At 67.0% G+C, this 55,120-nt stretch carries 55 protein-coding genes and 1 tRNA gene (1 of these 56 cut by a window edge); 29 read left to right on the top strand and 27 right to left on the bottom strand.

Annotation, left to right across the window (positions count from 1 at the left end):
* From VGF12_RS12365 to mltB, 3 genes are all read left to right on the top strand, one after another.
* Nucleotides 1–124 carry the 3' end of a DUF58 domain-containing protein gene (locus VGF12_RS12365; RefSeq protein WP_331176342.1) on the top strand. 851 nt of this gene lie to the left of the window's left edge, so 124 of the gene's 975 nt are visible here — the last part of the coding sequence; its start codon lies off the left edge, out of view; it ends in the stop codon at nt 122–124.
* Entirely contained in the window at nt 121–2,154 is a 2,034-nt protein-coding gene (locus VGF12_RS12360; protein WP_331176341.1) for a DUF3488 and transglutaminase-like domain-containing protein, read from the top strand. Before VGF12_RS12365 ends, VGF12_RS12360 begins: the two co-directional genes overlap by 4 nt.
* 155 nt (nt 2,155–2,309) lie before the next feature.
* On the top strand, nt 2,310–3,401 hold the full coding sequence (gene mltB, locus VGF12_RS12355; RefSeq protein ID WP_331176340.1) for a lytic murein transglycosylase B: 1,092 nt from the start codon (nt 2,310–2,312) through the stop codon (nt 3,399–3,401).
* Here the strand turns inward: mltB and VGF12_RS12350 are convergent.
* Nucleotides 3,395–4,468, bottom strand: coding sequence for a cyanophycinase (locus tag VGF12_RS12350; protein ID WP_331176339.1), 1,074 nt, complete (start codon nt 4,466–4,468; stop codon nt 3,395–3,397). The two genes, mltB and VGF12_RS12350, sit on opposite strands and share 7 nt — an antisense overlap.
* 346 nt (nt 4,469–4,814) lie before the next feature.
* Here VGF12_RS12350 and VGF12_RS12345 point away from each other — a divergent pair, with 346 nt between their 5' ends.
* From VGF12_RS12345 to VGF12_RS12335, 3 genes are all read left to right on the top strand, one after another.
* A complete protein-coding gene (locus tag VGF12_RS12345) occupies nt 4,815–5,426 on the top strand; it encodes an OmpA family protein (RefSeq protein WP_331176338.1) in 612 nt (203 codons plus the stop codon).
* 422 nt (nt 5,427–5,848) lie between these two features.
* Complete coding sequence (locus VGF12_RS12340; protein WP_331176337.1) at nt 5,849–6,811, top strand: cation diffusion facilitator family transporter; 963 nt, start codon at nt 5,849–5,851, stop codon at nt 6,809–6,811.
* A 5-nt stretch (nt 6,812–6,816) separates the two neighbouring features.
* Nucleotides 6,817–9,333 carry a cation-translocating P-type ATPase gene (locus VGF12_RS12335; protein WP_331176336.1) on the top strand — a complete coding sequence of 839 codons (2,517 nt, stop codon included), beginning with the start codon at nt 6,817–6,819 and terminating at the stop codon, nt 9,331–9,333.
* Nucleotides 9,334–9,335: 2 nt separating this feature from the next.
* On the opposite strand, the gene VGF12_RS12330 is transcribed toward VGF12_RS12335, so the two are convergent.
* A complete protein-coding gene (locus VGF12_RS12330) occupies nt 9,336–10,085 on the bottom strand; it encodes a cytochrome b/b6 domain-containing protein (protein WP_331176335.1) in 750 nt (249 codons plus the stop codon).
* A gap of 121 nt (nt 10,086–10,206) precedes the next feature.
* Between VGF12_RS12330 and VGF12_RS12325 the strand changes: the two genes are divergently transcribed.
* From VGF12_RS12325 to VGF12_RS12315, 3 genes are read left to right on the top strand one after another with little or no spacing between them, the layout of a single operon-like run.
* Nucleotides 10,207–10,581 (top strand): PepSY domain-containing protein, encoded by a 375-nt coding sequence (locus tag VGF12_RS12325; protein ID WP_331176334.1) that lies wholly within the window; start codon nt 10,207–10,209, stop codon nt 10,579–10,581.
* On the top strand, nt 10,578–11,240 hold the full coding sequence (locus VGF12_RS12320; protein ID WP_331176333.1) for a response regulator transcription factor: 663 nt from the start codon (nt 10,578–10,580) through the stop codon (nt 11,238–11,240). Before VGF12_RS12325 ends, VGF12_RS12320 begins: the two co-directional genes overlap by 4 nt.
* A 15-nt stretch (nt 11,241–11,255) precedes the next feature.
* A complete protein-coding gene (locus VGF12_RS12315; protein WP_331176332.1) occupies nt 11,256–12,635 on the top strand; it encodes a sensor histidine kinase in 1,380 nt (459 codons plus the stop codon).
* A 150-nt stretch (nt 12,636–12,785) separates the two neighbouring features.
* Here the strand turns inward: VGF12_RS12315 and VGF12_RS12310 are convergent, their stop codons facing one another.
* Complete coding sequence (locus tag VGF12_RS12310) at nt 12,786–13,202, bottom strand: VOC family protein (protein ID WP_331176331.1); 417 nt, start codon at nt 13,200–13,202, stop codon at nt 12,786–12,788.
* Nucleotides 13,203–13,376: 174 nt separating this feature from the next.
* Complete coding sequence (locus tag VGF12_RS12305; RefSeq protein WP_331176330.1) at nt 13,377–13,817, bottom strand: hypothetical protein; 441 nt, start codon at nt 13,815–13,817, stop codon at nt 13,377–13,379.
* A 278-nt stretch (nt 13,818–14,095) separates the two neighbouring features.
* On the opposite strand from VGF12_RS12305, the gene VGF12_RS12300 reads away from it, so the two are divergent.
* Together VGF12_RS12300 and VGF12_RS12295 are read left to right on the top strand one after the other, a co-directional pair.
* Nucleotides 14,096–14,560: a RidA family protein gene (locus VGF12_RS12300; RefSeq protein WP_331176329.1), complete on the top strand. Its 465-nt coding sequence runs from the start codon at nt 14,096–14,098 to the stop codon at nt 14,558–14,560.
* Nucleotides 14,560–15,051, top strand: a complete 492-nt coding sequence (locus VGF12_RS12295; protein WP_331176328.1) for a disulfide bond formation protein B — start codon at nt 14,560–14,562, stop codon at nt 15,049–15,051. The genes VGF12_RS12300 and VGF12_RS12295 overlap by 1 nt, the downstream gene beginning before the upstream one ends.
* A gap of 85 nt (nt 15,052–15,136) precedes the next feature.
* Here VGF12_RS12295 and VGF12_RS12290 read toward each other — a convergent pair whose 3' ends face one another.
* Complete coding sequence (locus VGF12_RS12290) at nt 15,137–16,897, bottom strand: gamma-glutamyltransferase family protein (protein WP_331176327.1); 1,761 nt, start codon at nt 16,895–16,897, stop codon at nt 15,137–15,139.
* A gap of 118 nt (nt 16,898–17,015) precedes the next feature.
* Between VGF12_RS12290 and VGF12_RS12285 the strand changes: the two genes are divergently transcribed.
* Nucleotides 17,016–17,729 (top strand): hypothetical protein, encoded by a 714-nt coding sequence (locus VGF12_RS12285; RefSeq protein WP_331176326.1) that lies wholly within the window; start codon nt 17,016–17,018, stop codon nt 17,727–17,729.
* Complete coding sequence (locus VGF12_RS12280; RefSeq protein ID WP_331176325.1) at nt 17,726–18,244, top strand: FlgO family outer membrane protein; 519 nt, start codon at nt 17,726–17,728, stop codon at nt 18,242–18,244. Before VGF12_RS12285 ends, VGF12_RS12280 begins: the two co-directional genes overlap by 4 nt.
* A 154-nt stretch (nt 18,245–18,398) precedes the next feature.
* Here VGF12_RS12280 and VGF12_RS12275 read toward each other — a convergent pair whose 3' ends face one another.
* The 3 genes from VGF12_RS12275 to VGF12_RS12265 form a co-directional block, all read right to left on the bottom strand.
* Nucleotides 18,399–19,037 (bottom strand): 3-oxoacid CoA-transferase subunit B, encoded by a 639-nt coding sequence (locus tag VGF12_RS12275; RefSeq protein ID WP_331176324.1) that lies wholly within the window; start codon nt 19,035–19,037, stop codon nt 18,399–18,401.
* A gap of 3 nt (nt 19,038–19,040) precedes the next feature.
* Nucleotides 19,041–19,748, bottom strand: coding sequence for a CoA transferase subunit A (locus VGF12_RS12270; RefSeq protein WP_331176323.1), 708 nt, complete (start codon nt 19,746–19,748; stop codon nt 19,041–19,043).
* Nucleotides 19,749–19,821: 73 nt separating this feature from the next.
* The gene (locus tag VGF12_RS12265) at nt 19,822–20,409 is read right to left on the bottom strand and encodes a hypothetical protein (RefSeq protein WP_331176322.1); all 588 of its coding nucleotides are present in this window, start codon (nt 20,407–20,409) and stop codon (nt 19,822–19,824) included.
* 146 nt (nt 20,410–20,555) lie between these two features.
* Between VGF12_RS12265 and VGF12_RS12260 the strand changes: the two genes are divergently transcribed.
* Nucleotides 20,556–21,119: a LuxR C-terminal-related transcriptional regulator gene (locus VGF12_RS12260; protein WP_414710077.1), complete on the top strand. Its 564-nt coding sequence runs from the start codon at nt 20,556–20,558 to the stop codon at nt 21,117–21,119.
* Entirely contained in the window at nt 21,116–22,078 is a 963-nt protein-coding gene (locus VGF12_RS12255) for a DUF3667 domain-containing protein (RefSeq protein ID WP_331176320.1), read from the top strand. Before VGF12_RS12260 ends, VGF12_RS12255 begins: the two co-directional genes overlap by 4 nt.
* Here VGF12_RS12255 and VGF12_RS12250 read toward each other — a convergent pair whose 3' ends face one another.
* Genes VGF12_RS12250 through VGF12_RS12230 form a run of 5 tightly spaced genes read right to left on the bottom strand, consistent with a single transcriptional unit; the run spans nt 22,079 to nt 24,910 of the window.
* Nucleotides 22,079–22,921, bottom strand: coding sequence for a 2OG-Fe(II) oxygenase (locus VGF12_RS12250; RefSeq protein WP_331176319.1), 843 nt, complete (start codon nt 22,919–22,921; stop codon nt 22,079–22,081).
* Nucleotides 22,922–22,932: 11 nt separating this feature from the next.
* A complete protein-coding gene (gene yaaA, locus VGF12_RS12245; RefSeq protein ID WP_331176318.1) occupies nt 22,933–23,712 on the bottom strand; it encodes a peroxide stress protein YaaA in 780 nt (259 codons plus the stop codon).
* Between the two features lie 27 nt (nt 23,713–23,739).
* Entirely contained in the window at nt 23,740–24,150 is a 411-nt protein-coding gene (locus tag VGF12_RS12240) for a DUF6691 family protein (RefSeq protein ID WP_331176317.1), read from the bottom strand.
* A gap of 2 nt (nt 24,151–24,152) precedes the next feature.
* Entirely contained in the window at nt 24,153–24,590 is a 438-nt protein-coding gene (locus tag VGF12_RS12235; protein WP_331176316.1) for a YeeE/YedE family protein, read from the bottom strand.
* Nucleotides 24,587–24,910, bottom strand: coding sequence for a metalloregulator ArsR/SmtB family transcription factor (locus tag VGF12_RS12230; protein ID WP_331176315.1), 324 nt, complete (start codon nt 24,908–24,910; stop codon nt 24,587–24,589). The genes VGF12_RS12235 and VGF12_RS12230 overlap by 4 nt, the downstream gene beginning before the upstream one ends.
* Before the next feature lie 57 nt (nt 24,911–24,967).
* Between VGF12_RS12230 and VGF12_RS12225 the strand changes: the two genes are divergently transcribed.
* Nucleotides 24,968–25,831 (top strand): MBL fold metallo-hydrolase, encoded by an 864-nt coding sequence (locus tag VGF12_RS12225; RefSeq protein ID WP_331176314.1) that lies wholly within the window; start codon nt 24,968–24,970, stop codon nt 25,829–25,831.
* On the opposite strand, the gene yedA is transcribed toward VGF12_RS12225, so the two are convergent.
* Nucleotides 25,800–26,708 (bottom strand): drug/metabolite exporter YedA, encoded by a 909-nt coding sequence (gene yedA / locus VGF12_RS12220; RefSeq protein WP_331176313.1) that lies wholly within the window; start codon nt 26,706–26,708, stop codon nt 25,800–25,802. The genes VGF12_RS12225 and yedA overlap by 32 nt on opposite strands.
* Nucleotides 26,709–26,816: 108 nt before the next feature.
* Here yedA and VGF12_RS12215 point away from each other — a divergent pair, with 108 nt between their 5' ends.
* Nucleotides 26,817–27,320, top strand: a complete 504-nt coding sequence (locus tag VGF12_RS12215; RefSeq protein ID WP_331176312.1) for an Lrp/AsnC family transcriptional regulator — start codon at nt 26,817–26,819, stop codon at nt 27,318–27,320.
* Between the two features lie 30 nt (nt 27,321–27,350).
* Here VGF12_RS12215 and VGF12_RS12210 read toward each other — a convergent pair whose 3' ends face one another.
* The 3 genes from VGF12_RS12210 to VGF12_RS12200 form a co-directional block, all read right to left on the bottom strand.
* Entirely contained in the window at nt 27,351–28,697 is a 1,347-nt protein-coding gene (locus VGF12_RS12210) for a TolC family outer membrane protein (RefSeq protein ID WP_331176311.1), read from the bottom strand.
* A 136-nt stretch (nt 28,698–28,833) separates the two neighbouring features.
* Nucleotides 28,834–29,487 (bottom strand): protein-L-isoaspartate O-methyltransferase, encoded by a 654-nt coding sequence (locus VGF12_RS12205; protein ID WP_331176310.1) that lies wholly within the window; start codon nt 29,485–29,487, stop codon nt 28,834–28,836.
* Between the two features lie 46 nt (nt 29,488–29,533).
* Nucleotides 29,534–30,175, bottom strand: coding sequence for a TetR/AcrR family transcriptional regulator (locus tag VGF12_RS12200; protein ID WP_331176309.1), 642 nt, complete (start codon nt 30,173–30,175; stop codon nt 29,534–29,536).
* Nucleotides 30,176–30,281: 106 nt separating this feature from the next.
* On the opposite strand from VGF12_RS12200, the gene VGF12_RS12195 reads away from it, so the two are divergent.
* The 7 genes from VGF12_RS12195 (at nt 30,282) to VGF12_RS12165 (ending at nt 37,355) form a co-directional block, all read left to right on the top strand.
* Nucleotides 30,282–31,106: an undecaprenyl-diphosphate phosphatase gene (locus VGF12_RS12195; protein ID WP_331176308.1), complete on the top strand. Its 825-nt coding sequence runs from the start codon at nt 30,282–30,284 to the stop codon at nt 31,104–31,106.
* A gap of 13 nt (nt 31,107–31,119) precedes the next feature.
* Nucleotides 31,120–31,941: a type I methionyl aminopeptidase gene (map, locus tag VGF12_RS12190; protein WP_331176307.1), complete on the top strand. Its 822-nt coding sequence runs from the start codon at nt 31,120–31,122 to the stop codon at nt 31,939–31,941.
* Nucleotides 31,942–31,945: 4 nt separating this feature from the next.
* On the top strand, nt 31,946–34,534 hold the full coding sequence (locus VGF12_RS12185; RefSeq protein WP_331176306.1) for a [protein-PII] uridylyltransferase: 2,589 nt from the start codon (nt 31,946–31,948) through the stop codon (nt 34,532–34,534).
* Nucleotides 34,531–35,586 carry a tRNA 2-selenouridine(34) synthase MnmH gene (gene mnmH, locus VGF12_RS12180; protein ID WP_331176305.1) on the top strand — a complete coding sequence of 352 codons (1,056 nt, stop codon included), beginning with the start codon at nt 34,531–34,533 and terminating at the stop codon, nt 35,584–35,586. The genes VGF12_RS12185 and mnmH overlap by 4 nt, the downstream gene beginning before the upstream one ends.
* A gap of 48 nt (nt 35,587–35,634) precedes the next feature.
* Complete coding sequence (locus tag VGF12_RS12175) at nt 35,635–36,429, top strand: DUF2189 domain-containing protein (RefSeq protein ID WP_331176304.1); 795 nt, start codon at nt 35,635–35,637, stop codon at nt 36,427–36,429.
* Between the two features lie 87 nt (nt 36,430–36,516).
* A complete protein-coding gene (locus tag VGF12_RS12170) occupies nt 36,517–36,735 on the top strand; it encodes a DUF2788 domain-containing protein (RefSeq protein WP_331176303.1) in 219 nt (72 codons plus the stop codon).
* Nucleotides 36,732–37,355: a YitT family protein gene (locus VGF12_RS12165; RefSeq protein WP_331176302.1), complete on the top strand. Its 624-nt coding sequence runs from the start codon at nt 36,732–36,734 to the stop codon at nt 37,353–37,355. The genes VGF12_RS12170 and VGF12_RS12165 overlap by 4 nt, the downstream gene beginning before the upstream one ends.
* On the opposite strand, the gene VGF12_RS12160 is transcribed toward VGF12_RS12165, so the two are convergent.
* The 3 genes from VGF12_RS12160 to VGF12_RS12150 form a co-directional block, all read right to left on the bottom strand.
* Nucleotides 37,352–37,927 carry a DUF3501 family protein gene (locus VGF12_RS12160; RefSeq protein ID WP_331176301.1) on the bottom strand — a complete coding sequence of 192 codons (576 nt, stop codon included), beginning with the start codon at nt 37,925–37,927 and terminating at the stop codon, nt 37,352–37,354. The two genes, VGF12_RS12165 and VGF12_RS12160, sit on opposite strands and share 4 nt — an antisense overlap.
* A 75-nt stretch (nt 37,928–38,002) precedes the next feature.
* The gene (locus VGF12_RS12155) at nt 38,003–39,352 is read right to left on the bottom strand and encodes a (Fe-S)-binding protein (RefSeq protein ID WP_331176300.1); all 1,350 of its coding nucleotides are present in this window, start codon (nt 39,350–39,352) and stop codon (nt 38,003–38,005) included.
* A 55-nt stretch (nt 39,353–39,407) separates the two neighbouring features.
* Nucleotides 39,408–39,827, bottom strand: a complete 420-nt coding sequence (locus VGF12_RS12150) for a rubrerythrin family protein (protein ID WP_331176299.1) — start codon at nt 39,825–39,827, stop codon at nt 39,408–39,410.
* 153 nt (nt 39,828–39,980) lie between these two features.
* Here VGF12_RS12150 and VGF12_RS12145 point away from each other — a divergent pair.
* A tRNA-Ala gene (locus VGF12_RS12145) sits at nt 39,981–40,056 on the top strand.
* A gap of 575 nt (nt 40,057–40,631) precedes the next feature.
* Here the strand turns inward: VGF12_RS12145 and gabT are convergent.
* The 6 genes from gabT to VGF12_RS12115 all read right to left on the bottom strand — a co-directional run bounded on the left by gabT (nt 40,632) and on the right by VGF12_RS12115 (nt 49,209).
* On the bottom strand, nt 40,632–41,942 hold the full coding sequence (gene gabT, locus VGF12_RS12140; RefSeq protein ID WP_331176298.1) for a 4-aminobutyrate--2-oxoglutarate transaminase: 1,311 nt from the start codon (nt 41,940–41,942) through the stop codon (nt 40,632–40,634).
* 8 nt (nt 41,943–41,950) lie between these two features.
* Nucleotides 41,951–42,748, bottom strand: a complete 798-nt coding sequence (locus VGF12_RS12135) for a hypothetical protein (RefSeq protein WP_331176297.1) — start codon at nt 42,746–42,748, stop codon at nt 41,951–41,953.
* Nucleotides 42,749–42,798: 50 nt separating this feature from the next.
* On the bottom strand, nt 42,799–43,839 hold the full coding sequence (locus VGF12_RS12130) for an alpha/beta hydrolase family protein (RefSeq protein ID WP_331176296.1): 1,041 nt from the start codon (nt 43,837–43,839) through the stop codon (nt 42,799–42,801).
* A 136-nt stretch (nt 43,840–43,975) separates the two neighbouring features.
* Entirely contained in the window at nt 43,976–45,763 is a 1,788-nt protein-coding gene (locus tag VGF12_RS12125) for an amidohydrolase (protein ID WP_331176295.1), read from the bottom strand.
* Between the two features lie 97 nt (nt 45,764–45,860).
* A complete protein-coding gene (locus VGF12_RS12120; protein ID WP_331176294.1) occupies nt 45,861–47,024 on the bottom strand; it encodes a PepSY-associated TM helix domain-containing protein in 1,164 nt (387 codons plus the stop codon).
* 22 nt (nt 47,025–47,046) lie between these two features.
* Nucleotides 47,047–49,209, bottom strand: coding sequence for a TonB-dependent siderophore receptor (locus VGF12_RS12115; protein WP_331176293.1), 2,163 nt, complete (start codon nt 49,207–49,209; stop codon nt 47,047–47,049).
* 325 nt (nt 49,210–49,534) lie between these two features.
* On the opposite strand from VGF12_RS12115, the gene VGF12_RS12110 reads away from it, so the two are divergent.
* Both VGF12_RS12110 and VGF12_RS12105 read left to right on the top strand, forming a co-directional pair.
* Nucleotides 49,535–50,857 carry an aspartate aminotransferase family protein gene (locus VGF12_RS12110; RefSeq protein WP_331176292.1) on the top strand — a complete coding sequence of 441 codons (1,323 nt, stop codon included), beginning with the start codon at nt 49,535–49,537 and terminating at the stop codon, nt 50,855–50,857.
* A 10-nt stretch (nt 50,858–50,867) separates the two neighbouring features.
* Nucleotides 50,868–52,307 carry an NAD-dependent succinate-semialdehyde dehydrogenase gene (locus VGF12_RS12105; protein ID WP_331176291.1) on the top strand — a complete coding sequence of 480 codons (1,440 nt, stop codon included), beginning with the start codon at nt 50,868–50,870 and terminating at the stop codon, nt 52,305–52,307.
* 26 nt (nt 52,308–52,333) lie between these two features.
* Here the strand turns inward: VGF12_RS12105 and VGF12_RS12100 are convergent, their stop codons facing one another.
* Nucleotides 52,334–53,224: a GntR family transcriptional regulator gene (locus VGF12_RS12100; RefSeq protein ID WP_331176290.1), complete on the bottom strand. Its 891-nt coding sequence runs from the start codon at nt 53,222–53,224 to the stop codon at nt 52,334–52,336.
* A 127-nt stretch (nt 53,225–53,351) separates the two neighbouring features.
* Between VGF12_RS12100 and VGF12_RS12095 the strand changes: the two genes are divergently transcribed.
* Nucleotides 53,352–54,536, top strand: a complete 1,185-nt coding sequence (locus VGF12_RS12095) for a C45 family peptidase (protein ID WP_331176289.1) — start codon at nt 53,352–53,354, stop codon at nt 54,534–54,536.
* Nucleotides 54,537–54,554: 18 nt separating this feature from the next.
* A partial coding sequence (locus VGF12_RS12090) for an ABC transporter substrate-binding protein (protein ID WP_331176288.1) occupies nt 54,555–55,120 on the top strand: 566 nt, incomplete at its 3' end.

Below are 55,120 nucleotides of genomic sequence, written 5' to 3'. Positions count from 1 at the left end.
GCTGGCCGCCGAGCGCCTAGGCCAGCCCTATGGCCTGCGTCTGGCCGGCCGCGAGGTCCAGCCGTCGCTGGGCGCCGTGCACCGGCAGACCTGCCTGGAACTGCTCGCGGGGTTCGGCTCATGACGGCCCTTTCAGCCTGGTGGGCCCGCCTGCCGCGCGACACGCGCGACAGCCTGTTCCTGCTCGGCGTCATCGCCGCCATCATCGCGCCGCACGCCGATCACCTGCCCTGGTGGAGCACGGCGCTGACCACCGTGGTGCTGGGCTGGCGCGCGGCGCTGGCGGTGCGCCAGCGGCCCCTGCCCAGCCGCTGGTGGCTGCTGGTCATCGTGGCCCTCTACACGGGCCTGACCTGGCTGACCTTGCGCACCGTCATCGGACGCGAGGCCGGCATCACGCTGCTCGTCATGCTGATGGCGCTGAAGACGCTGGAGCTGCGCGCACGGCGCGACGCATTCGTCGTGTTCTTCCTCGGCTTTTTCCTCGTCCTGACACAGTTCCTGTACTCGCAGTCGTTGCTGACCGCCGTCTGGTCGTTGGTGTCGCTGTGGGGCCTGCTGGCCGCGGTCGTCCTGGCGCAGATGCCGTCCACCGAGCTCCAGGGCGTTCCCTCCATCGGCATCGCCGCCCGTCGCGCTGCCGGCACGACGGCGCTGGGCCTGCCCGTGATGGTGCTGCTCTTCGTGCTCTTCCCGCGCATCGCGCCGCTGTGGGGCGTGCCAACCGAGGCCATCGGCAAGACGGGCCTGTCCAACCAGCTCGAGTTCGGCGCGATGAACGAGATCGCCAATGACGACAGCATCGCGATGCGGCTGAAGTTCGATGGCCCGCCGCCGCCGCCCGACCAGCGCTACTTCCGCGGTCCAGTGCTGACCCGCTTCGACGGCAAGACCTGGCGAGCGCCCGATGCCCGATCAAGCCAGAGCTGGCTGCGCGGCCGTGACGACCTCGCTACCACCGGTCCCGCGCTGCGCTACGAGATGACGCTGGAGCCGCTGCGCATTCCCGTGCTGCCACTGCTGGAGATGAGCCCAGGCCGCGTTGGCAGCGAACTGGCGCTGACCGACCTCACCGTCGTGCGGGGCCCCGAACTGCAGTGGCTGTCGCCGCGCCCCATCACCGAGCGACTGCGCTTCAACACGAGCTCCTACCCCGCCTGGCGGGCCGGCGAGCAACGCAATCGCGTCCAGCTCGCACCCGACCTCGATCTGCCCGCGGGCACCAATCCGCGCGCACGGGCCTGGGCCGCAGAGCTCTCCGCCCAGCCTCGCTTTGCCGGCCTGGCGCCTGGCCCGCGCGCGGAAAGCCTTGCCGCGGCCCTGCTGGCGCATGTGCGCAACGAGGACTTCACGTACACCCTGACCCCTGGGCGCTACGGCACGGCATCGCCTCACCTCATCGACGAGTTCTGGCTGGACAGGCGGCTTGGCTTCTGTGAGCACTTCGCTTCCGCCTTCGTCGTGCTGATGCGCGCCATGGACGTGCCGGCGCGCATCGTCACCGGCTTCCAGGGCTGGGACGCCGAACCCCAGGACGGCTACTACGTCGTGCGCAACGCCAACGCCCATGCCTGGGCCGAATACTGGGTCGAGGGCAAGGGCTGGCTGCGCAGCGACCCGACTGCCGCCGTCGCCCCCAACCGCGTCATTCAGGGGCTGGCATTGCGCCCCGAACCCGGCGTGCTGGGCCAAATCAATCCGACGCTGTGGCGGGCCGTGCGCAACGGTTGGGAAACGCTCAACAACCGCTGGCAGCAACTGGTGCTGAACTACTCGCGCCAGAACCAGTTCGACCTGCTGAAGAAGCTGGGCTTCGAGCGCCCTGACTGGACCGCGCTCGGCCAGGCGCTGGCCGCCGTCATCCTCGTCCTGGCCATTGCAGGCGCCGGCTGGATCCGCTGGAGCAGCCGCCCGCACGATGCCTGGAGTCGCCAGCGTGCGCGCATCCTGGCGCGGCTGGACCGCAGCGGCGTGGCTCTGCCCTCGCACGAAAGCCCGGCAGCCTGGGCGCACAACCTGCGTCGCCAACTCGGGCAGAAAGCCGAGCCGGCCGCGCAATGGCTGGAGGACCTGGAGCGCTCGCGCTACGCCGCCAACGCACCGACACCGGCCTGGGCTGAATTTCGCCGGGCCGCACGCTTGCTGGACGACTGATCGATGCAGGCGCCCTCCCTTCTCGACGCCATCGGTCAGCGCCACCGCCTTGCGGGCCCAGGCAAAGCACCCGCACCCGGGCGCCCAGGTCTTCGGACAGGAGTTCGTGTTGCACATCCCATGAGGGCGCTCGGGCGCGACGCCCGTATGCTGCCATGGTGAAACGCCCTCGACTCCTCACCGCCCTGTGCAGCACCCTGTGCGCCGGCCTGCTGCTCAGCCTGAGCCTCGCGGCCGACGCCAAACCACGCCACGCCAAGCCCGCGCCTCAGCCGCAGCCCTTCGGCCCCCGCCCTGCCCTCGTCGCCTTCGCAGACGAACTGGCCACGACGCAGGGCTGGGACGTTGCCGCGCTTCGCGAGCAGCTGGGCCAGGCCCTGAACCTGCCGCGGGTCCGGCAGCTCATCCTGCCCGCCGCCGTGGGCACGGCCAAGAACTGGACAGCCTATCGAGACCGCTTCATCGAGCCGAAACGCCTGGAGGCCGGCGTGGCGTTCTGGGCCGAGCACGAAGCAGCCCTGGCGCGCGCCGAAGCCACCTATGGCGTGCCGGCCTCCGTCATCATCGGCATCCTCGGCGTCGAAACCTTCTACGGCCGCATCACCGGCGGCTTCAAGGTACTGGATGCGCTGGCCACGCTGGCCTTTGACTTCCCAGCCGAGCATCCGCGCGCGGCCGAGCGCCAGGCCTTCTTCCGCAGCGAACTGGCGGAGTTCCTCAAGCTTTGCCGAGAGAACGGCCTGGACGCGACTGACGTGCGCGGCAGCTATGCCGGCGCCTTGGGCCTGCCGCAATTCATGCCCGGCAGTTGGCGCAAGCATGCGGTGGACTTCGACGCCGACGGCCGCATCGACCTGATCTCCAGCGCCGACGACGCCATCGGCAGCGTCGCCCACTACCTCTCGGAGTACGGCTGGAAGCCCGGTCAGGCCACGCACTACAGCGTCCGGCTGCCCGCGGACCGCCATGACCGCGCGCGACTGCTGGCGCCCGACATCAAGCCCACCTTCACGGCCGCCGAGCTCGCCGCGGCAGGCGCCGAGCCATCCGCGGCAGCCCTCGAACACGACGGTCCCATGGCCGTCATCGAACTTCAGAACGGCCCCAAGAAGCCCACCACCGTGCTGCTGGGCACGCAGAACTTCTGGGTGGTGACGCGCTACAACTGGTCGGCCTACTACGCGCTGGCGGTCATCGAGCTGGGCCGAGCCGTCGAACGGGCCCGGGCGGTCCCGGCGCCTCAGTAAGGGTTGGGCATCAGCGCGCCAGCCTCGACGGAGATGAAGTACGGCGACACGGTCGGCCAGTTCACAAGGTCGTACCGACCGCCCGCCGTGCGCTTCTCGACCTGCAGGTTGCGGAAGGTCAGCGGCGTCTTCGGCTGCACGGTCGTCGGTGCCATCGACGGCTTGAGGAAGTAGGCCTGCCCGGTCCGGCCGCCCAGTCCGTCGTCATTGCCCATGACGGTGCCGATGCCCCCTTCGACGACGACGGCCGTCTGCTCGTCGATCCCGATGCCGCGCAGCTGGGACCAGCCGGCCCAGCCGTCCGCGCTGAGCCGGGCCAGGAAAGTCACGAGCCGCCCCATACGGTCACGCGTGACGAGATGGGCATCGGTGATGACGCCGGCCATCCATGGCAGCGTGTCCAACAAGCTGCGATCCAGCGTGACGTTGCGGTCAAAGGGATTGGCCATGGCCTGCGTCGACGATATCGACTTGTTGGCACCGGAATAGTCGAACTGCCCCAGCACCGATAGGCCGGCACTCGTGCCGCCGAAGGGCACGTTGCGCGCGACGGCGGCCTGTACCGCAGCCTCCAGCGGCGTCCCGGCCCATTCGTCGATGTAGGTGGACTGGTCGCCGCCGGCGATGAAGAGCACGTCGGCGCGGGCCACGAGGTCCAGCACCTGCGGCGCGCTGGCGCCGGCGCGGGTCTTGATGACGATGGACTCGACCGAATCGACGCCGCCCATCGCCATCAGGTAGTCGTTGTAGCCGTCGGCGCCGGAGGTGCGCAGGATGACGACGTCGACCTGGCTCGCCGAACCGCCGCGGGCCTTGGCGATCATCGCGCGAAAGGCGTCATCGACGTCGATCCCGCCTCCCATCAGCACAAGCATGGGCGAGGCCGGCTGCGGCGGCTGCACATCGGCCGCATTGCCGCTGCGGTAGAAGTCGTAATCCTTGGTGCTGACTGTGGGCTTGGCGCCGCTGCCGGCGCTGCCACCGCCGGCCCAGGCCGGGCCGGCAACGAGACCCAGGCAAAGCAGGCTTGTGACGAAGGCGCGGCGCGCGAGGAAGAAACGGTTCATACGGCGTCCTGCGGAGCACCCGTCAGGGCGGCGACCGAGTTTAGGCAGAGCGGCTTTCAGGGCGCCAGCTCTGGTTCGGGGGGGCCCTCATCTCTCGGTAGGGCGGACAGGCTGGCGAAGGCCTGGGCAAGGCTGGGCAGTTGCGGCGCCACCGACGACTGCTCTCAGCCGCGTCGCCGGCAGCCTTCGCTGTGCCGGCGTCAACCGACTTCCCCTTCGGTGCCGAGGTCAGAACGGTAAGGCTTTGTTCTTCCAGGTTAACGGCGCAAGGATTGTTCACAGCTCGGTACGTTTGTCCGTGAGGACTGCCTAGAGTCGCACCTCTTTCATTTCAACGAGTCCACCGATGTCGAGACTTTCGCCCCTGATCGTCGCCACCAGCGCCTTGCTGCTGAGCGCTTGCGCCACCAAGGAATTCGTCAAGGAGACCGTCGCTCCCGTGCAGACCAGCGTGGACGGCCTCGGCACCCGCGTACAGGCGCATGACGATGGCCTCAAGGCGCTGGACGGCCGGCTGCAGGGCAGCGAGGCGCAAATCCAGGCCCTGCAGCAGGAGGCTGCTGCACGCGCCCAGGCCGCCAACAATCTGCCCAAGCCGCCGGGCCTGTTGATGAGCACCCTGTTGACCGACGACAAGATCAAGTTCAGCTCGGGCCGCGCCCAGCTCACCGAGCAGGCCGGCCGGGAGCTCGACCAACTGGTCGCCAAACTCAAGGCCGACAACCAGCCGGTGTTCGTCGAAATCCAGGGCCACACCGACGCGACCGGCACCGACGCGATCAACCAGCAGCTGGGCCTCAAGCGGGCTGAAGCCGTGCGCCTGCACCTGTCCCGCGCCGGCCTGCCTTTGGCGCGCATGGCCACAATCAGCTACGGCGCATCGGCGCCCCTGGCTGACAACCGCACCCGCGACGGTCGCAGCATGAACCGTCGGGTTCAGCTGATCGTGATGCGCTGAGCTGCAGGGATTCGCGCGCGAGGCCCGCCCGCGCGTTGCGTTGACCGTCGGATCAGGGCGGGTCGCTTTTCCGCCCTAGAGCCGGGCGGGACAGCCGTGCCACCCGGCCAGTCAGCACGCCGCCGGCGCCACCGCCGGGGGCTGCCCTGGAACACGGCGCAGCCGACGATGCGGCTTGCGTCGGCCCCACCACGCAAGGCGAGCCGGCAACACCTGGGTTCTCACAGGGGCGTGCCTCTGCCATGCGGCTGGTGGCCGCAGGCAACGCCATCGACCGGCGCGGGCATGTCGTCCCTGGAATGGACGCCCCCCTGCCCTCGGTTCGAGCCTGAGCTGAGCAAAAGACTGTTCATCGGGCGTTCAGCGCTGGCGACTATCCTGCGGCGTTGCCGCTGAGAGGGCGGCCCAGGACGGGAGCATCTGTGACAGCCTTTCTACCCCGAAGCGAAGACTCGGAGTCCACCGAGCACACCGCCACGGAGCGCGCTGCCGCGGCCTCTCGCAGTACATGGGTCAGTGTCGCCGTCAACCTGGTGCTCACATCCACGCAGATCGTGGCGGGCGTGCTGACCAAGTCCCAGGGACTGATCGCCGACGGCGTGCACTCGCTGTCTGACCTCGTCGCCGACTTCGTAGTGCTGCTCGCCAACCATCACAGCCAGAAAGACGCTGACGAAGACCACCCCTACGGACACCACCGCTACGAGACGGCCGCGTCTCTCGTGCTGGGACTGCTGTTGCTGGCGGTGGGCATGGGCATGCTGTGGTCCGCCGCCGTCAAGCTGGAGCAGCCGGAGGCCATTCCCCGGGTCCACCTGGCCGCCCTCTGGGTGGCGCTTGGCGCACTGACGGCCAAGGAACTGCTCTTTCGCTACATGCTCGCCGTGGCCAAGCGGGTCAAGTCGAGCATGCTCGTAGCCAATGCGTGGCACGCCCGCTCCGATGCCGCGTCATCCCTGGTCGTCGCCCTGGGCATCGTCGGCAACTTGGCCGGCTACCCCATCCTCGACCCCATCGCCGCCGCCATCGTGGGCTTCATGGTCACCAAGATGGGCTGGGAGTTTGGCTGGGATGCCCTGCATGACCTGATGGACCGCGCCGTCGATGACGAAGAGGTCGCCGCCATCCGCCTGACGCTGGCCGAAACGCCGGGGATCATGGGCGTGCACGACATCCGCACGCGCAAGATGGGCGATATGGTCGTGGTCGATGCCCACATCGAGGTGGACGCCACACTCACCGTCGAAGCGGGCCATGACATCGCAGTGGAAGCACGCCGCCGCGTGATGCAACGGCACCGCGTGCTGAACCTGATGACCCATGTGGACCCCTGGCGCCGCCCGGATGGCGACCATGAGAAGGTCTCACCCGTCGCTCTAGGCTGAGCGCGATGGAGCCGTCCATCGGGCTGAGCACCTCCGAGGCCGAGGCTCGGCTGCGACGCGACGGTCCGAACGAGCTGCCGGCCGCGGCTCGGTCCGGCGCGGTGCAGATGCTGTGGGAGGTCGTGCGCGAACCGATGTTCCTGCTGCTGGTGGCCTGCGGCAGCATCTATCTCGCGCTCGGCGACCGACACGAGGCCCTGATGCTGCTGGGCTTCGTGGGCGTGGTCATCGCGATGACCTTCGTGCAGAAGCGTCGCAGCCAAGCCGCACTGGATGCATTGCGCGACCTGTCCAGCCCGCGCGCACTCGTGCTCCGAGACGGGAAGCCGGTGCGCGTATCGGGCAAGGCGCTGGTGGTGGGCGACCTCGTGCTGCTGGCAGAAGGGGACCGGGTGCCATCCGACATCGAGCTGCTGGAGGCCAGCTACCTGACTGTCGACGAGTCGCTGCTGACGGGGGAATCCCAGCCTGTCCTGAAGCAGGCCCGCGAAGCGTCTGACACGGGGGCCGCCGCAGCGCATCAGCTCTGCTTTTCCGGCTCTCTCGTGACACAGGGTACCGCGCAGGGGCGCGTCGTCGCCACCGGCCCGCGCAGCGCATTGGGCCGCATCGGTGCATCACTGGGTGGCCTCACCGTGGACGAGACACCCATCCAGCAGGAAACGGCGCAGATCGTTCGGCGTGTGGCCATGGCCGGGGCGTCGATTGCCCTGTTGCTGGCACTGGGCTGGGCCGTCAGTCGCGGCGACTGGCTCACCGGCCTGCTGGCCGGCCTCACGCTGGCCATGGCCATCCTGCCGGAGGAATTGCCGGTGGTGCTGACCATCTTCCTGGGCCTGGGCGCATGGCGCCTGTCCCGCGAACGGGTCCTGACGCGGCGCATTCCCGCGGTGGAACTCCTCGGCGCGACCACGCTGCTCTGCGTGGACAAGACGGGCACCCTGACCCGCAACCAGATGGAGGTGCGACGCCTGTGGGTGGACGGTGCCGCGTTCGAGCTGGCGAACCAGCCCATCAACGTCATGGCACATGCCTTCCATCCCGTGCTGGAGTACGCCGTGCTGTCCAGCCACCGCCATGCCTTCGACCCGATGGAGGCGGCCATCGGCGTCGCCGGCCAGCACTGGCTGCACGGCTCGGAGCACCTGCACGGCGACTGGGCGCTGGTGTCTGACTACCCCCTGTCGCGCGAGCTGCTGGCCATGTCGCGGGTCTGGCGTTCGCCCGACCAGCGCGAGCTGCTGGTGGCAGCCAAGGGCGCGCCCGAAGCCATCATCGACCTCTGCCACCTGCCTCCCTCCCGCCGTCAGCACATCTCCGAGCAGGTGGCCACCCTGGCAGGCGATGGCCTGCGCGTGCTGGGCGTCGCGCGGGCGGTGTTTGCTGCCGAGGCCCTGCCCCCCATCCAGCACGACTTCGACTTTGAGTTAGTCGGCCTGCTCGCGCTGGAGGACCCGGTGCGGGCCGACGTGCCGGCAGCCATCGCCGAATGCCGGGCTGCTGGCATCCGCGTGGCGATGATCACCGGCGACCATCCCGCCACGGCGCTGGCCATTGCGCGAAAAGCCGGGCTGGAGGTCGACGGCAGGCATCTCACCGGGGCAGACCTGGACGCACTGAACGACGCCGCACTGGCCGAGCAACTGCACGACACCCAGGTGTTCTGCCGGGTGCGTCCCGAGCAGAAGCTGCGCCTGGTGCAGGCGTTCCGGGCGCGCGGGGATGTCGTGGCGATGACCGGCGACGGCGTGAACGATGCACCTGCGCTGAAGGCCGCCCACATTGGCGTGGCCATGGGAGGGCGTGGCACGGACGTCGCGCGAGAAGCAGCCGACCTCGTGCTGTTGAACGACGACTTCGGTTCGCTGGTCACGACCATCCGCTACGGCCGTCGGGTGTTTGCCAACCTGCGCAAGGCCATCGTCTTCGTGCTGGCCGCGCACCTGCCCATCATCGGCCTGGCCCTGGCACCGCTGCTGATGGGCTGGCCTCTGATCCTGATGCCGGCCCACATCCTGTTCCTGCAGCTCATCATCGACCCCGCGTGCTCGATCGTCTTCGAGGCTGAGGCCCTGGAGCCCGGGGCGATGCGTCAGCCGCCGCGTCGCCCGGATGCCCGGCTCTTCGATACCGCACTGGTGCGGTTGAGCTTGCTGCAAGGCGTCGGTCTGTTGGCGGCCGTGCTCACCGGGTACGTGCTCGCAGCGCAATCCGGCGGCAGTGCGGATGCAGGACGCACGGTCGCCTTTGCGGTGTTGGTGCTCGGCAATCTGGGCCTGATCCAGGCCAACCGGACCTGGGCCGCCTCCGCCGCGGGACCGCGCAACGTCAATGCCGCCTTCCGCTGGATCGTGCTGGGCACGGTGGTGCTGCTCGCGCTCGCACTCGGGGTTCCCCAGGTCGCCGGGCTGTTCAAGTTCACGGCGCCGTCCGCCCCCTTGCTGGCGCTGGCCGCCGTGCTGGCCTTGACGACCTGGGCATGGTGCGCGGCCATGGTCGCGCTGTTGCGCGGACAGCCCTGACCTCAATCATCATCGTCATGGTGCCCGCCGTGCCGGTCGCTTTGTCTCGTTGCGACGCCGTTCAAGTCGGCATGGACGGTCTGCCAGCCTACGAAGCCCAGGTAAGCCACCAGCACCAGCATAGCCAGCCACCCGCGATTGGCCTTCACGAGGTCCGGGCCGGGGCCGGACGTGCGACCGGTCAGCATCGGCGTCGCCAGATTGCGGCGACGCAGGACCGACAGCAGCGCGATGAGCACCAGATGAGCAAGGACGAGGGCCATCGCCGAGTTGGCGAAGAACTCGTGAATTTCCTTCAGGGCGTCGTCCATGCCCAGCCACTCGACATAGCCCGCATAGCCCGTCAGCACCAGGGGCGCCGCGACGGCCATCAGCAACAGCATCGCCGCCCCCATGCCGAGGGTCGCCGCGCGAGCCAGGTCGACACGCCCGGCCTTGGCATGGTGCAGCCAGTCGCCCAGCCCGGACACGCGGCGCCAAAGCAGGGTCAGCCGCGCCTGGCGCGGGCCGATGAGGCCGTACACCAGCCGGAACAGCAGCAGTCCGCCGAAAGCGTAGCCCAGCGTGACATGGACGTCACGCCAGCGCTCGGACTCCGCCGTGAGCCAGGCGCCCGCAAAGCTCAGCGCGAAAAGGCCATGGAAGGCCCGCACGGGCGCATCAATCATCAGCCGCCCGGGTCTGGCGGTCTGCGCTGGGCTGGTCGCGGCCCGGTCCATCGTTGGTGCGGCGGGCGGGGTCGAAAAGGTCATGAGGTGCTCCTCGAATCAGATGTCCTTGTCCTTGATGAAGTCATCATCGGAAGCCGCGCTTGAACCCTTCCTGAATCGACCGTTCATGCGCCGTTCAGCTTCGGCATCCGACACTTGCACCATGAAGGCACCTTGCTGGCGCTACGTCCTACCCTGCGTTATCGCCCTGAGCCTGGGCGCGTCCACGGTCTCGTGGGTCCATGCCGACGACCGGCGAGACCATGATCGCGCCCGCGCCGCGCTGAAGGCCGGCGAAGTGCTGCCTCTGCAGGAAATCCTGGACAGGGTGCAGGGCAGCCATCCCGGCGAGGTGCTGGAGGTGGAACTCGAGCGCAAGGACGGCCGCTGGGTCTACGAGCTCAAGCTGCTGCAAAGCGGCGGCCGGCTGCTTCGTCTGGACGTGGACGCCAAGACGGCCGCGGTCCTCAGGAGCCGGCAGCGGCCCGCCCCCGAAAGCAAGGTGTCCCCCGCCTCGGCCCCGGAGCGCAGGCCATGAGGGTGTTGCTGGTCGAGGATGAAGCGGTCCTGCGGTCTCAGCTCAAGCAGATGCTGGAGCAGGCCGGCTACGCCGTGGACGAGGCGGGAGACGGACAGGCCGCGCTGGACTACGGCACCACAGAGCCGTACGACGCCGTCGTGCTGGACCTCGGACTGCCCTTGCTGGATGGCTTGACGGTGTTGCAGCGCTGGCGCAACGAGGGGCTGACCATGCCGGTGTTGATCCTGACCGCGCGCGACGGCTGGCACGAAAAGGTCGCGGGCATCGACGCAGGGGCGGATGACTACCTGGTCAAGCCATTTCATACCGAGGAACTCCTCGCCCGGCTACGCGCGCTGGTGCGTCGCTCGCACGGCCTGGCGTCCCCGCTTCTGCGGCAAGGGGACATCACGCTGGACACGCGCACGGGCACGGTCACCCTCAAAGGGGTCACCGTCGGCCTGACCGCACACGAGTACCGACTTCTGGCGTACTTGATGCATCGGGCCGGACAGGTGGTGTCGCGCAGCGAACTCGTCGAGCACCTGTATGCCCAGGACTTTGACCGCGACTCCAACACCGTGGAAGTGTTTGTGGGTCGGCTCAGACGCAAGCTCGGCGCCGAACTCATCGAGACCGTTCGCGGCATGGGCTACCGGCTCTTGCCTGCTGACTGATCCACGGGTCTGCCCTTGATCTCGCTGAGCCTCCTGTCGCTTCGCCGTCGCCTGCTGCTGGTGACCTTGGTCACCGCGGGGCTGACGCTGGTGGCCTCGGGCTTTCTCTTGTCGGCCCTGTTCCGGGACCACGTTCGGCAACAGTTCGTCGAGCGACTGACCGCGGATCTGGACCAGGTCCTCGCCAGGTTGGAGGTCGACAGCCTGGGGCAACCGACCCTGGATGCGGCGCGACTCTCCGACCCACGCTGGACGCGCCCGCATTCCGGCCTGTACTGGCAGGTCGACGGGGCCGGTGCCGACGGCAAGCTGGGCTTGCTGCGCTCGCGCTCCCTCTGGGATGAGGACTTGGTCGCGCCGAGGGACATGCCGGGTGAAGGAGAACTGCACGTCCATGACGTGGTCAATCGCCGCAAGGAGCCGTTGTTGCTCATCGAGCGAGGCCTGCGGGTCGATGGGGCGTCGGTGCCGTGGCGCGTCATGGTCGCGGCCGGAACGGAGCCGCTGGATCGGGCCGTCGCGCGGTTCGACAACGTGCTGATCGGCTCGCTGCTGGTGCTGCTGCTCTTGCTTTGTGCCGGCGGGGTGCTTCAGATCACGTTGGGGCTGGCACCGCTGAGCCGGTTGCGCGTGGCCCTGTCTGCTTTGCGGGACGGACGAACACAGCGCCTCGAAGGCCACTACCCCAATGAAGTCCAGCCGCTGGTCGATGACCTCAACGGCGTGCTGGATCGCCAGACTTCGACCCTGGAGCGTGCAAGGTCGCAGGCGGGCAATCTTGCGCACGCCTTGAAGACGCCCCTCGCCATCCTCGGTCAAGGGGCCGCAAACGCGAACAGCTCCCGTGCGGCCCGGGATGACTTGCCTGCGCTCGTGCTGGACCAGGTGCAAGTGGCGCGCCGGCACATCGACTGGCACCTTGCCCGGGCCCGCGCTGCGGCAGCCCAGGGCGCAGGCGGCCTCAGGACGCCGTTGCAGCCCGTCTCAGACGGGCTGGTTCGCGTGATGCAGAAGGTTCATGCGGGCAGGAAGCTGTCGATACGATCAGACATCGATGCCCGCCTTGCGTTCGCGGGCGAGTCCCAGGACCTGCAGGAAATGCTGGGCAATCTGTTGGACAACGCCTGCAAGTCCGCGCGAACGCAGGTTCTCGTCAGCGCCATGCAGACCGGACGGCATCTGCGCGTGACCGTCGATGACGATGGCCCAGGCATCGCACCGGACCAGATGGCAAAGGCGCTGGCACGCGGCCATCGACTGGATGAGACGACGCCGGGCAGTGGGCTGGGATTGGCGATCGTGCAGGAGCTGGCCACGTTGTATGAGGGAACGGTCGAACTGTGTGTGAGCCCTCTAGGCGGACTTCTGGTGGTGCTGAACCTGCCTGCAGCTTGATGGCCGGGCGATCCGCTGAAGTCGATCCAGGACTCGCTGCATGCCGACTGCCGTTGCCGCCCGGCTGGGCCCTGCAGAGGACCGGCTGATCGAACACCGGCGACAGATGCACAGGCCAGCCCCTTCGTTGGATTGCCCTGCACCGATGGTCTAGGCGCTACTTTGCGCTGTCGGGGAAGGATTCAACCTCGCGTAGCTGACGGTAAGGATCTCCCACGCATGGCCGTCAGGCTCACTCCAGTAAACCAGCTTGCCGCCAAACGCCAAATTGACCTTGTAGTCGTCGCCGCCGACAGGTGAACTGCGGTATGCCAAGCCAGCGACCTTGATGCGTCCCAGTATTGCGTCGAACTCTTCCTCTGAAACACGGAAACAATAGTGCTGCTTCGGGACGGGTTCAGGCCATTCGTCGAAGTCCAGCGTAAGGGAATCACTGACATACACAGGCGAAAACGGACCGACAGCCGCCTGTTCGGCCCACGGGACGCCAAGCAGGTGGCCGAGCAACTTCGCCGACGCCACTCTGTTCTTGGCGGGAACGATCAGGTGGTCAAGTTGGGCTGGCATACCAACACTCCCAGGAAAGGGCTCACGTCACCGGCATGTGCCGGGCGACGACCAACGTGCAAGTCCAGCGGGCGGTGTCGCCGTCCTCCGGACCGAAGCTGACGGATGTGATGCCCAACATTGAAGCTGAGCCGCGGGCGGCTGCTTGCCGACACGAGTCGGCTCGAACGACTGCTAGACCGCATCTTGAGCAACCATACAAACCTCAAGAACCCCGAAATTTCCGTCTTCGGTGGTACAGGAGGCTCGCTGCTGAAGTCGTACGACTTTCACCCCTGGGATTTCGCAAACCGGTGAGACATCAACCGTATGGCCATGCCCGAGCCTTGCCTCCATTGAAAGGTTTCCAAGCTCGGTCAAAAGGATTTGGGCATCACGCTCTTCGAGCGGAAGTTCCGTCAGAAACTCATAGCGTTCGCCGGCGGTGTTCGGAATCTGCTCCTGGTAGAGCGACAACTCGCAAGTAACGTAGACGTTCTTCCCAGGGACGCCAAGGATAGACACTGGCCCGCCAGCGCTGAATCCAACAATGCCAGTTGTAGTCAGCGGTCCCAGCGGACCGATCTCACGCTGGAGATCGAAGAACAACGCTTCGTAGTGCTCGGAAGTACTCATGCGGTCGAATGTAGAAGTGTCCGGCACGCTGAGGCAAGTCGCCTTCAACCCGCTCCGCAATCAAGACCGTGAACGTCAATCACACCATGGCCCTGGCCGCGGACACCGCCGTCTAGACAGGTTCGCCAGACGCCTGCGGTTGTATGCCCGCCCTTGCGGCGGCCCCAAGGTACGGGACGTAACTTTCATAGCTTCCTCTCCAGCGCCCGCCGGCCGCGAGGATTGGGGCCGGGGTGTAGCATCCCGCCGTTTTTGCTTGCGCCAGCGCGCTTTTCCCCATGAGCTCTTCCGCCATCCAAGCCAAGCTCGCCGAACTCGGCATCACCTTGCCTCCCGTCGCCGTGCCTGCCGCGGCCTACCTGCCCTTCGTCCGCTCGGGCAATCTGCTTTTCCTGTCGGGCCACATCGCCAAAAAGGACGGCAAGCCCTGGGTCGGACAACTGGGCAAGGACGTCGACACGGCCACCGGACAGGCCGCCGCGCGCGCCGTGGCCATCGACCTGCTCGGCACGCTGCAGGCCGCCACCGGTGACCTCGGCAAAGTTCGCATCGTCAAAGTCATGAGCCTCGTGAACAGCACGCCAGACTTCACGGAGCAGCACCTCGTCACCAACGGCGCCTCCGAGCTTCTGGCTACCGTGCTGGGCGATGCGGGCAAGCATGCACGCAGCGCCTTCGGCGTGGCGCAGATCCCGATGGGCGCCTGCGTCGAGATCGAGCTGATCGCGGAACTCCAAGACTGATGTTCTCGCGCCCTTCCAAGTTGCCCGGCCGCGCGCTGGCCGGCATGGCCGTGGCGAGCTTCGCCGCCGTCGGCGTGGCCCTCGTCGCCCAGCACCAGTTCGGCGTCAAGCCCTGCCCCTGGTGCGTGCTGCAGCGCGGCATCTTCCTGCTGATTGGCACGTTCTCGCTGCTGGGCTGGCTGGTGCAGGCACAGCGCACGCTGCGCCAGGCGGCGCTCGTCGCGGTACTGCTGGCCTGCGCCGCAGGCCTTACGGCTGCCGTCTTCCAGCACGAGGTGGCCTCGCAGACGGCCAGCTGTGCCATGGGCCTGGCGGACAAGATCCTCACGGCGCTGAACCTCGAGGAACTCTGGCCGTCGGTCTTTATGGTCACGGCCAACTGCGCCGAGGCCGCGGCCTACCGGCTGCTCGGCCTGCCCTACGAGGTCTGGAGCGGACTGCTGTTCGCCGGCCTCGCGGCCCTGGGTCTCGTCGTGCTGCGCAAGCGCTGAGGTCGGACCGAGGACATGGCCTGCGGCCTGTCCGACCCCGACCGAAGCGCCGCGGTCCGATCTCGCGGCGGGCGCCCGTCCTGGTTCACTCGCCCAGGACGATGCCTTCGCGGCGCGGGTCGGCGCCGCCGATCCAGCCGCCCTCCACCCGCATCAGCACCTGCAGGCCGCTGGTCAGTTCGGTCTCGACGACGTTGTGACCGCGGCCGCGCAGGTCGGCCAGCTGCGCAGCCGTCAGAGCGCCTCGCTCGACGATGAGGGAGCCTCCGTTGAAGTGGCCGAAGTTCGGCAGGTCCACGGCCTGCTGCACCGGCAGGCCCCAGGCCAGAGCGCCTGTCAGCACCTTGGCGACGTAGTGAATGATGACCGGCCCGCCCGGCGAGCCGGCCACCATGAGCAGCTTGCCGTCGCGGCCGAACACCAGCGTCGGCGCCATGCTGGAACGCGGGCGCTTGCCCGCCTCGACACGGTTGGCCACGGGCCTGCCGTCGGCACCCGTCGGGTTCAGCGAGAAGTCCGTCAACTGGTTGTTCAACATGAAGCCGCCGGCCAGCCCGGTGCCGCCGTCACTCATGACCCGGTTGCCGAAGGCGGACTCGACGCTGGTCGTCATGGCCACCGCGTGGCCCTGGTCGTCAACGATGCTGACGTGGCTGGTGCCGGACTCGAGCTGCTCGGCCTGCGGTGCCAGGGCCTGCCGGATGCGTGCCGGCTGGCCGGCAATGGCGACGCCCATGGCCCGGGCGCCGATGAGCTCGCCGCGCTGCCGCAGGTAGGCGCTGTCCAGCAGGTTCAACCAGTCCCCCCCCGGTGCCGCAACGAAGGCCGGATCTCCGATGTACTGCGCACGGTCGGCGAAAGCCAGCTTGGCGGACTCTGCGTAGCCATGCAGCCAGTCGGTCGTGAGCCCCCGCGCCGCACGGGCAGCGGGCTGGGTGTCCAGGAGGCCCAGAATCTGCATCAGCGTGAGATGCCCCGACGTCGGCGGACCGAAGCCGCAGACACGATAACCGCGCCAGTCGTTGCACAGCGGCGGGCGCTGCACCGGCTTGTAGCCGGCAAGGTCGGCGACGGTCAGCAGCCCGGGGCGGGGATGGGCCTTGACGCGACGCACGATGTCCTCGGCCACGGCGCCCTCGTAGAAGGCTTTGGGACCGTGCTTCGCGATGCCGCGCAGCACGGCGGCATAGGCCGGGTTTTTCAGCACCGTACCGACTGGCCTGGCAGCGCCGGTCGCGTCAAAGAAATAGGTCGATGCCTGCGCATCGCTGCGCAGCGCGGGCTCGGCCGAGGCCAGCTCGAACAGGCGCGGGCTGATCGCGAAACCCTCCTCGGCCAGCGCGATGGCCGGCTCGAACAGCCGCGCCCAGGCCAGCCGGCCGTGCAGCCGGTGGCCTTCGGCCAGCATGGCCAGCACGCCGGGTGTGCCGGTGGCCAGCCCGCTGAGGACGGCCTCACGCATTGGCAGCGGCCGGCCGTCGGGCCGCAGGAACAGCGCCGGCGTCGCGGCAGCGGGCGCGGTTTCACGGCCGTCCAGTGCCTGCACCTGCCTGCCATCCCAGTACAGCATGAAGGCGCCACCCGCGATGCCACTGGACTGCGGCTCGACAAGGCCCAGCACGGTCTGCACGGTGATGGCAGCGTCGATGGCCGAACCGCCAGCCCTCAGGATCTGGGCGCCGGCCTGCGCGGCGAGCGGATTGGCCGCGGTCACCGCAAAGCGCTTGGCGGGTGTCGTCAGGCTGGCCAGCTTGGCAGTGCGGGTGGTCGCCGCCTCCGGTTGGTCGAGGGCGAGGGCCGGTGCCAGCAGGCCGACGAACAGCAGCGGAAGAAGAAGACGGCGCATGGCGGGCATCTTAGGCAGATGGCCCCTGCGCTTGCGTCAGCACTTAAGAATCCCCACAGGCGGTCGCCATCCCTTTCTGTGGTCATGGGCCAGCAGTGAAGAAAGAAAGACCTCGCACATGGATCGGCACCCCTCGATGACGTCCCCTCGCCTCCTCGCCGCGACACACCGGGCCTGCCTGCTGGCGGGCGTCCTGGCGCTCGGCGCCTGCACGCACGTCGACGTGCCTCGGGCGGACAACTATCCGACCAGCTCGCAGCAGAAAATGCGCTCGCTGCATCACTGGGACGTCCTGGCGACGGATTTGGCCGAGCGGCTGGCTCCACACATCCCCGTCGGCACGCCGGTCAGCCTCGAGTTCGGCGCGGACGACAGCACCTTCGGCAAAGGCCTGCGCACCCTGCTGCTGAGCCGGCTGACCGAGCGAGGCGTCCTGTGCAGCGGCGATGCTGGCGCGCTCAAGCTGGCGATCGACACCCAGGTGGTGCGCCACGCAGTCCCCAGACCTGACGAGACCTTGCGCTTCACCGCCCTCGGTGCCGGCATCGCCGTGCTGCGCGACCTGGTGTCGCACCTACCGGCTTCGGGCGAGACGCTCACCGCCAACCTGATTGGCGCCGGCGTCATCGCGGACGCCTCGCGCATCGCCCGACAGGGCCGGGCTGGCGGCGGCCCGACGGGGACCGAACTGCTGGTGGCGGCGGTCCTGCACGATGGCAGCCGCGATCTGGCGCGCACCACCGACATCTACTACATCGAACGCGCCGATGCCGCGCTTTACCGCCACATCGACGACAAATCCATGAAGACCTGGGGAGTGGTCAACCGATGAGCAAGCGAAGCCACCTGGCCTTTCTGACGGGCCTGCTCGTCCTGGCAGGCTGCTCGACGGCGCCTGCACCTGGGCCCAAGACCACCGACTTGATCGAACTGAACCAAAAAGCCACGGACGCGCTGCTGCAGGACGCCGCGCTGTCCACGGACAAGCCGCTGCTGGTCGCCGCCTTCGTGGACATGGACCAGCTCAGCGAGTCTTCCCGGCTCGGTCGCCTCTTTTCGGAACAGGTCACCGGTCGCCTTGCGCAGCGAGGCTACCGGGTGGTGGAGCTGAAGCTGCGCGACAAGCTCTTCATGAAGAAGGGGCAAGGCGCAATGATGCTCTCCACGGAGTTGAGCGAACTGAGCCAGAGCCAGCAGGCCCAGGCCGTGGTCGTCGGCAGCTACACCCACTCGGGTGAGACGCTCTACCTCAGCGTCAAGCTGGTGGGCGCCCAGGGCAACATCATCCTGGCCGCCTACGACTATTCACTGCCAATGGACAGCAACGTCCGCGGCCTGCTGCGGTAACGCGTGAGGCGACAGCGCCGGCTGTCGGCGCGATCACCTCACGGCGGACTTGCGCCTCACGCTTGGGCCCATGCGGGGCGCACCGGAGAAGAGCCCGGCCAACGGCGGGCTTCTTCATGTCCTGCCGCTGTGCGGCCGGACATGAGGCAACGCCTCAGAGCAGCGGAACCCCGGTCTTGCCCTGAGCAAATTCGCGTGTGACGCCCTCGGCCAGCTCGACGACCTTGATGCCTTCGGGCACCACATCGAAGACGCCCAGATCCGTGATGATGCGGTCGACAACGCCCACCCCCGTCAGCGGCAAGGTGCAGTTGGGGATGATCTTGAGATCCTCGGTGCCGTCCTTCTTCTTGGCCACGTGTTCCATCAGCACGATGACGCGCTTGACGCCGGCGACGAGGTCCATCGCGCCGCCCATGCCCTTGACCATCTTGCCCGGGATCATCCAGTTGGCCAGATCGCCCTTGCCGCTGACCTGCATGGCGCCCAGGATGCTGAGATTGATCTTGCCGGCGCGGATCATCGAGAAGCTGTCATGGCTGCCGAAGATGCTGCTGCCGGGCAGCGTCGTCACGGTCTGCTTGCCGGCGTTGATGAGATCGGCATCGACCTCGTCCTCGGTCGGGAAGGGGCCGATGCCCAGCATGCCGTTCTCGCTCTGCAGCCAGACTTCCTTCGTGGCCGGCACATGGTTGGCCACCAGCGTGGGGATGCCGATGCCCAGGTTGACGTAGAAGCCGTCTTCCAGCTCTTGCGCCGCGCGTGCGGCCATTTGGTCTTGCGTCCAGGGCATGGCTCAGGCCTCCTTCTTCGGGCTGAGAGTCATCTTCTCGATGCGCTTCTCGGGGTTGGCGTTGACGACGATGCGGTGCACGTAGATGCCCGGCAGGTGGACATCGTCCGGATCGATGTCGCCCGTCTCGACGAGCTGCTCGACCTCGACGACCGTCAGCTTGCCGGCCATCGCAGCGGCCGGATTGAAGTTACGCGCGGTGCGGCGGAACACGAGATTGCCGCTCTTGTCCGCTTTGTAGGCCTTGACCAACGCCACGGCGGGAACCAGCGCCCGCTCCATGACATAGGTTTCGCCGTCGAATTCGCGCAGTTCCTTGCCCTCGGCCACGACGGTGCCGACCCCGGTCTTGGTGAAGAAGGCCGGGATGCCCGCGCCACCGGCGCGCAGCTTCTCGGCCAGCGTACCCTGGGGCGTGAACTCCAGCTCCAGCTCGCCCGCGAGGTACTGGCGCTCGAACTCCTTGTTCTCGCCGACGTAGCTGGAAATCATCTTGCGGATCTGGCGCGTCTCCAGCAGCTGGCCCAGGCCGAAGCCATCGACGCCGGCATTGTTGGAGATGACCGTCAGGTCCTTGACGCCGCTGTCGCGCAGGGCCGCGATCAGCGCCTCGGGGATGCCGCACAGGCCGAAGCCGCCGACCGCGAGCAACTGCCCATCCTTCACGACGCCGCGCAGCGCCTCGTCGGCGCTGGGGTACACCTTGTTCATGCCGTCTCCTGCTTTTGGGTAGGACACGAAGCGTAGCGTCCCCGGGGCGCCGGCGTCGATTACGCAGAATCGCCTATTCAGCCTTGGTTCGGCGGCGCTGCAATGCGAGCGCCCCCAGGCAGGCCGCCGCCAGGGCCATCGATCCCGGCTCCGGGAGCTGGCCGGGCTCCGTGGGGCTGCCGGCGATGACGTTCAGCTGCAGGCTGTGTTCGGGCGTCCACGACACCTCGGCGCCGTTCGCATCGAGGAAGGCCAGCGAGAAGCCGCCGCCCGAGTAGCCGCCCAGCGCGGCCTGGCCGCCGATCGGCGCCAGCCGGCCGAACACGAAGTCCATCCCCTGTCCCGGCGCAAGATCCATCGCGGCGAACTGCTCGGCCAGCGACTGCGCCGGCATCAGGAAGTCATAGACGGACTCAATGCCTTCGCCGTAGGCAGCGAGGAAGCGGCTTCCCAGCAGGTGCTCGGTCGCCGAGGCCTCGTTGTAGATCGTCGCGTGCAGCTCCAGCGTCTCATCGGGCGCGAGCGTGTAGCTCCACTGCTTGAGGTCCCAGACCAGGCCGACGCCCGCCTGGGCCGCACCACTGGCGGCTGCCAACAGCCCGGCGCCCAGAATCGCTCGGAAGAACCGGCCCGAGCGGGCCGCCACAGAACCAATGACCATCATCGAACTCCTTGTTTGAGGTGAGGGCCTGCACGGTAGGGCGCCACGCGACGCGCGAAATCGCCCATTGGAGCCATGGCCCGTCGTCCGTCCCCTCGAACAAGGGGGGCCTGGCCGGGTAGCATCGCGGCCCGCAGTCGCCGGCCATGTCTCCACCCGTGCCTCCCTCCCTCGACTACCGCAGCGCCTTTCAGCTCGCCCCCATCGGCCTGGTGCTGTCGGTGCATCGCCAGATCGTGGACTGCAACGAGCGCGTGCTGCAGATGTTCGATGCCACGCGGGAGCAACTGGTCGCCCAGAGCTTCGCGGTCATGTATCCGAGCGCCGCCGAGTTCGAGCGCACCGGAGCACGCATCGTCGCCAGCCTGGATGCCCAGGGTCGCTACGCGGACGACCGCGTGATGCGCCGGCTGGGCACAGGCGAGCTGTTTTGGTGCCACGTGACCGGCCGGGCCCTCGACCCGAGCGACCCGCATGCCCGCGGCATCTGGAGCTTCGAGGACCTGTCGGCGCGCCGCCAGATCACCGCCGAGCTGACCCCGCGCGAGCGCGAGATCGCCGCCCTGCTTGTGGAGGGCCAGACCAGCAAGCTCATCGGCCGCCGGCTGGGGGTGAGCCCGCGCACGGTGGACATCTACCGCGGCCGCCTGATGAAAAAGTACGCCGCGGGCAGCACGCCCGAGCTGATCCACAAACTGCTGTCCGCATGAGCCACGCCCACGGCGCCCCCGAGCTGCCCTACTGCCGCAATTGCCACTACACGCTGGCCAGCCCGCGGCCGGTCTTCTGCGGCCATTGCGGCCAGGAAACCGACCTGCATCCACCGTCCGTGCGCGAGATGGTGACGGAGTACGTGGGCCACTACGTCGCCTTTGACGGGCCTTTGTTCCGCACGCTCTGGGCCCTGGTCGCCCTGCCCGGCCACCTGACCAACGCCTACTTCCACGGTGCGCGCCGACGCTACGTGCTGCCGCTGCGCGTGTACCTGAGCGCGAGCTTCGTCTTCTTCATCGGCTGGGCGCTCCTGCCGCAAGGCGCGACGCCGCTCGTCGAGGAGGGGCCGGCCGCCGCCGCGTCGGCCCCAGAGCAGGGCGCACCGCAGCGCGTCAAGGTCAAGCCCGACATGACGCCCGCGCAGGCGGCCGCGGTGGCCGAAGCCATGGCCCGGGGGGCCAGCGCGGCCGATGGCGCCGAGTCCCGGAGCCGCACGCGTATCGGCGATTGCGACTCGACCCGCCTCGAGACCTGCGGCAGCGGCCAGCGCTGGCTGCTCGGCATCCTCAACAAAGGCCAGTCCATGACCTTTGAGCAGTGGAAGCGTCGCGCCGGCGCCCTGGCGCCCTACGCCATGCTGACCATGCAACCCATCTTCGCGGCCTTGCTGCTGCTGGCGTTCGCCGGCAGCGGCCGGCGCTACGCCGAGCATTTCGTGTTCTCACTGCACAGCCACAGCCTGTGGTTCCTGTCGCTGCTGTTCGCGATGGCCACGGGGCTGGAGGGGCCGGTGCTGCTCGCCGTGTTCGTGCACGGCCTGGTGGCGATGCGGCGCGTCTACGGCCTTTCCTGGTGGGGCGCGATCTGGCGCGGCCTGCTGCTCAGCACCCTCTATTTCAACCTGCTGGCGTGCGTGGCGCTGGCCATGGCCGCGATGATTGCAGCGACCGCCTGATCAGGTGAACACGCCCTGGCGCAGCCACTTGGTGGCAACCCATTTCTCGCCTTCGACAACGGGCGAGCCGCCATGCAGGGTCTGCGTGGCCGGGTGCGGCCGGTCGTAGCTGAAGAACACGGCATTGCCCTTGACGGGCGAAACGTCCAGGCCGATGTCCGGGAAGATGGTGGAGCCGCCCGCGGCGGGCGTGTTCAGGTAGATAACCAGCGTCGCCACGCGCTGGCCGCCCCGCTTGAGGATGTTGGGCGTGCTGACGTGGCCGGGGTCGAAGTAGTCGTAGTGCGGCTGGTATTCGGCACCCGGGCGGTAGCGCAGCACCTGCAGGCCTTCGCCATGGTCCAGTGGCCAGCGCAGCAGCGTCGCGATGCGGGCCTCGACCTTGCGGATCAGCTCGGTCTCGCAGCGCTCGAAGAACATGCCGTCGCTGGTGCGTGCGGCATTCACCTCGCTGCCATCACTGCCGGTGGCCACGGTTTCCGAGCGTGCCAGGCGCTTGGCGGCCAGGCCCATGATGCCGTCGCACTCCTCGTCGGACAGCAGGTCGCCGAAGACGACGACGCGCGGCTGACGCAAGGCCATCAACACCTTGACATGCCGGTCACCGGCGTCGATGACGGGCGCGAAGCGGCTCAGCTCGGGCTCGGGCAGCCCCGGCGTCGCACCGGGAGGCGGCGTCAGCGTGGCTGACTGACCCAGCGTGCGCGCCAGCGCCTGGCGAGCAATGGACTCATCCCAGCCACTGCCCAGCATGGCCGACAGGATGCTCTCGGATGCATGCCCGGCGCTGCTCTGCTCCGTGATCCAGGTGCACAGCTCGGGGGTGATGACTTGTTGGCTCATGACTGGTTGGCTCATGACTTGCGACGGAAAACGAGTCGTTCGGGGGTGGACACCTCGGAGGCCAGACGATAACCGTCCAGGTTGAAGTCCTGGAGCCCTTCGGGCGTCTCCAGTCGTTGCTGGATGGCGTAGCGCGCCATCAGTCCGCGGGCACGCTTGGCAAAGAAGCTGATGATCTTGTACTCGCCGTTCTTCCAATCCTCGAACTGGCAGTCCACGACGCGCGGCTTCAGGGCCTTGCGGTCGGCCGCCCGGAAGTACTCCTGCGACGCGAGGTTGACGATGACGGGCGCCTTCTGCACCTTGGCGAGCTTGTTGAGGTGCAAGGCCAGGCGGTCGCCCCAGTAGTCGTACAGGCTCGCTCCCTGCGGATTGGCCAGCCGGGTGCCCATCTCGAGGCGGTAGGCCTGCATGCGGTCCAGCGGGCGCAGCAGGCCGTACAGGCCCGACAGCATGCGCACATGCTGCTGGGCCCAGGCCAGGTCGTCGGCGCGCAACGTCTTCGCATCCAGGCCGTCGTAGACGTCGCCATTGAAGGCCAGCACGGCCGGCTTGCTGTTCTGGTCCGTGAAGCGCGGTCGCCAGGCCTTGTAACGGTCGACGTTGAGCTGGGCGAGCGGTTCGGACAGGTCCATCAGCGCGCGCACGTCGGCCACGCTCTTGTCACGAAGAATGTCGATCAGCGAGGCGGTGTCATCGAGGAATTGCGGCCGGGTCAGCGCGGGTGCGAGTTCGGGCGGGGTCGGGGTGTCGTAGTCGAGGGACTTGGCGGGCGAGAGCAGAAACAGCATGGGCGCGGATTTTGAGGCCTGTTGACCTCAGCGCCGCTCCAGCCATTCGAACAAGGCCATTCCGGCCACCATGGCCGCGACGAAGACCAGCGCCTTGGGGTCGCCGCTGCCGGCCACCACCAGGGCCGGTCCGGGGCACAGGCCCGCGAGCCCCCAGCCGATGCCGAACAACAGGCTGCCGCCCACGAGGCGGCGGTCCACCAGCGTCGACACCGGAAGCTGCATCTGCAGGCCGATCAGGGACTCACGCCGCCGCGCGGCCAGCGCGAAAGCCGGCAGACCCACGGCGATGGCGCCCGCCATCACGAAGCCGAGCGAGGGATCCCAGGCGCCTGCCAGATCGAGAAAGCCCTGCACCTTGGCGGGCTCCACCATGCCCGAGATGATCAGCCCGAGGCCAAAAATCAGACCCGCCAGGGCGCCAACGAAGGTTCCCATGGTCACACTCCTCCCAAGAGGTGACGCGCGACGAACACCGTCGCAAAACCGGCAGCCATGAACGCGGCCGTCGCCACGGCCGAGCGCCGGGACAGCCTCGACAGGCCGCACACCCCATGTCCGCTGGTGCAGCCGGCGCCATAGCGCGTGCCGACTCCCACCAGCAGGCCGGCGACCAGCAGCAGGCCCCAACTGGCGTCGATCCGCGGCCGCAGCGGCTCTGCAACGAGGGCATAGATCCAGGGGGCGGCGAACAGGCCGGCCAGAAAGGCCCATCGCCAGCTGCGCTCGCCCGGCACGCGACGCAGCAGGCCACCGAGGATGCCGCTGATGCCGGCGATGCGTCCGCCCAGCAGCACCAGCAGCGCCGCCGCACCACCGATCACGAGGCCACCGGCCAGTGCGCTTGCCGGCGTGAAGGCCGTCCAGTCCAGGGTCATGTTGCCTCCTTGGGGCAGTAAAGGGTGTAGAGGGTGCGCAGCAGTGCCAGCAGTCGCTCGTCGGCGACGCGATAGAAGACCTTCTTGCCCTCGCGCCGTGTCTCGACCATGCCTTCGCGACGCAGCACACCGAGCTGCTGGGACAACGTCGGCTGGAAGATGCCCAAGGCCTCCTCCAGCTCGCCGACGCTGCTCTCGCGCTGCGACATCTGGCACAGCAGCAGCAGCCGCTCCGGGTTGCCGAGCGCCTTCAGCGCGACCACGGCCTCTCCGGCGGCCGCACGCAGCAGCTCGGGATCCAGCTCGGTAGGTCGGGGCATGCACTCATTATATGTTTAAATATAATGATCGCACCCAGCCCCACCACGGACACCCGCATGAGCGTCGCCATCCAAGCCTTCCACGACCCCGCCACCGGGACGGTCAGCTACGTCGTGCACGATCCTGCGACGCGCCAGGCCGCCGTGATCGACCCGGTGCTGGACTACAACGCCGCAGCCGGCCGCACATCGACGCACTCTGCCGACGCCCTGCTCGCCCACCTGCGCGCGCACGACCTGCACCTGCAGTGGATCCTGGAGACGCACGCCCATGCCGACCACCTGTCCGCGGCGCCCTACCTCAAGCAGCAGGCGGGCGGCCTAATCGCCATTGGCGAACGCATCCGTGCGGTGCAGGCCACGTTCGGCCGCTTCTACAACCAACCCGTCGCGCAGGACGGCTTCGACCGCCTGCTGCACGACGGCGAAACCCTGCACATCGGCAGCCTCGAGCTGACGGCACTGCTGGTGCCCGGCCACACGCCGGCCGACCTGGCCTACTGCATCGAGGATGCCGTCTTCGTCGGCGACACCCTGTTCATGCCCGACCTGGGCAGCGCACGCGCCGACTTTCCCGGCGGCGACGCCGGCCAGCTCTATCGCTCCATGCAGCGCCTGCTCGCCCTGCCTCCCGAAACCCGGCTCTTCGTCTGCCACGACTACCCGAACGGCCGCGAGGCGCGCTGGCAGACGACCGTCGCCGAGCAGCGCGCCGCCAACATCCATGTGCACGACGGCGTGACCGAAGCCGCCTTCGTCAGCATGCGCCGCGCCCGCGACGCCACGCTCGGCGCGCCGGCGCTGATCCTGCCGGCACTGCAGGTCAACATCCGCGCCGGCCAGATGCCCCCGGCCGAGGACAATGGCGTCAGCTACCTGCGCATCCCCATCAACGCGCTGCCGAGCGCCCCCGCCCGGTAAGCAGCAGCACCACGCCCACCAGCACGACGCCCGCAGCCAGCCATTCGTGGCCGCTGATTTGCTCGCCCGCCAGCGTGACGCCCAGCAGCATCGCGATGACGGGGTTCACGAAGGAATAGCTCGACGCCAGCCCCGCCGAGGCTTCGGCCAGCAACACCATGTAGGCGTTGAAGGCCACGAGCGAGCCGAACACGACGAGATAGGCCCAGGCCCACAGTGCCTGCGGCTCGATGCGCTCGGGCAGCGTCTCGCCCCCCAGCAGGCTCAGGCCCATCAGCACCACGCCACCGGCCAGCATCTCGCTGGCGAAACCCATGGCGCCGGGGGCCAGCGGCAGGCTGCGCTGGGACAGCACGCTGCCCACGGCCCAGCTCGCGCAGGCCACGCTGATGGCCAGCAGCCCCGCCGGCGACGCCCCGAAACCCTGTCCCTGCGTGAGCAGCAGCACGCCGACCAGGCCGCAAGCGATGCCCAGGGATTCCAGCCGCGTCGGCCGCTCACCCCACAGCAGGTTGAGGCCGGCGATCATCAGCGGCATCACCGCGATGAACGCGACCACCAGTCCCGAACCCACCGTTTGCTCGGCCGTCGCGGTGCCGCCCATGCCCCCGCCCAGCATCAGCCCGCCGATGATGACGGCGTTCCGCCACTGCCTGCCGCCGGGCCAGGGCACGCCCTGCCAGCGCATCCAGCCGGCCAGCAGTCCACCAGCAACCAGGAAACGGCTGCCCATCTGGAAGAAGGGCGGCAGGCTGACGAGCGCGACCTTGATCGCCAGGTAGGTCGAGCCCCAGACCAGCCACGTCGCGGCCAGGCACAGCATCAGCTTCGGCCCCAGGCCCGCAGAAGATTTCACCGGCACGCTCGTTGTGTTCATCGCCGGCATCGTAGAAACTCCGTACACATCGCAACAGGGCCACTTGAAGGTTGAAGCGCCCTGTTGCCTTGATATTCAAGAATTTTTCTTCACGTTGACGAGAGTTTCATGGCCCTTGATCTGGATCAGCATGACCATCGCATCCTGGCCGAATTGCAGGCCGATGCGCGACTGACGATGGCCGAACTGGGCCGGCGCGTGCACTTGAGCCAGCCGGCCGTGACGGAGCGCGTGCGCAAACTCGAAGACAGCGGTGTCATCGTCGGTTACCGGGCCCTCGTCGATGGTGCCAAGCTGGGCTATGCGATCCGCGCCGTCATCCGCATCGAAGCCATGGATGAGTCGCAGATGCTGCGCGCGCTGGACACCAGCCCGGAGGTCCTGACGGCCTATGACGTGACCGGCGAGGACAGCTGGATCCTGGAGATCGCCGTGCGCGACGTGGCCCACCTGAAGGCGGTGCTGTCGCGCTTCTGCCATCACGCCCCGACAGCCACGGCCATCATCCTGCGCGCGCTGCGCGAGCACGCCCCGCTCAAGCCGCTGCCCACCGTCGCGCCGGAGCCGGCCGCGCCGCTGGCCCGGAAAAGGCCCCTCTCCCACGAGGTCTGACCCGCGCCACGCAGGGCAGCGTGCCTGCGCTTACTTGACCAGCAGCGTGTTGACCGCGCTGAGGTCCTCCGCGCGCAGTTGGCCCGAAGCCTGGCGCAACTTGAGGCTGTTGACGACGACGTCATAGCGCGCCTTGGCCAGATCGCGCTGGGTCGAGAACAGCTGGGTCTGGGCGTTCAGCACGTCCAGGTTCACACGCACGCCGACCTTGTAGCCCAGTTGCGTGGCCTCCAGGGCCAGCTTCGTGGACGACTCGGCCGCCTCGTAGGCGCTGACCTGGGCCTTTTGTGACTGCACGCCAAAGAAGGCGCGGCGCGTGGCTTCGGCGACGCTGCGACGGGCAAAGTCGAGGTCGTTGCGGGCCTTCTCCTCCAGCACCAGGGTTTCCTTGATGCGGTTCTGCGTCAGGCCGCCGGTGTACAGGGGATAGGTCAGCGTCAGGCCGACGCTGGCGTTCTTGCCGGTGCCCGCACTGCCCTGCTGCGCGGCAACGATGGCGGGACTGGTGTGGGTATTGGTGCCACCCAGCGTGGCGCTGGCGTCCAGCGTCGGCTTCTCGCCGGCACGGGCGATCTGCGTGTCGAGCTGCGCCATCTCCAGGCCCAGGCGCGCCTTGCGCACGCCCGGATGCTGGTCGTCGGCCGTGGCGACCCAGGTGTCGACGTTGTCGCTGGGCAGGGCCGGCAGCGCCACCGGCACCGCCAGGCTCTTGGGCTCCACGCCAACTCGGCCGACGAACTGGTCCAGCGTCACGCGCTTGACGCGCAGGTCGTTGTCGGCAGCCAGCTCCTGGGCCACGGCGAGGTCGTAACGGGCCTGGGCTTCACGGGTGTCGGTGATGGTGGCGGTGCCGACCTCGAAGTTGCGCTTGGCCGAGGCCAATTGCTCGGAGATGGCGGCCTTGTTGGCCCGCGAGGTCGTCAGCGCATCCTTGGCGGCCAGCACATCAAAGTAGGCGGTGGCGAGGCGCACGATCAGATCCTGCTCGGCCGCTTCCAGGTCCGACTGGGCCAGGGCGTATGCACGGCGGGCCTTGTCGATGGTCGGGACGTTGCTGGCGTTGTAGACCGAATACTTGCCCGACAGCCCAGCCTGCAGCGTGCGGGTGTTCCACGACGCCCCCGTCGCCGGGTCCGTGCGACCGTAGGTGCCGCTGGCCTGCAGGCCCAACGTCGGGCGCAGCAGCGCCTCGGCCTGCGCGGCGCGGGCCGCGGCCGCGTCGGCGCTGGCGCGCGTGGCCAGGAAGGTCGCGTCATAGCCCCGTGCCGCGTCGTAGAGCTCTTGCAGGCTCTGTGCCTGGGCCGCGCCAGCGAGCAGGAAGCCGGCCGCGATGGCCAGCGGTTGCAGGATCAGGCGAGGTGCTTGGACGAGGGGCATGGGATTCCTTGGCTGGAGCAGTGAATTAGGCAGCGGCCGGGGTTATAGATGCAAAGCCCGCGGGTGACTAAAGCCATGTGACGACCTGCGCCCAAAGGGGGGCAAGCGGCGTTTTATGGCGACGAACTGCATCGATCTAGAAGCTGAAGGCGGGGGCTTCTGCGAAGCCGGGCAGGCGGCCGGCCACCGTGTCGAACAGCTCCACGGTGCGGAAGTCGCTCGCGCCGGTGCGCGTGACCAGCACGGCGCGCATGACCGGCTCCGCACCGATGATGGCTGCCAGACGGCCGCCCACCTTGAGCTGGTTCAGCAGGACCGCCGGCACCGCGGCGACCGAGCCCGACATCAGGATGGCGTCGAAGGGCTCTTCCTCCGCCAGCCCGGCGGCGCCGTCCTGGTTGAGCACGGTCGCGTTCAGCACGCCGGCGCGCTTCAGGTTGGCCTGGGCCTGGGCGGCCAGGCCGGCGTCGGCTTCCAGCGCGATGACGCGCTGGGCCTTGTGGCCCAGCAGGGCTGCCAGGTGACCCGTGGCCGCGCCGATTTCCAGCACCTTCTCGTGGCGCTGCACCTTGAGTTCCTGCAGCAAGCGTGCCTCGACCTTGGGCGCCAGCATGCGGCGGGTGGCGGTCAGCGGCAGCTCGGTGTCCACGAAGGCCTGGGCCCGGTGGGCCGCGGGCACGAAGTCCTCGCGATGCACGACGTGCAGCAGCTCCAGCACGCTGGGGTCGAGCACATCCCAGGGGCGGATCTGCTGCTCGATCATGTTGAAGCGGACTTGTTCGAGATTCATCTTGTTCTCCGGAGCACGGTACGGCGGGGGACTGAAAGGCAAAATTCTAGGGGCCCGACGGGCGGGCCAGCAGACCGTGCAGCAACAGCGCGATCTGGGCGTCCAGCAGCGCCTCGGCACTCATGGTGTCGCAGCAGCTGTCATGCTCGCCGAACGAGTGCTCATGCAGCAGCAGGTGCAGCATGGGCGCGATCAGCATGTGCACCGTCGCCACGACCGGCACGTCGCGGAACTCGCCGCTGCGGATGCCACGCTCAATGAGGCCGCCAACCAGGCTCTGCGAGGGCCGGATGACCTCGTCGACGTAGAAGCGAGCCAGCTCGGGGAAGTTGCGCGCCTCGATCATCATGATCTTGCAGACGACGCCGGCATTGCCATGGCCCACCTTGGCCCACCAGGCCTGCATCATCTGGCGCATCAGGTCGGCGATGGGGCCTTGGTGCTGGGCGGCGTGGGCCGCCGACTCGGTGATGTGCACGGACAGGTTGTCGCGCACCACGGCCTTGAACAGCTCGTCCTTGCTCGGGTAGTAGCGGTAGAGCGTGCCCTTGGCCACCCCGGCACGCGCGGCCACCTCTTCGCTGCGCGTGGCGGCGAAGCCCTTCTCCACGAAAAGCGCCAGCGCGGCGTCGAGGAGCTCCTGCGGACGGGCGTCCTTGCGGCGTTGGCGGACGGGGGCTGTGGCCAAGAGGAGGAAGTTAATGACCGAAGAGTCAATAATGTAGCCCGCGCCACCATTCGCCGGCAAGAACCCCTGGCTACACTGCGCGGCTTTGTCGCCCCGGAGCTGTTACGTGGATGTCATCCTGCTGATCAAAGCCGCCGTCATGGGCATCGTCGAGGGACTGACCGAGTTCCTGCCGGTGTCGTCCACGGGCCACCTGATCCTGACGGGCAGCCTTCTTGGCATGACCGACGCCAAATCCAAGGTCTTCGACATCGCCATCCAGAGCGGCGCCATCATGGCCGTCCTCATCGTGTACTGGGCGCGCATCCGCGAGGCGCTGGGCGGCCTGGCCAGCAGCGCCAAGCAACGCCGCTTCGTCGGCAACGTCGTCATCGGCTTCATCCCGGCCGGCATTGTCGGCCTGACGGTCTACAAGCTGATCAAGGCCCATCTCTTCAACGCGCCTGTCGTGGCCGGTGCCTTCATCGTCGGCGCGCTCATCATTCTGTGGGCCGAGAAACGCGCCCAGCCGATGGCCCGCGTGCAGAGCGTGGACGACATGTCGGCGCTGGATGCGCTCAAGGTCGGCCTCGTGCAGTGCTTGGGCATGATTCCCGGCACCAGCCGCTCGGGTGCCACCATCATCGGCGGCATGCTGCTGGGCCTGTCGCGCAAGGCCGCGACCGACTTCTCCTTCTTCCTTGCGATCCCGACGCTGATCTCGGCCGGTACCTACAGCCTGTGGAAGGAGCGCCACGCACTGTCGATGGCCGATCTGCCGATGTTCTCCGTCGGCTTCATCGTCAGCTTCCTGGCGGCCTGGGCCTGCGTGCGCTGGCTGCTGCGCTACGTGTCCAGCCACACCTTCGTGCCGTTCGCCTGGTACCGCATCGCCTTCGGCATCATCGTGCTGGCTACCTGGGCCACGGGTACGGTCATCTGGGCGGACTGAGATAATTCGGCCCATGGCCATCACGATCAAGACCGCTGCCGACGTCGCGGGCATGCGCATCGCCGGGCGCCTGGCGTCCGAAGTCCTGGACATGCTCACGCCCCATGTCAAGCCGGGTGTCACGACCAACGAGCTGGACAAGCTCGCCCACGACCACATCGTCAACGTCCAGCAGGGCATCCCAGCGCCGCTGAACTACTGTCCGCCGGGCTACATCCCCTACCCCAAGTCCATCTGCACGTCGGTGAATGCCCAGGTCTGCCATGGCATCCCCAACGACAAGCCGCTGAAGAACGGCGACATCGTCAACATCGACGTCACCGTGATCAAGGACGGCTGGCACGGAGACACCAGCCGCATGTTCGTCGTCGGCGAGGGCTCCATCGCCGCCAAGCGGCTGTGCGCCTTCACCTACGAGGCCATGTGGAAGGGCATCGCCAAGGTCAAGCCGGGCGCGCGCCTCGGGGACATCGGCCACGCCATCCAGACCTTCGCCGAGAACGCCGGCTTCTCCATCGTGCGGGAGTTCTGCGGCCATGGCATCGGCCGGGTGTTCCACGAGGAGCCGCAGGTCCTGCACTACGGCCGCCCGGGGACGCTGGACGAACTGGTGCCCGGCATGATGTTCACCATCGAGCCCATGATCAACGCCGGCCGCCGCGAGATCAAGGAAATGGGCGACGGCTGGACCATCGTCACCAAGGACCGCTCGCTGTCCGCCCAGTGGGAGCACACGCTGCTCGTCACCGACACCGGCTACGAGATCATGACGCTGTCGGCCGGCAGCCCGCCGCCGCCGGCCTTCATCACGCAGGCCGCCGCGGCGACCGCCTGAGGCCGTGGCGACGCTCGCCGAGCTCCGCCAGCAGTTCAAGGCGGGCAAGCAGACGCTGATCGACAACTTCCTGGCTGCCCGGCCGACGCAGGCCGGCGCCCAGAGCCTGCTGCGCCGTCTGGCCCGTCACGTCGATGACACGCTGCGCACGCTCTGGAACGCCGCCGGCATGCCTGAAGGCGCCTGCCTCGCCGCCGTCGGCGGCTACGGCCGCGGCGAGCTGTTCCCGCATTCCGACGTCGACGTCCTCGTGTTGCTGCCGGATGGCGTCGAGGCCTATCAGCCCGGCCCGGCCAAGACCGCGATCGAGGGCTTCATCACAGCCTGCTGGGACGTCGGCCTGGAGATCGGCTCGTCGGTGCGCACGCTGGGTGAATGCCTGAGCGAATCGCAGAGCGACGTCACCATCCAGACCGCGCTGCTCGAAGCCCGCCCGCTGGCCGGCGAGGTGAGGCTGTTCCGCCTGATGTCCAAGCGCTTCATGCAGGCCATGGATCCCAAGGCCTTCTTCCGCGCCAAGACGCTGGAGAGCCTGCAGCGCCACACCAAGTTCGACGACACGCCCTATGCGCTGGAGCCCAACTGCAAGGAGAGCCCCGGCGGCCTGCGCGACCTTCAGATGCTGATCTGGCTGGCCCGCGCGGCCGGCCTGGGCAAGACCTGGAAGGCCCTCAGCGCGCGCGGCCTCATCACCGCCTTCGAGAGTCGCCAGCTGCAGCGCAACGAGGGCCAGCTCAAGCTCATCCGCGCCCGTCTGCACGCGGTGGCGGGCCGGCGCGAGGACCGCCTGGTCTTCGACCTGCAGACGGCCGTCGCGCAGAGTTTCGGGTTCGAGGGCACGGGTGCCCAGCGCGCCTCCGAGGTGCTGATGCGGCGCTACTACTGGGCGGCCAAGGCCGTCACGCAGTTGCACCAGATCCTGCTGCTGAACCTGGAGGAGCAGATCAACGGCTCTCAGCAAGACCAGTTGCGCCCCATCGAGGGGCACCCGGAGTTCCTGGACCGCGGCCGCATGCTGGAGGTCGCCAGCGACGACCTCTACCAGCGCGACCCGCACGCCATCCTGCGCACCTTCCTCGTGTACCAGCAGACGCCCGGCATCAAGGGCTTCTCGGCGCGCACGCTGCGGGCGCTCTACAACGCCCGGGGCCTGATGGACGCTGCCTGGCGCCGCGACCCGGTCAACCGCGCCACCTTCATGGCCATGCTGCGCCAGCCCGAAGGCCAGACGCACGCCTTCCGGCTCATGAACCAGACCTCGGTGCTGGGGCGCTACCTGTGGGTGTTCCGGTCCATCGTCGGGCAGATGCAGCACGACCTCTTCCACGTCTACACCGTGGACCAGCACATCCTCATGGTGCTGCGCAACGTGAGGCGCTTCTTCATCCCCGAGCATGTCCACGAGTACCCGTTCTGCTCGCAGCTGGCCGCGCAGTTCGACACGCCGGAAGTCCTCTACATCGCCGCCCTCTTTCATGACGTGGCCAAGGGTCGCGGAGGCGACCACTCCGAACTCGGCGCCATCGAGGTCAGGCGCTTTTGCCGCCAGCACGGCCTCGACGCCGCCGACACGGCCATGTGCGTCTTCCTGGTCGAACATCACCTGACGATGTCGCGCGTCGCACAGAAGGAGGACCTGTCGGACCCCGAGGTCATCGCCGCATTCGCCGCCAAAGTGGGCAACGCGCGGCGGCTCACGGCCCTGTACCTGCTCACCGTGGCCGACATCCGCGGCACCAGCCCCAAGGTCTGGAACGCCTGGAAGGGCAAGCTGCTCGAGGACCTGTACCGCATCACGCTGCGCGCGCTGGGCGGCGCGAGGATCAACCTTGACGCCGAGATCGAGGCCCGCAAGCAGGAGGCCCGGCAAGACCTGGCCCTGCATTCCCAACTGCCCGGCACTGAGGAGCCGCTGTGGAACCGCCTGGCCGTCAGCTATTTCGCGCGGCACGACGGCGCCGAACTGGCCTGGCATGCGCGCTCGCTGTGGCGCCACGTGGACACGCAGGTGCCCGTCGTGCGCGCCCGCCCCTCGCCGATCGGCGAGGGCCTGCAGGTGCTGGTCTACGCGCCAGACCAGCCCGACCTGTTCGCCCGCATCTGCGGCTACTTCGACGGCGCCGGCTTCAGCATCCTCGACGCCAAGGTGCACACGACGCGCAACGGCTACGCGCTGGACACCTTTCAGGTCATTCGCCCCGAAGCCGACGTGCATCACCGCGACCTCGTGCCCCTCGTGGAGCAGAAGCTCGCCGTCGCGCTGCAGGCCGAAGGCCCGCTGCCCGAGCCGCGGCGCGGCCGGCTGTCACGCCGCGTCAAGAGCTTCCCCTACTCGCCGCGCATCTCGCTGCGCCCCGACGAGCGGGCCACCGCCTGGCTGCTGACCATCTCGACCAGCGACCGCGCCGGCCTGCTCTACGCCATCGCGCGGGTGCTGGCCCGCCACGGCATCAACCTGCAGCTGGCCAAGATCTCCACGCTGGGAGAACGCGTGGAGGACACCTTCTTGCTCGACGGCCCGGCACTGCAACAGAACAAGGCCCAGCTGCAGATCGAGAGCGAGCTGCTGGACGCGGTATCCCTGCCGGCATGAGCTACACCATCGCCATCGGCGACGCCATCGCCGAACTGGACCGCTTCGACGCCATCCTCGACGTGCGCTCGCCGGGCGAGTTCGCCGAGGACCACCTGCCCGGCGCCGAGAACTGGCCCGTGCTGGACGACGAGGAACGCCGCATCGTCGGCACGCTCTACAAGCAGGACCCGCTCGAAGCCCGCCGGCTGGGCGCCACGCTGGTGGCGCGCAACGTCGCCCGGCTGCTGGACGAGCGCACCGGCGGCAAGCCCAAGACCTGGCGGCCTCTGGTTTACTGCTGGCGCGGCGGGCAGCGCTCGCTGTCGCTGCACTGGTTCCTCGGCCAGATCGGGTTTCGATCGCGCCAGTTGGTGGGGGGCTACAAGGCCTACCGCGCCCAGGTGCGCGACGACCTCGAGGCCTGGCCCGTGAACTTCCGCTACCGCGTGCTGTGCGGACTCACCGGCTGCGGCAAGACGCGGCTGCTGCAGGCACTGGCCGCCGAAGGCGCCCAGGTGCTGGACCTCGAAGGCCTGGCCGCCCACCGCGGATCCGTGCTGGGCGGCCTGCCAGATCGTCCCCAGCCGACGCAGAAGGGGTTCGACACGGCCCTGTGGGCCCTGCTGCGCCAGTTGGACCCGACGCGACCGGTCTTTGTCGAGAGCGAGAGCCGAAAGATCGGCCGCATCGCCCTGCCTGCCGCCCTGCTGGCGGCGCTGCACGGCCAGGGCCGACCGGTGTGGATCGACCTCCCCGAGGCCGCCCGTGTGGAGCTGCTGCTGCAGGATTACGCCCACTTCACCAGGGATCCTGAAGCCTTCTGCCAGGCATTGGACGACCTCATCGAGCTGCGAGGCCGCGCCCGCGTGGCCGGGTGGCAGGCGCAGGCCCGCGCGGGAGACTGGCCGGGCGTCTTCGCCGCACTGATGCGCGAGCACTACGACCCCGGCTATGCGGCGTCGCTGCGCCGGCATTTTCCGGCCGTGGCCGACGTGTCCCCGCTTGCCCTGGCAGACGCCCGACCCGCCACGCTGAGCACCGCCGCCCGACATTTGCTTGCCACGGCTTGAGGCGTATCAAGGCCGGCACCGCCCGGACACGGCACACTCCGTGCCGTCATGCCCAACCGCTACAGCGAACAGGCCCTGAGGGAATCCCGGGCCTTCGGCGTCCGTCCCATTCCCGTGCTGCGCCCCCTGGGCTGGCTGGCGCGCGGCTGGCAAGACCTGTGGCAGGCGCCTCTGGCCTCGCTGGGTCATGGCCTGGCGATGGCCGTGTTCGGTGCACTGCTGTTCGCGCTGGCACATGACCGTTTCTGGCTGCTGGCGGGAGCGTTCAGCGGTTTCCTGATCGTCGCGCCCATCCTGGCCACCGGGCTGTACGCCATCAGCCGCGAGCTGCAGCGCGGCGGCCGGCCCGGCTGGCACACGGTGCGCGACGCCTGGCGACCGCGCGACGGCCGGCTCATCGTCTTCGGCGTGCTGCTCGCCTTCGCCGGCACGGGCTGGGTCCTGTGCTCCGCTGCCTTCGTCACCGGCTTCGCCGCCGACCCGATCCAGAGCCCCCGCGACTTCCTGCTCAAGGTGGTGCTGAACGACGACTCCCATCTTTTCGAGACCTGGCTGATGCTGGGGGCGGTGCTGGCCGCACCAGTCTTCGCATCCACCGTCGTGGCCATTCCCGCGCTGGTGGACATGCCACCGGGCAAGCTCGGCGTGCTGGGCGCCGTGTTCACGAGCTGGCGGGTCGTGCTGGAACATCCTGCGCCCATCGCACTCTGGGCCGCGCTCATCATTGCGCTGACCCTGGTCGGCATGGCCACCGCGCTGCTGGGCCTGGTGCTCATCGTGCCGTGGCTGGGCCATGCCAGCTGGCACGCCTACCGCGACCTCGTCACCCGCAGGCCGGATTGACATGCGCCGTCGCCCCTCGTGCCCGCCCCGTCCGTTCCCCGCCCAGGGAACACGTCAACGCCTTCGGGCGGCCGGGCGGTCCTGACCATGTGGGGCTACACCGAAGCTGAGATCGCCCAGTTCGGCCTGACCTTCGGGGTCTCGGCCTTCATGCTGTACATGGTGTTCATCATCCTGCAGTTGGCGCGCGAGTCCAAGGCCGGCCGCTTCGGCACCTTCGTGCTGCTGCTGGGCCTGGGCTTCGGCCTGGTGGGCTTCGCGGCCAAGGGCGTCATCAAGTTCTTCCTGTCGGGCGCCGTCGGATGAAGCCCGCTGCGACGCCGCTGAGCCGGACGCTGCGGCACAGCCACTTCGAGGACGCCCAGGCCCTGCTCACCGGCACGCTGTTCGCCGCGCTCGGCGTGGCCTTGTTCAAGCAGGTCGGCATGCTCAGCGGAGGCACGGTGGGACTGGCCTTCGTGCTGCACTACGCGCTGGGCTGGCCGTTCGGCCTGCTGTTCTTCGCCATCAACCTGCCGTTCTACGCGCTGGCCTGGCGCCGTATGGGGCCGGCCTTCACGATCAAGAGCCTGCTGTCCGTCGCCCTGCTGGCGGGGTTGGCCGAGGCGCTGCCGGGCTGGCTGAGCATCAGCCAGCTCAACCCCTGGTTCGGCGCCATCGGCGGCGGCCTTCTCGTGGGCGCGGGCCTGATCATCCTGTTCCGCCACCGCGCCTCCCTCGGTGGACTCAACGTGCTGGTGCTGTGGCTGCAGGAGACGCGCGGCTGGCGCGCTGGCTATGTGCAGGCCGGCCTGGACGCGGCCATCCTGCTCGCCGCCCTGCCCTTGGTGCCGCTGGACCGCATCGGCCTGTCACTGCTGGGCATGGCCGCCATCAACGCCGCCCTCGCCATCAACCACCGGCCCGGCCGCTACGTGGCGACCTAAGCCAGGTCCGACGCCAGGCTAGCCAGCGTCTCCGGCACGATCTGCACATGGGCCGGATAGTGGGTGTGGTCGCAGCCCAGCTTGACGCCAGCGCCTGCCTTGACCGCCTGGCGCATCGCCGGCGTCAGCTCGAAGCGCACGAAGTGCACGGCCGAAGTCTTCTCGCTGTTCTCGCGGTCGAGGTCCTCGTCGGCGATGGCATAGACACGCTGCTGCCCCTCCACCTCGACGAACAGCCTGTCTTCCACGCCGATGAGCCTTGAGAGCTCCCGCCGCCGCTCGTTGGGATCGGGGTACTCGATGAGCAGCGTCGCCTTCCAGTTGCCGCCATCGGGCACCAGCGGTGCATAGGCATCGATCTCACCCTGGATGCCATCCGCCTCGAAGATCTTCTCGATCCGCAGCATCTCCTGGATCTGGTAGCGGATGCTGCGCTCGTCCTCGAACTGCAGGTTCAGGTGCTCGCCGAGACGCACGCTGCGCAGGCGGCGGTGCGCGACGATCGCCGGTTTTTCGGCCTTGCGGAACTTCGCATAGGCCTCCAGCGTCATGAGGCTGTCGATGGTGATCATGGTTGAGGCGCCCGGCCGCCCGCTGCGATGGCCGCGCGCCCTCGGGAGCGCTGAGCCCAGCGAGTGTCAAGGCGGTCATTTGAGTCCGTAGGCGGTACGCATGAGGGTCAGCGGGTGGGCCAGGGCCTTGGCCGGCGTGCCGGCTTGCGCCATGCCTTGGGCGATGTGGTGGCCGGCGAGCGCGCAGTCGCTGGCGATGAAGTCCGGCTCGTCCTTGGCCATCGCCTTAAAGACGGGCTTGCCGATCTTCATCGCGACCGGGTGGGTGGGTGTCTTCACGCCATAGGTACCGGCGTGGCCTGAACAGCGCTCGACGGTATTGAGCTTGACCTCCACGCTCTGGCCCATGAGCTTGAACATCTCCTCGGTCTTGCGGCCGATCTTCTGCACGCGGCCGTGGCAGGGGATGTGATAGCTGACCTTGCCCAGCGCCTGCTTGAAGTCCGTCTTCAGCAGGCCGTCCTTGTGCCGGGCGACCAGGTACTCGAAAGGGTCCCACATCGCTTCCTGAACCTGCTGCACGGCCTGCTCGTCCGGAAACATCAGCGGCAGCTCCTGCTTGAACATCAGCGTGCAGCTCGGGATGGCGGAGAGGATGGCGAAGCCATCCCTGGCATAGGGCGCCAGAACGGCAATGTTGGCCGTCTTGTGCTTCTCCACGGTCGCCAGGTCACCGAGCTCCAGCTTGGGCATGCCGCAGCAGGCTTCCTTCTCGACGATGACATAGGGAATGGCGTTGTGGTCCAAGACCTTGAGCAGGTCAAATCCGATGCCTGGCTCGTTGTAGTTGACGTAGCAGGTCGAGAAGATTGCGACCTTGCCCGGCGTGCGCTCGCCGTTGGTGACCACCTGGACCGGCGTCTTAGGCGCACTCCAGCGAAAGCGCTTGGACGCCAGCTCCGGCAACCAGGCCTGCGGATGGACGCCCAGCTGCTTGTCCAGCAGCTTGCGCGCAACCTTGGTGCGGTTCACGGCGTTGACGGCCTGCACGACGACGGGAATGCCGGCGAACTGACCATGCACATCGGTAGAAGCGAGGAACTTCTCGCCAGCGCCCACGCCGCCCTTGCGGAACTTGATCGCCTTGGCGCGCAGCATGGTGTGTGGAAAGTCCAGGTTCCACGCATGCGGCGGCACGTAGGGACACTTGGTCATGTAGCAGAGGTCACACAGATAGCACTGGTCGACGACCTTCCAGAACTCCCGCGGGTCCACGCCGTCCAGCTCGCCCGTCTTGCCGTCGTCGACGAGGTCGAACAGCGTCGGGAAGCTCTGGCACAGGCTGACGCAGCGGCGGCAGCCGTGGCAGATGTCGAAGATGCGCTCCATCTCCTGGAGGCAGGCCGCCTCGTCGTTGAACTCGGGGCTCTTCCAGTCGAGCGCGTGCCGCGTCGGGGCTTCGAGATTGCCTTCTCTGCTGCTCATCCTCGCTCCCACCTATGAGGATTGCGGCCGCTGCAAGCAGTGGCCGCCCGAGACATCAATCCACCAAAGCGTCCAGCGCCTTCTGGTAGCGGTTGGCATGAGAGCGCTCAGCCTTGGCCAGCGTCTCGAACCAGTCGGCGATCTCGTCGAAGCCCTCGTCGCGGGCCGTCTTGGCCATGCCCGGGTACATGTCGGTGTACTCGTGGGTCTCGCCGGCGACGGCAGCCTTCAGGTTGTCGCGCGTCGCGCCAATGGGCAGCCCGGTGGCGGGATCGCCAACGGCCTCCAGGAATTCGAGGTGTCCATGGGCATGACCCGTTTCGCCTTCGGCCGTGGAGCGGAACAGCGCCGCCACGTCGTTCTGCCCTTCGATGTCCGCCTTGTTCGCAAAATAGAGGTAGCGGCGGTTGGCCTGGGATTCGCCTGCAAAGGCGTCCTTCAGGTTCTGCTCGGTCTTGGATCCTTTCAGGCTCATCGCAGTCTCCATTGGGGTGTGGAAATCAAGACGCTACTCCCATGCCGACGCGCCCAGCCAATCGATAGCTTCAATGTGGGCCATAGTGGGCCGCTATGCCACGGCACGCAGGCCCAACTGCAAACCGGCGGGCGGCTATACTTTGACACATGTGGGGGGGTAGCTCAGCTGGGAGAGCGCCGCGTTCGCAATGCGGAGGTCGGGAGTTCGATCCTCCTCCTCTCCACCACTGACTGACAGCCTAAGTCCTTGATTTCCAAAAAAATCAGGGCTTCCGATATTCATCCAACTTTGGCAGTGCTGCAGGAGCAGGACGGCCCCCATGCCACGGCTCGGCAGCCTGATGGCCGCACAGCTAGGTGCGGAGGAAAGGATGTTTCATTTCCGGGCCGGCACTTCGAGGGCGTCTTCTCGTTCAATCTGCTGCTTTCCTGAGCCACCGAGTCTCGGTGGGCCTTGCCGTGGCCGCCGGAACAGCCACAGTCGGCCAGTTGCTGCAGTAGCGCATGAGCCGACTACTCGCTGGGTCGATATGGTCCGTTATGAGCCCACAACGAGGGGGCTGTGCCTGAGCGTCAGCGCCTGTAGTGCGTTAGCTGGCCCACCTTCGAATCCGAGCCACAAGGCTTCGCGGGGTGACGGTATCCACGCCACGTTCATCCACCGGATCAGATGCAACATCGACAAGGTCACGTTGACGTCGACATAGCCGTACTGCAGCAGCGCCTTGCAGAACTCCCGGTTCTTCTCCCTGGCTCAGGGCCGAATCGCCGAAAGACCAACACTCAGTGTGTCTCGAATTCTTCAATGCGGATCAGCATCCAACAGCGCAGATTCGAGGATTCCCAGCGCCTCCTCAAAGACCTCATGCTCAATCGTCAACGGGTACAGGAATCGGATGACATTCGAGTGGACACCACAGATCAGCAGAATGAGTCCTCGCTGCAGGGCTGACCGCTGCACCCTCAGTGCAAACGTCGCGTCGGGCATTCCCGTCGCCGGGTTGAAGAACTCCGCCGCCACCATGCTTCCCAGGCCACGGACATCCGCCATGCTTGGTACGCGCGGCATTAGGCCTTGCAGCTTGCTCCTAAGCAGATTGCCCAGCACCATTGCCCGGGCCGCAAGCTCTTCCTCCTCGATCACGTCCAGCACGGCGTGGGCTGCGGCGATCGACAGCGGGTTACCCGCATAGGTACCACCAAGTCCGCCCGGCGCCGCGCCATCCATCACTTCCGCGCGGCCCACGACACCCGACAAGGGCAGGCCACCGGCGAGCGATTTGGCCACCGTCATCAGATCGGCCTCCTCTTCGAAGTGATGCATGGCGAACATCCGGCCTGTGCGTGCAAACCCCGTCTGGATCTCGTCGGCCACCAACAGGATGCCGTGCTCATCGCAGACATGGCGCAGTGCCGCCACAAAGGGTGCCGGCGCAGGATTGAACCCACCCTCGCCTTGCACAGGCTCGAAGATGATGGCCGCCACACGCTTGGGATCGATGTCGCAGAGAAAGACCTGCTGCAGGGCCGCCAGGCTGTCATCGACGCTAACCTCGTGCAGCGCGCTGGGAAACGGGACGTGGAACACTTCGCCAGGCAGCGGGCCGAAGGAGAGCTTGTAGGGCGACACCTTGCCGGTCAGGGCCATTCCCATCATGGTGCGGCCGTGGAACCCGCCGGAAAAGGCGATCACGCCAGACCGGCCCGTGGCTGACCGGGCGATCTTGATGGCATTCTCGACCGCCTCGGCGCCGGTCGTGAAGAAGGCCGTCTTCTTGGAGTGGCGCCCGGGCGCTGCACGGTTCAAACGCTCGGCCAACTCGACATAGGAGGTGTAAGGCACCACCTGGTACGCCGTGTGGGTGAAGGATTTGAGCTGCCGCTCGACTGCCTGCATCACCCGCGGGTGGCAGTGACCTGTGTTCAAGACCGCGATGCCGCTCCCGAAGTCAATGAAGCGTCGCCCTTCGATATCCCACAGCTCTGCGTTTCGGGCCCTGGCGGCATAGAAGCCGCACATCACCCCCACGCCGCGAGGCGTCGCCGCATCCTTGCGCGCTTGCCAAGCGGCGTTGTCGCCGCCCCTCGTCAACTCGTCCGAATTGTTCAACATCGCGGCACTCATTGGGTAGGCGGGAGGGACAGCCGGTCCGCAATCACAGGGGCGCGCTCCACGCGGATCTTCTGCTTGTTGTCGGCAATGGCTCGCCACTCCGGACTGGCGGCAAGCCGCGCCCGGACCTTGCCGACCGCGACATCCCGCTGTCCGAGAGCCGCATCGTCGCGGTACTCCAGCAGAAACATCGAGGCCCAGGGGCGCCCGGCGGCATAACGACTGAAGTACAAGCCATAGCGCGACACGACCCCCTCGTCAATCCAGCCGTTGAACTGGGGGATCACGTAGCCGTCCAGGTACTTCAGGTAGTCGTTGGTCGACACGAAGTAGTCATAGGGGATCACCAAGAAGGTCGGCTGCTTGGACAGCGCCTTGGCTTCACCCTCGCGCATCCGGTCCACCGGCACCGTGGCCATGGTCTTGATCAGGCGCAGGGCCTCCTGCGGCAGTCCGCCGGGGCTCGTGTCCTCGACCTCCCGCCATCGCGCCACGTCGGCGTATCGGGCGAAGCTCAGCTGAACGAGCACGTCGAAGCCCTCGCTGTCCACATAGCGGCTGAACAGGACGCGGTAGTCCTGCACGCGGCCTTCTCGCTTGAGGCGTTCGAGCTGCGGCAGGCCCCGTTCGAGCAGCAAGCGCCGCAGTTCGGTGCGGTCCACGGCTGCAGTCTGCGCGGTCGTGATCAGGCCTAGCGGCCCGTCCTCCCGAGGATCCGGGCTGGCAGCGATGGACAGGCCAGGCAGCGCGAACGCCAGCAAGATCGCGATGGAAAAGTGCCTGCGGCACGGCTTGAAGATAGACATCTATGGGCTTTCGGTTGGACTATGGAGCGCGACCACGGTTCTGGCTGCCGTCAAGGCTTCAGATGGCGGCCGACAAACTCGAACAGGCGATTCGCCGCGTCATCCCGCTCCGGGGTGTCGCCATGCATGAAGACATGGCCGCCCGGCGCGTTGTCGTAGATCTTGGATTCGAAGGTCTTGCCGCGAGCCTTCAGCGCGTCGAGCAGACGACCGGTGTGCAGCGTCAGCGGCGCAATCTTGTCGCCGGTCGTGGCCAACACCAGCAGCGGTGACTCGATTGCGTCGACGTTGTTGATCGGCGATACCGCCATGTAGGCCGCCAGGTTGTCATTCGGCAGCTGCCCCTTGAAGCTGGGGCTTTCGCGTGCCACCTCTTGGCGCCGGTACTCGGGCTTGTAGGCCATGTAGGCCACGAAGTCGGTGAGTCCCACGATGTCCACCGCAGCCCGGAAGCGCCTGGGTTGCTTCTGGATCGCCAAAAGCGTCACCATGCCGCCCCGGCTCTCCCCCACGATACCCAGGCGATCGGGGTTGACATCGGGCTGGCGGGCGATGAAGTCCGCAGCCGACAGCACGTCGGCAACATCAGTGACGCCGTAATCGTTGCGGAAGTGCCGATCGCCATAGCCGCGGCTGCCCCGGTACTCGGGAAAGATGACGACGTAGCCGCGAGACACGGCCTGCTCGACCATCCAGAACCAGGAATGATCGAAATGCTCGTGAAAGCCGCCGTGCACCAGGATCAGCGCCGGACGCCTGCCCGGCGGCTGCCGGGCCCCGCGAAAGACATAGCCTGGGATCAGGCCGTTGTCCGCGGCCGGATAGGAGACGCGCTTCATCTCAATGCGGCCGGCGTATTCAGTCGCAAAGGCCAGCGCGATGACATGCTGCGCCTGCTCATAGACGGCATGCTGCAGGATCTCCAGCTTGCTGGCGGTGTCCTTGGCATCGAGATTGATGAACTTGTCCAGCGGACCGTCCTTGGGGCCTTCTGCCGATTCGGCGCTCGCCGTGCCCGCCAGCGCCAACGCGCAGACGCCGACCAGCAGGCGACGCGCGAACTGCGCGGAATACGAAATCCCATGGGTCATCTGTTTCTCCAGTGCTGAAATGGATTCCCCGAAAGCGCCGTGCGCCGCATTGCCGGGGGATCGGGCCTGAGGGGGCGTTGTTGCCCCTCGCCCGTTGGGTGCCACACGAACGCCGGTCCGCACGGCCTGCCCGTGCTCATCTGCCGGATTCGGTCGGGACCGCATAGACCTGCTTGCCGCCAAGCCAGGTGTAAAGCACCCGGGTCTGCGCGATCTCCTTGGGCGACAGCTGCCGAATGTCGCGCTCCAGCATCACCAGATCGGCCAGCTTGCCGGGGCTGATGCTGCCCTTGGACTTCTCCTCGCGGGCAGCCGATGCGGGGTTGATCGTGTAGGCGCGGATCGCCTCTTCGACAGTGATCGTCTGTTCGGGGTGCCAGCTCGATTCAAAGCCCTCGGGTGCGCTGCGGCTCACCGCCTCGGCGATGTTCTCGAGCGGGTTGTTCGGCTGCAAGGTGCTGCCATCGAAGCTGCCGGGCCAATCGGAACCGATGTTGAGCCGCAGACCTGCCTCCGCCGCGCTGCGCCAGGGGAATGCCGTCGCCGTGCGGTCATGCCCCAGTGCAGCGTCAATCGTACCGAGCTGATCGATCAGGTGCGAGGGCGTGATGTCCACGTAGAGCTTCAGCTGCTTCTTTGGGTCCAGGGCCGTCGCGCGGGCCAGCTGGCCGGGCGCCGTGTACCACATGTGAATCAGCCGGAATCGACGTTCGCGCGCCGGATTGGCCTGGATCGCCGCCTCGTAGTTGTCCAGCAGCATGTCCAGCCCCGCATCACCGACCACGTGGACCGCCAAGTCGTAGCCGAGCCGGTCGGCACCAATCATGTCCGCGCGCAACGCGTCGGCATCGGTCACCCGGTACGCCAAGGTGCCCCTGCGTCCGCCCGCATTCAAATAGGGCTCCCTCATCAGCGCGAAGTCCATGAAGGCCTTCAGTGCACCGTAGCGTATGAAGTCATCACCGGCACCGGGCTTGATACCGATGCGCGCATAGTCTCTCCACCCCGCCAGGGACAACAACGCGTGCACCCGGACGCTGAGCGCGCCGGCCTCGCGCAGGTCATGGAAGACCGTCATGTCGGTGTAGCTGCGCTCCACGTGTACCTGGAACTGCTGCAGCCGCGAGACGGATTCGATACGGGCGATGTCGTGCAGGCCGGTCACGCCCAGGGCGTTCAGTTCCCGGATCAGGGCCCGGCCCGCGACCACGTTCTTCTGCTTGGACGGCGGGGGCAGCATGGTGGCCACCTTCTGCACTGCATTTCCCGTCAGCAGACCAGTCAGGGCGCCGGTGCTGGCGTCGCGCCCGTAGGCACCGTACGCCGGATCCGCAATCGTGCGGTCCAGCTTGGCCAGCTTCAGCGCATAGGAGTTGACGAATGCGCGGCCGTCGTAGAAGCGGATCAGTACCGGGTGGTCCGGCACCGCCGCGTCCAGTTCGGCTAGGGTCGGCATCGGCAAGGTCCAGCCCGTATTGCCCTTTCTCGCAGCCTTGGCGGCGACAAGCCCGCTCATGTCGGCCCCCGTGATCCACATGCCCTTGGGTACGCGCAGGGCGGACTCGCGCAGACGCGTGTACAGCGTGGACGTGTCCTCGACGTCGATCACGCGCGCCGTGTAGAAGGCATCGACCGCGTTGCCAAAGTGCGTGTGCGCGTCAATGAATCCCGGTAGGACCATCGCGCCCCTGGCGTCCATCGTCTGCGTCGATGGCCCTTTGCTCGCCAGCAGCTCCGCGCTCTTTCCCACCGCCAGGATCCGGCTGCCGGCGATGGCGAGGGCATCCGCCATTGGCCGCTCGGGGTCGACCGTCCACACCTTGGCGTTGTGAATGATGAGGTCGGGCGCCGGCGCCGCCTGCAGGGCTGGGGCGGCCGCGGCACACGCGGCAGCAATTCCCAGCGACATGAAACGCGTCTTCATATGCATGACTACTTCTCCCACCGAGGCCGGTGGCCTCTTTCAAAATTACGCACCGCTGGGCCCCTTCCATCGTCTTCACGGTACAACTGCCGAGCGCTCACGCTGCAGTGGGCGGTCGGCCCTTGAGCGCTGCCGCTTGCGCGCGGCCCCGCTTGAGTGCCTGGCGCCGCAGCCACCACAGTCGAACTCCGCTGAAGGACATGAAGGCCGCCACCAGGCCCATGCAGGCGATGATCAAGCGGCCCGGCGTTCCGAACGCCTGTCCGCTGTGCAGCGGAAACATCCACGCGACAAACGTGTCTCCCGCACCGTCCGACTGGCGAAAGCTCTGGGTACTCACGATCCGCCCGGTGCGCTTGTCCACCACGACCCTGCCCGTACCTTTATGCAGATTGATGTCGCCCTCCAGTCGAACCCGGACTTCGTAAAGCCCCTGATCGGGCTTGAACACGATGCCACGTGCCACCGCGCCCGGGTACTGCAGCACAGCGGCCCGCATCGCCTGCTCCGGCGTTGCCGGCCCGGCCCCTTGCGTCGATGCCGCCGCGCGGGGTTTCACCTCGACTGCCGGAGACACGGAGCGCACGACCGCTCGAAACCCCTCCGGAAAGGCCAAGTAGACCGCCGAGAGGGACATGACGAGCATCACGAGTGAGGACACGAGGCCAATTACGCGGTGTAGTTCGAACTGCCGGCGCACCGGGCGGGCATCCCACTTCACCGAAAACACAGGACGCCAGTTGCCCGAGGCAGGCCAGGCCAGGGCAACGCCGATCGGGGAGGACAGCAGCCAGAGCAAGGCAACCACGCCCATAAGCGTCTTGCCGAAGTCCCCAAGCAATACTGAACGATGCAGCAGCAGCAAGGTCGGCATCAGCTGCTTGGCATCCAGGCCCACGCCCTCGACCCGGCGCTCGGCCCTGATGATCCCCTTGTACGGATCCACAAAGATCTGGTCAATGGCCTGCGCGCCCTTGTCCTTCACCCGCAGATTGAAGACCCAGGCCTCGTCGGGCTCCTCGCCGACATACACGCTGCGAACCTTGGCTTGCGGATAACGCGACTCGACCAGGGCCACCAGGGGCTCGATGCCAAGGGGACTTGCCTCAGGGAATACCTGCAAGTCCCTCCTGTTCAGCCAGGCATCACTTTCGTCGAAGAACGCGATCGCGGCGCCGGTAAGACCGGCCATGAAGATGAAGGCTGCGATCGCAATGCCGGCCCAACGATGAACCCGCTGGGCAATGGATCTGACTGACATCTATGGCTCTCTCGTTCGTCAATCAGAAGTCGAACCGCGCGCTGGCCTTGACCATCCGGCTCAGGCCCTGGCCGAGCAGATTGCCACCCGCGGCGTTCCAGTAGCGCTTGTTGGCCGCGTTCTCGACGTTGATCTGGAAGGTGGAGCTGGTGCCGGCAATCCGCGTCGAAAACCGCGCACCAAGGTTGAACAGCGTGTAACCCGGGATGTGGGCCTGGTTCAGGTTGTTCACCGGCCGAGCCGAGGTGTAGAACGCGCCAGCGTTGACGCCTAGGCCGGCCAGAAGCCACACGGGGCGGTACTCCGCAAACACGCTGAGCGTCTTCTTGGCGGTGTTCTCCGGGGTCTTGCCGATCAAGGCTGCATTCGCGGCGCTCTTGATCTTGACGTCCATCAGCATGCCGGACACGTAGACGGAGAGATTGTGAACAACCTCGCCGTTGACGGAGAACTCGACCCCCCGGTAATTGGCGCGCCCGTCAAGCACAAAGACATTGCTCGTGTTGATATAGGCCGAGGCCCTCTCAATCTCGAAGTAGGCCAGCGATGCGCTCATGCCCGGTATCACGTCGGTCCGGATCCCCAGCTCGTTTTGCTTGCTGACCGACGGAGGCAGGACCTCGAAGGCATTGGCCGCGGAGATGGGCGCCGTACCCGTCTCCTCAAGCCCTTCGATGTAGTTGGCATACACGCTGGTGTCGGGGCGCAGGCGGTACACGACGCCGCCTGAAAGCGTGTTCTTCTTGATCGTGTACCGGGCAGTGCTGGAGATGCTCTCGTAGTCCTCCTGGCGGATCCCAGCCAGCAGCTGCCACTGCGAACCCAGGCGAATTCGGTCGAAGACGTACAGCCCCTTGTCGACCACGTCCTGCGGATTCAACGTCGGCGTGATCGAGAAGGTGGGTGCAGCGAGGACGATCGGGTCGTAGAGGTTCTGCGCCTGGGTGATGCGCTGCGCGCTGGGTCCGTTCTGATAGCGCTTGTTCTGCGTATAGCCCAGGGTCAGCTCATGATCCAGCGGACCGGTCGATTCGCGTCCGTTCAGCTCCAGACGGCTGTTCGAATTCCGGTACTGCTGTCCGCGCGTCAAGGAGGTGCTCAGCGTACCCGCGCCGGTTGCGAGGTTGTAGTTGGTCAGTTGTCCGAAGTTGCGCTCATCGCGATCGGTTGCGGCTCGCCCCAGCTCCACCGTGGCAGTCCACTTGCTGCTGAATCCGTAGTCGGCCCGGAACAGCGCATTCTTCGAGCCTGCCGCATTCATTGCCCATGTGCCGGACAGCAGACGCTTGGGATCGGGCAGTCGCGGCAGCGCAATCACGTTATTGACCGCCGAGAGCAAGGCAATGCCGGCCTGCTCGGGGATCTCCTTGTAGAGGTCCTCGTAGTCAAACCGGAAGCTCAGCTCGTCGGTCGGATTCCAGTCCAGCGCGATCGACGCGAGCCGGCGGTTGCCCTTGCCGCCATCGATGGAGTTGCTCACCTTGCCACCCACCAGGTTCACGCGGGCGCCGAACTGCTTGTCCTCGCCGAACTTTCGACCCAGGTCGAGGTGTCCGAGCAACTGACCGTACTCGTTGCCGCTGATGTTCAGCATCGAGACCGGCGCCAGGCCGGCCCGCTTGGTCACAAGGTTGACGATGCCGGCCGGACTGGTGAAACCGTAATAGAGCGCCGAGGAACCCTTCAGCGCCTCCACGCGCTCCTTGTTCTCAAGCGGCAGGTCTGTCAGGTTGTTGATCGGCAAGGACCCGTTCAGCCGGTAGCTCGTCCGGTTGTCGACGTTGATGCCGCGGATCGACAGATTGTCATTGACACCTCCCCCCACCTGAGAGCGTGAAACGCCCGCAGCATTCTTGAGCGCGTCGAACAGCCCGCTGGCCGCCTGAGCATCCAGCAGGTCCCGCGGCAGCACATTGACCGTCATGGGCACGTCCAGCGCCTGTTGATCGCGGAATGCACCCACCTGGACCAGCTTGGTGCGAAAGCCCTTGGCCTTCTCGGAACTCACCGTGACGGTCTCCAACACCTGCGACTCCGCCGTCTGCGGATTCGCCTGGCCGGACGAGGCCGGATCGCCGGCTTGTGTCGGCGCCTCGGCCGCATAGGCGGCCTGCTGAGGGGCAATTGTCCAGGCGGCGCTGATGGCCACCGCAAGCGCACATCGAGAGAAGCTGAGGCGTTTCATCACTGGTCCTTATTGCAATAAAAGTTCAAAGGCCGGGTGAAGATCACCCTTATGTCTGGCAACAAGCCCAGTCTATGAGTGTTTTTTTATAGCGTAAAGAGCATCTCACGCACCTCGAGGGTATCCACTTACGAGAAATCGTGTCGCCCACATGGACCTCTTCCCATTGTCTCCCTCGGACTTTTTCAAAAGACAAGATCATCAATGCTGACGCCCCACCCAGGAGTGGCCCACGCACGATTGTTCTTTACATTTAAATAGTACATTGCTAAGCTCGACGAACACCCGACCACACATGGCCACCCCAAGCAATCGGCACAGTTCCATGACTGCAAAGCACGCCCTCCCCTCAATGAATGCGCTTTGGATGCCTTTCACGGCAAACCGCAGGTACAAGCGCGACCCCATCATGTTCGAAGCCGCACACGGCATGCACTACGTACTGGCCGGCGGCCGGCGCGTGCTCGATGCAACGGCGGGGCTTTGGTGCGTCAACGCGGGCCACGGGCGCGAATCCATTGCTGACGCCATCGCAGCTCAGTCGCGCAAGCTGCAGTACATCTCCACCTTCCAGGTCGGGCACCCACTCGCCTTCGAGTTCGCGGAACGGCTCGCCGACCTGGCGCCGGGCGACCTCAACCATGTGTTCTTCACGAACTCCGGCTCCGAATCGGTCGACACCGCATTGAAGATCGCCCTGGCTTATCACAAGGCGCTGGGCAATGGCGGCCGGACCCGGTTCATCGGCAGGGAGCGCGCCTATCATGGGACAGGCTTCGGCGGCCTGTCCGTGGGCGGCATCGGCGTGCACCGGCGCCCCTTCGGTCATCTGCTGCCTGGCGTCGACCACCTGCCTCACACCTATGACCACCGACAGCAGGCCTTCAGTAATGGCGAGCCCTCATGGGGTGCCCATCTGGCGGAAGATCTGGTCCGCCTGATTCAACTGCACGACGCATCGACCATTGCAGCAGTGATCGTCGAACCCGTGGCCGGCTCCACCGGCGTGCTCCCACCGCCCGCTGGCTACCTCAAGCGCCTCAGGGAGATCTGCGATCAGCACGGCATTCTGCTGATCTTCGATGAGGTCATCACGGCTTTCGGCCGGCTTGGGCATGCCTTCGCCGCCGAGAGGTTCGGCGTGCAGCCCGACCTCATCACCTGCGCCAAGGGCCTGACCAACGGCGCCATCCCGATGGGGGCGGTGATCGTTGACCGCAAGATTCACGAGGCGATCGTCCAGGGGCCCGAGAACAGCATCGAACTGCCCCACGGCTACACCTATTCAGGACACCCGGTCGCCTGCGCCGCAGGCCTGGCCAGTCTTGACCTCTACCTTGGCGAGCGACTGTTTGAGCGCAGCGCGGCCCTGGAGACCTTCTGGGCCGATCGCGCTCACGCGCTAAAGGGTCTGCCGAACATACGCGATATCCGCACGATCGGCCTGCTGGCGGCGATTGAGTTCGAGCCGCGGCCCGGCGGCCCCGGACAGCGGGCCTATGAAACGATGCGCAAGGCGCTTGAGAAAGGCCTTCTTGTCCGCACCAGCGGCGATCAGATCCTGCTGTCGCCGCCGCTAGTGGTCCGGGAGGATCAGATCGACGAGATGTTCGGCGTACTCGCCGATGTAGTGGCCGCGCTGGATTGAGGAGCCTTTCATGAACTACCCGAACACCCGTCTGTTCATTGGCGACCGGTGGCGAGATGCGTCCGACGGCCGCACGATTTCGGTTGTGAATCCCGCCACGGGCGAGGCCATCGGCACAGTCGCGCACGCCGGTGAGCCGGACATCGATCACGCCATCGCCGCCGCGCAGCAGGGCTTCCTGGCCTGGCGCAGCCTTGCCTCAGCCGAGCGCAACCGCATCATGCGGGCGGCAGCAGCGCTGCTGCGCACGCGGGCGACCGAGATCGCCCGGGCACTGACGCAGGAGCAAGGCAAGCCGCTTGCGGAATCCGCGGCAGAGGTGGCGGCGGCGGCGGACATGATCGAGTGGTTCGCCGACGAGGGCATGCGCGTCTACGGTCGCACAGTGCCATCGCGAGGCAGCCTGGCCGTCAGGCAGCTGGTCGTTTTTGATCCCGTCGGGCCCGTCGCCGCCTTCACGCCCTGGAACTTCCCAATCAACCAGGTCGTGCGCAAGCTCTCGGCGGCGCTGGCGGCAGGCTGCTCCGTCGTCGTCAAGGCGCCGGAAGAGACACCAGCGGCGCCCGCAGCACTGGTCCGCGCCTTCGTCGATGCCGGCGTGCCCGCGGGCACGCTCGGACTGCTTTACGGCGATCCGGCCCAGATCTCCAGCCGCCTCATCGCCCATCCCGTCATCCGCAAGATCACCTTCACCGGATCGACGCCGGTCGGCAAGCAGCTCGCCGCGCTGGCCGGCAAGCACATGAAGCGCGTGACCATGGAGCTTGGCGGCCACGCACCGGTCATCATCGCCGCCGATGCCGATCTGTCGCAGGCCTTGCGGACGGTGGGCCTGTCCAAGTTCAGGAATGCAGGACAGGCGTGCATCTCGCCAACCCGCTTCCTGGTGCACGAGAGCGTCTACGACGCGTTTGCCGAAGCCCTGGTTGCGCAGACCGCCGCACTCCGGGTTGGAGATGGCCTGGCGGCCGACACGCAGATGGGACCGCTTGCCAATCCCAGGCGGCTGAAGGCCATGGCCGATCTGACGGCTGACGCCATCGCGTCCGGTGCCCGGCTGCTGACGGGTGGCGCCCGCATCGGCGAGTCCGGCAACTTCTGGCAGCCAACTCTGCTCGGCGAGACGCCATTGAGCGCCCGCGCCTTCAATGATGAGCCCTTCGGCCCTCTCGCCGCGCTGAGGAGCTTCAACTCGCTGGACGAGGCCATCGGCGAAGCCAACCGCCTGCCCTACGGACTGGCCGCCTACGCGTTCACCCGCTCGATTCCAACCGCCGAGCGCTTCTCTCGGGAGATCGAGGCCGGCATGCTCTGGATCAATATGTCGGCAGTTGGCAGCGCCGAAATGCCCTTTGGCGGCATGAAGGACTCCGGCTATGGGTCCGAAGGCGGCCCGGAGGCCCTGCAGGCCTACCTCAACGTCCGCACAGTCGGACTGATGTGCAACTGAGCTGGAGCCAAGGACGGGGGGCGGACTCAGCGACGGCTTGCCGCGCCGAGGTGGCGCTGCATCAGTGCTGCCGCCCACTCGGAGTCGCCTTGCTCGAGCGCGTCAATGATCTGCAGATGTTCCTTGGTCGAGTCGACCAGGCTGATCGGACGGTCCTCGAAGTAGGTGTACTCGAGAAAGCGCCGCAGCTGGTTCTGCTGCGCCACGGCACGCACGATGAAGCGATTCCCCGAGAAGCGAGCCAGCATCTCATGGAACTCCAGATTCATCTCGAAGAACTCCGCGAGCGCCTTGGCACCCGTCGCATGGGCAAGAAACCGCTCCTGCGCGGCACGGCATTTGCGCAACTCGTCGACATCGACCTTGAACGTAGGTTCACGCAAGCCGGCCGACTCGACGATGGCACGAAAGCGGTAACTCTCGTCATGCGCTTCCTTGGTATCGAGCGACTCAGTGAAAGACCAGCCATGACCCTTGCGCCGCTCGATCAGGCCTTCCCGGGTCAGGCGAAGCATCACCCGGGTGAGCATGCTCTTCGGGGCAGGATAGCCGGCCTGCAGGTCGGCATCGGTGAAGGTGCTGGGCAGCTTGCCCCGGCCGCGGTCGGTGATCAGCAGGCGGAACAGCTCATCCTCGGTGATGCTGCTGGGCGCCAATCGCTCGAGCCTCAGGCGGTGCCCGCCCTTGGCCACCCAGAAGCCACTGTTGGCTCTCGATTCGACAAAACCCTCTTCCTCGAGCATCGTGAGTGCCGCCCGAACCGGAGTCCGCGACACGTCGTACTGTTCTGCGAGTCCTTTCTCCGTCAGGTGCTGCCCCGGGGCAAAGGTTCCATCCTTGATCAGCCGGGCGATTCGCTGGGCAAGGTCGATTTGCAGTGGGCTGCGAGAAGAGGTGGAGTCTTTGGTGCGGGCCATGGCCATGTATTTTATAGACCCTTAGTACGAATCTATCGCGCCGCTCAGGGGGAATTCTCCCTTGCCACGCGCATTGTATTTATATAGCATAAAGTACACAACGCAACCATTAGCACCTCGAGAACCCATGAGCCACAGCACGTCTGCGCACGACGCCCGCAAGGTCCCCCCCGCCCCGTTCATCGAGATCCACGGCTCGCCCCGCGAACGCGGACGCCAATATGGCGAGCAGGCACAGGATCGGATTCGGCTCGGGATCGCCCACTATGCGGCGCAGCTGGAGCGGAGCCGGCTGGACTGGACCGACATCCGGGCGATCGTGCAGACGTACGAGCCACTGATCGCGGGCTTCGAGCCCACATACATAGACGAGATGCACGGGATCGCCGAGGGAGCCGGGGTCGAGTATGCGGCCGTGTTCCTGCTCAATGCACGTACCGAAGTGCTGAAGATGGCCGACCGCCGTCGCAAGGGCGAGAAAGCCGACATCGAGCCCTCGGACGGCTGTACCGGCATCGTCGCCCTGCCGACGGCCACGCGCGAGGGCCGGCTGATCCACGCCCACAACTGGGACTGGAAGGCGGAATGCGCCGAGACCTCGGTGATCCTGCGCGTGCGCCGTGAAGACGGTCCGGACCTCCTGACCTACACCGAGGCCGGTGCGCTGGTGCGCCATGGTTTCAACAGCGCCGGCATTTCGATCAGTGGCAACTACCTCGAGACCGACCGGGACTACCGCCAGGTCGGCATCCCATTGGCCTTGCTGCGCCGCAAGGCCCTGGAGCAGGCTCAGCTGGCGATCGCCATGCGCCTGATCTATTGCACGCCGAAATCGGCGTCAAACAACCTGATCGTCGCCCATGCCGAGGGGATCGCGCTGGACTTCGAGTGCGCCCCGGACGAGACCTTCCAGGTCCAGCCAAGCAACGGCCTGATCGTGCATGCCAATCACTTTCAGAGCCCAGTGGCGCTGAGCAAGCTGCGCGACACGGGCATTGCCAACATGCCGGACTCGCTCTATCGCGACGTGCGCGTGCGCCAACTGGTCGAGCCACACTACGGAGACATCACGCGAGACCACATCAAGGCCGCGCTGTACGACGACTTCCAGGACCCCTGGTCCGTGTGCCGCCCCCCGCGCCTGGGCCTGGGAACCAACCTCTCGGCCACGGTCGCCACGATCATCATGGAACCCGCGCTCGGATTGATGGAAGTGGCCATGCTGCCGGCACTCAACCGTGAGTTCACCTCCTATCAGCTCGGCATGGACGAACCTGCCGGCAGGCGCGCGGCAGCGGTGCCGACCGCCTGATCTCAAGCAAGGACAGGCATGAGTCCCAAGCTTCCAGTCGCGGCGACCGCGGCCCTCGCCTTCGCCGGGGTGCTGCTGTGCGCACCCGCCTCGGCGCAATCCCAGGTCGATGTCCTGAAGGTGCGCGCCAAGGGTGACATCCGCTCAACCGATCCCGGCATGAACCGCGACAGCCCCACCGATGCGGTGATGTCCCATCTGGTGGAAGGCCTGGTCGCCTACCGCGGGGATGCAACGGTCGTCCCAATGCTGGCCGAGAGCATCCAGGTATCGCCGGATGGCCGCGTTTACACCTTCCGGCTGCGCAAGGGCGTGCGTTTTCACAATGGCGCGCCGCTGACTGCCGACGATGTGCTGTATTCATGGCGGCGCTACATGCAGCCGGCCAACAACTGGCGCTGCCTGCCGGAGTTCGACGGGCGCGGCGCGTCCAAGGTGATGAAGTTGCAGGCCAAGGATGCGCACACCGTGGTGTTCACGCTGGAGCAGCCGACCACCCTGTTCCTCGCCACACTGGCGCGGACCGACTGCGGCATGGCGGCCGTCTATCACCGCGACTCTATCGACGCCGCTGGCAAATGGAA

This window comes from Roseateles sp., assembly GCF_036404855.1.
Taxonomy (GTDB): domain Bacteria; phylum Pseudomonadota; class Gammaproteobacteria; order Burkholderiales; family Burkholderiaceae_C; genus Pelomonas.
This window is presented reverse-complemented; position numbering and strand designations above follow the sequence as displayed.

What these genes read in the sequence shown, in the direction of transcription:
- VGF12_RS12360 (WP_331176341.1), top strand. Translation starts at nt 121, where the DNA reads ATGACGGCCCTTTCAGCCTGGTGGGCCCGCCTGCCGCGCGACACGCGC.
- mltB (WP_331176340.1), top strand. Translation starts at nt 2,310, where the DNA reads ATGGTGAAACGCCCTCGACTCCTCACCGCCCTGTGCAGCACCCTGTGC.
- VGF12_RS12350 (WP_331176339.1), bottom strand. Translation starts at nt 4,468, where the DNA reads ATGAACCGTTTCTTCCTCGCGCGCCGCGCCTTCGTCACAAGCCTGCTT.
- VGF12_RS12345 (WP_331176338.1), top strand. Translation starts at nt 4,815, where the DNA reads ATGTCGAGACTTTCGCCCCTGATCGTCGCCACCAGCGCCTTGCTGCTG.
- VGF12_RS12335 (WP_331176336.1), top strand. Translation starts at nt 6,817, where the DNA reads ATGGAGCCGTCCATCGGGCTGAGCACCTCCGAGGCCGAGGCTCGGCTG.
- VGF12_RS12330 (WP_331176335.1), bottom strand. Translation starts at nt 10,085, where the DNA reads ATGACCTTTTCGACCCCGCCCGCCGCACCAACGATGGACCGGGCCGCG.
- VGF12_RS12325 (WP_331176334.1), top strand. Translation starts at nt 10,207, where the DNA reads ATGAAGGCACCTTGCTGGCGCTACGTCCTACCCTGCGTTATCGCCCTG.
- VGF12_RS12320 (WP_331176333.1), top strand. Translation starts at nt 10,578, where the DNA reads ATGAGGGTGTTGCTGGTCGAGGATGAAGCGGTCCTGCGGTCTCAGCTC.
- VGF12_RS12310 (WP_331176331.1), bottom strand. Translation starts at nt 13,202, where the DNA reads ATGCCAGCCCAACTTGACCACCTGATCGTTCCCGCCAAGAACAGAGTG.
- VGF12_RS12305 (WP_331176330.1), bottom strand. Translation starts at nt 13,817, where the DNA reads ATGAGTACTTCCGAGCACTACGAAGCGTTGTTCTTCGATCTCCAGCGT.
- VGF12_RS12300 (WP_331176329.1), top strand. Translation starts at nt 14,096, where the DNA reads ATGAGCTCTTCCGCCATCCAAGCCAAGCTCGCCGAACTCGGCATCACC.
- VGF12_RS12295 (WP_331176328.1), top strand. Translation starts at nt 14,560, where the DNA reads ATGTTCTCGCGCCCTTCCAAGTTGCCCGGCCGCGCGCTGGCCGGCATG.
- VGF12_RS12290 (WP_331176327.1), bottom strand. Translation starts at nt 16,897, where the DNA reads ATGCGCCGTCTTCTTCTTCCGCTGCTGTTCGTCGGCCTGCTGGCACCG.
- VGF12_RS12285 (WP_331176326.1), top strand. Translation starts at nt 17,016, where the DNA reads ATGGATCGGCACCCCTCGATGACGTCCCCTCGCCTCCTCGCCGCGACA.
- VGF12_RS12280 (WP_331176325.1), top strand. Translation starts at nt 17,726, where the DNA reads ATGAGCAAGCGAAGCCACCTGGCCTTTCTGACGGGCCTGCTCGTCCTG.
- VGF12_RS12275 (WP_331176324.1), bottom strand. Translation starts at nt 19,037, where the DNA reads ATGCCCTGGACGCAAGACCAAATGGCCGCACGCGCGGCGCAAGAGCTG.
- VGF12_RS12270 (WP_331176323.1), bottom strand. Translation starts at nt 19,748, where the DNA reads ATGAACAAGGTGTACCCCAGCGCCGACGAGGCGCTGCGCGGCGTCGTG.
- VGF12_RS12265 (WP_331176322.1), bottom strand. Translation starts at nt 20,409, where the DNA reads ATGGTCATTGGTTCTGTGGCGGCCCGCTCGGGCCGGTTCTTCCGAGCG.
- VGF12_RS12260 (WP_414710077.1), top strand. Translation starts at nt 20,556, where the DNA reads ATGTCTCCACCCGTGCCTCCCTCCCTCGACTACCGCAGCGCCTTTCAG.
- VGF12_RS12255 (WP_331176320.1), top strand. Translation starts at nt 21,116, where the DNA reads ATGAGCCACGCCCACGGCGCCCCCGAGCTGCCCTACTGCCGCAATTGC.
- VGF12_RS12250 (WP_331176319.1), bottom strand. Translation starts at nt 22,921, where the DNA reads ATGAGCCAACAAGTCATCACCCCCGAGCTGTGCACCTGGATCACGGAG.
- yaaA (WP_331176318.1), bottom strand. Translation starts at nt 23,712, where the DNA reads ATGCTGTTTCTGCTCTCGCCCGCCAAGTCCCTCGACTACGACACCCCG.
- VGF12_RS12240 (WP_331176317.1), bottom strand. Translation starts at nt 24,150, where the DNA reads ATGGGAACCTTCGTTGGCGCCCTGGCGGGTCTGATTTTTGGCCTCGGG.
- VGF12_RS12235 (WP_331176316.1), bottom strand. Translation starts at nt 24,590, where the DNA reads ATGACCCTGGACTGGACGGCCTTCACGCCGGCAAGCGCACTGGCCGGT.
- VGF12_RS12230 (WP_331176315.1), bottom strand. Translation starts at nt 24,910, where the DNA reads ATGCCCCGACCTACCGAGCTGGATCCCGAGCTGCTGCGTGCGGCCGCC.
- VGF12_RS12225 (WP_331176314.1), top strand. Translation starts at nt 24,968, where the DNA reads ATGAGCGTCGCCATCCAAGCCTTCCACGACCCCGCCACCGGGACGGTC.
- yedA (WP_331176313.1), bottom strand. Translation starts at nt 26,708, where the DNA reads ATGAACACAACGAGCGTGCCGGTGAAATCTTCTGCGGGCCTGGGGCCG.
- VGF12_RS12215 (WP_331176312.1), top strand. Translation starts at nt 26,817, where the DNA reads ATGGCCCTTGATCTGGATCAGCATGACCATCGCATCCTGGCCGAATTG.
- VGF12_RS12210 (WP_331176311.1), bottom strand. Translation starts at nt 28,697, where the DNA reads ATGCCCCTCGTCCAAGCACCTCGCCTGATCCTGCAACCGCTGGCCATC.
- VGF12_RS12205 (WP_331176310.1), bottom strand. Translation starts at nt 29,487, where the DNA reads ATGAATCTCGAACAAGTCCGCTTCAACATGATCGAGCAGCAGATCCGC.
- map (WP_331176307.1), top strand. Translation starts at nt 31,120, where the DNA reads ATGGCCATCACGATCAAGACCGCTGCCGACGTCGCGGGCATGCGCATC.
- mnmH (WP_331176305.1), top strand. Translation starts at nt 34,531, where the DNA reads ATGAGCTACACCATCGCCATCGGCGACGCCATCGCCGAACTGGACCGC.
- VGF12_RS12175 (WP_331176304.1), top strand. Translation starts at nt 35,635, where the DNA reads ATGCCCAACCGCTACAGCGAACAGGCCCTGAGGGAATCCCGGGCCTTC.
- VGF12_RS12170 (WP_331176303.1), top strand. Translation starts at nt 36,517, where the DNA reads ATGTGGGGCTACACCGAAGCTGAGATCGCCCAGTTCGGCCTGACCTTC.
- VGF12_RS12165 (WP_331176302.1), top strand. Translation starts at nt 36,732, where the DNA reads ATGAAGCCCGCTGCGACGCCGCTGAGCCGGACGCTGCGGCACAGCCAC.
- VGF12_RS12160 (WP_331176301.1), bottom strand. Translation starts at nt 37,927, where the DNA reads ATGATCACCATCGACAGCCTCATGACGCTGGAGGCCTATGCGAAGTTC.
- VGF12_RS12155 (WP_331176300.1), bottom strand. Translation starts at nt 39,352, where the DNA reads ATGAGCAGCAGAGAAGGCAATCTCGAAGCCCCGACGCGGCACGCGCTC.
- VGF12_RS12150 (WP_331176299.1), bottom strand. Translation starts at nt 39,827, where the DNA reads ATGAGCCTGAAAGGATCCAAGACCGAGCAGAACCTGAAGGACGCCTTT.
- gabT (WP_331176298.1), bottom strand. Translation starts at nt 41,942, where the DNA reads ATGTTGAACAATTCGGACGAGTTGACGAGGGGCGGCGACAACGCCGCT.
- VGF12_RS12135 (WP_331176297.1), bottom strand. Translation starts at nt 42,748, where the DNA reads ATGTCTATCTTCAAGCCGTGCCGCAGGCACTTTTCCATCGCGATCTTG.
- VGF12_RS12130 (WP_331176296.1), bottom strand. Translation starts at nt 43,839, where the DNA reads ATGACCCATGGGATTTCGTATTCCGCGCAGTTCGCGCGTCGCCTGCTG.
- VGF12_RS12125 (WP_331176295.1), bottom strand. Translation starts at nt 45,763, where the DNA reads ATGAAGACGCGTTTCATGTCGCTGGGAATTGCTGCCGCGTGTGCCGCG.
- VGF12_RS12120 (WP_331176294.1), bottom strand. Translation starts at nt 47,024, where the DNA reads ATGTCAGTCAGATCCATTGCCCAGCGGGTTCATCGTTGGGCCGGCATT.
- VGF12_RS12115 (WP_331176293.1), bottom strand. Translation starts at nt 49,209, where the DNA reads ATGAAACGCCTCAGCTTCTCTCGATGTGCGCTTGCGGTGGCCATCAGC.
- VGF12_RS12110 (WP_331176292.1), top strand. Translation starts at nt 49,535, where the DNA reads ATGACTGCAAAGCACGCCCTCCCCTCAATGAATGCGCTTTGGATGCCT.
- VGF12_RS12105 (WP_331176291.1), top strand. Translation starts at nt 50,868, where the DNA reads ATGAACTACCCGAACACCCGTCTGTTCATTGGCGACCGGTGGCGAGAT.
- VGF12_RS12100 (WP_331176290.1), bottom strand. Translation starts at nt 53,224, where the DNA reads ATGGCCCGCACCAAAGACTCCACCTCTTCTCGCAGCCCACTGCAAATC.
- VGF12_RS12095 (WP_331176289.1), top strand. Translation starts at nt 53,352, where the DNA reads ATGAGCCACAGCACGTCTGCGCACGACGCCCGCAAGGTCCCCCCCGCC.